The following is a 56266-nucleotide window of genomic DNA, read 5'->3' on the forward strand; positions in this document are numbered from 1 at the left end:
CCCCCCCCGCCGGGCGGGGTGGGGGTGGGCAGCGGGATGGTGCGGGTGGAGCTGAGGACGGCGTCGGGGATCACCAGGTTGATCGAGGTGGCGAACGGATCCGCGGTGGGCGCGGTGCCGGGGGTCTGCTCCAGGACGGGGGTCTTCGGGGGGAGTTCGACCGTCTCCGCCGGGTCGGCCGCGGGGCCGTCCCCGGTCGTCGATGCCACGTCAGCCACCGTTCGGTCACCGCCCCCGTCCGTCGCCGTGCGACGTCGTACCCGCCGTGGCGTCCCGCACCACGCTCCGATCCCGGCCACGATACGTGGTCCGCGGCCGGCCGGGCCAGGCCGGGCCACGGGCGGGTTGACAGCAGCCCGGGGCCCGGGACGGACGGGGCGGTGAACGGTCCGGCAGGGGGCGGGCGTTGACCGGACGGGGGCACCCGGACGGCGGACCGCCCCCCGTTCCGGCGCCGGCGGTTCACCCCGGGGTGTCCTCCTGTGCACCCGCCCGCCCTTGACGATCGGCCGCCCTTGACGCCCGCCCTTGACGATCGCCCGCCTTTGACGACCGGCCGGGGGCGGGGCCGTCAGTAGGTGACGGTGATCCGGCGGGCCGGGCCGTCGACCCGGACCCGGCCACCGTACGGGATGACGAGTTGCGGTTCGGTGTGGCCGAGGTCGACGTCGAAGACGGCCATGGTGTCGGGGGCGTAGGCGTCCAGGGCGCGCAGGACGGCGGCGCGCTGGTCGGTGCGGTAGCGGGCGCGGGCCCCGGTGTCGTGGGGGTGTTCGAAGGTCCAGGCCATGGCGCGGCCGACCAGCAGGGCCGGGAACTGCCGCAGCAGGCCGCGTTCGCCGAGGTTGCGCAGCATCCGGAACACCTCGGTGGCGCTGGGCAGTTCCTCGGAGGTCTCGAGGAACAGCACGCCGCCGGCGTGCTCGGCGGCGGGGCGGAGCCGGTCCGCGGCGGCCATCCAGTGCAGGATCTCCAGGTTGCCGCCCCAGGCGGTGCCCTCGACGACCCGGTCGGGGCGGTGCCAGTGCCAGCCGGTGACGGGTTCGCTCGCCGGCTCCCGCGCGAAGGTGGCCTCGTCCTCCCAGCGGCCCAGCACGGTACTGGCCTCGGTGGCGGCGGTGAGCTCGTACGGGCCGCTGTCGAACAGGGCGGCGCGCAGCGAGGCGGCGGTGAGCGGGTGGACGGCGTGCGGGCGGCCGAGCTGGGTCATGACGGCGGCGCCGTGGTAGGCGACGATGCCCTGGCGGTGCAGGAAGTCGAGCAGGTTGGTGTTGTCGCTGTAGCCGAAGAAGGGCTTGGGGTTGGCCCGGATCAACTCGGCGTCCAGGTGCGGGATCACGGTGATCTGGTCGTCGCCGCCGAGGGTCGCCATGACGGCGGTGACCGTCGGGTCGGCGAACGCGGCGTGCAGGTCGGCGGCGCGCTCGGCGGGGGTGGCGCCGAGTTTGCGGGTGGCGGGGTACTCGACCGGCTCCAGGCCGAACTCCTCGCGCAGGCGGCGCAGTCCGAGTTCGTGCGGGAGCGGGAAGGCGCCCGGGCCGGCGAAGCCGGGCGAGACGACCGCGATCCGGTCGCCGGGCCGGGGCTTGGGCGGGTACGTCGGCTGGTCTGACATGCCGGGATGCTAGTCGCCCGACCGCACCGTGCACGACCGGGTTTCCGGCTCACGGCCGCGCGTGGTGAGCCAGGTTCCCGGCCGCGCGCGGTGCATCGGAAACCCGGGCGCGCGCGGTGCATCGGGTTCCCCGCTCAGGGGGCGACGTCCAGCAGGGTCTTGCCGAGGGTGGCGCGGGACTCGATGGCGCGGTGCGCGTCGGCGGCCCGTTCCAGCGGGAAGCGGCGGCCGATGACGGGGCGCAGCCGGTGCGCGGCGGCTTCGGCCAGGGCGTGGGCGGTGGCGGCGCGGACGCGTTCGGGGGTGGGGCGCAGGGTGAGCACGGTGAGGTCGCGGGCGGCGGCCTCGGCGGGCGGGAGGTCGGTCCAACTGCCGCTGGCCAGGCCGTAGCTGAGCAGTTTTCCGCCGTCGCGGAGCAGTCCGGCGGCGGCCCGGCCGAGGGTGCCGCCGACGCCGTCGAGGACCAGGTCGACGGGGTCGGGGTAACGGGTCCAGTCGGGCCGCAGGTAGTCGGTGGTCTCGGCGGCGCCGAGCTCGGCGGCCAGGGCGAGTTTGCTCGGGCCGCCGGCCGCGGCGACGACGTGGGCGCCGGCGGCGGTGGCGAGTTGCACCAGCAGGGTGCCGACGCCGCCGGCCGCGGCGGTGACCAGGACGCGGGCCCCGGGGGCGGGGGCGGCGGTCTCCAGCAGCAGGCGGGCGGTGCGGCCGTCGGCGAGCAGCGCGGTGGCGTCGTCGAGGGCGAGACCGTCGGGGACGGGGTGCAGGCCGTCGGCGGGGACGGCGGCGAGTTCGGCGTAGCCGCCGCTGCCGCCGGTGGAGGAGACCACCCGGCGGCCCAGCCAGGCCGGGTCGGTGCCGGGGCCGAGCGCGGTGACGGTGCCGCCGACGCCGTTGCCGGGGACCATCGGGAGGTCGCCGGTGAACGGGCCGAGGCCGGTGGCCCGGAACTGGGTCTCGACGAAGGTCAGGTTGGCGTGCGCGACCTCGATCAGCACCTGTCCCTCCCCCGGCACCGGGTCGGGCGCACTGCCCGGCACCAGCACCTGGGGCCCGCCGAATTCCCGCAGCCACACCGCGCGCATCACGCCTCCGTCCGTCCACCGGCCGGTCGTTCCGGCCCGCCGCCCATCCTGGAGGCTCAAGTCCGCTTGAGGTCAAGCCGCTCAGGCCCTGCCGGGGGCTGCCGAGCCCTGCCGGGGGCTGTCGGCGGCTGCCGGGAGCTGTCGGCGGCTGCCGGGCCTTGCCGAGCCCTGCCGGGGGCTGCCGAGCCCTGCCGGGCCTTGCCCGGGAGCTGCCGGGAGCTGTCGGCGGCGGCCGAGCCCTGCCGGGAGCGGCCAAGCCCTGCCGGGCCTTGCCCGGGAGCTGCCGGGAGCTGTCGGCGGCGGCTGCCAGGATGCCCGGCATGGACACCGACGGATTCTGGGACCTGGTCGAGTCGAGCGCGGCGGGCGGCCCCGGCGGCGAGCGGGCCGAGCGGCTGACGGAGCGGCTCGCCGGGCTGCCGCTGCCGGAGGTGCTGGAGTTCCAGCTGCGCCTGGACGAGGCCCGCGCCCCGCTGGACACCGCGGGCACCCTGGCGCTGGCCCGGCTGGTGCTGCGCGGCCGGGTCAGCGACGACGGCCTGTGGTACTTCCACGTCTGGCTGATCGGCCTGGGCCGCGCCGCCTACCACCTGGCCGTGCACGACCCGGACGCGCTGGCCGACCACCCCGCGCTGCGCCGCCTGGCCGCCCTCCCGTACGAACGGTGGACCGACGACGACTTCCCTGACTGGGAGGCGCTCGACTACTGCGCCCAGGACGCCCACGAGCGGCTCACCGGCGAGGAGGACGGACTGGAGGACGCCCTGGCCGCGCTCGGCCACGAGATGCCCTGCGACGCCGCCTTCGCCGACCCGGTCTGGACGCCCGCCCGGACCGCCGCCCGCCTCCCCCGGCTCACCGCGCTGTTCGCCGACGCCACCTGACGCCCCGTCGTGTCGGCGCCTCCGCCTACCCTCGGACCCCATGACGGCCACCGGAGACCCTCGCCCCCTCGATGACGACGCAGCGGACGAGCACGACGCGGACGGGAACGGGAACGGGGACGCCTGGATCGACGGCCCCGCGTGCCGGGACAACCCGCGCCTGAACGGCTGGTTGGCGGCCGCCCGGGCCGCCTTCCCGGCCTGGGCCGCGGCGCTGCCCGGCCGCTGGGACTTCGAGGTCGCCTCGCTGCCCCGGCTGGAGCGGGAGGTCCGCCGCCGCTACCGGGACGCGGCCACCGCGCTGGACGCCCGCGACCAGCCGTTCCTGACCGTGGCGGCCTGGTACCTGGGCGAGGTGCACGTCCGCAACTACGGTGCGCGCTGGGCCCGTTCGCCGGAACCCGCCCCGCACCACCGGACCGACCCGCTGCTGCGCCTGCCGCGCGAACTGCTGGACGAGGCGGAGCGGGCCGAGCTCGCCGAGGCCGAGGAGCTGTGCGAGGACGACTTCCCGCTGGTCGACCCGCTCGGCCAGCTCGCCCACGCGGCCGGGCCCGGCCCGGCGGGGCGGCTGACCGCGGCCCTGGAGCAGTACGCGCCCTGGGCCGAACTGGTGGACCGGGCACTGGCCGTGGCCCGCGCCCGCCCGGCCGGGCACCCGGACGGCCGGCCCCTGCCGGGCGCGCCCGGGCCGCTCGACCCCGGCCCGGTCGGGGAGGCGCTCGCCGAGTGGCTGGCGGTCCGGGCCGACGCCTTCCCGCTCTGGGCGCGCGCCGCCGGCCCGGGCGCCGCGCTCGACTTCTCCGCGGGCTCCCTGGTGGTGCTGGAGGCCGCGCTGCGGGAACGGGTCCGGGTGCTCGGGCTGGGCCCGGAGCTGAGCGTCCTGCTGCACCGCGAGGAGCACCTGCCGTGGAGCCCGGACCTGCCGCGGCTGGCCGACGACCCGGTGTTCGACTGCGCGCTCTGGTACCTCGGCGAGACCGCCTGCCGCGCCCGCGGCGCCCGCTGGCTGCCGCTGCGCGCCAACCTGGACGTCGAGCCGCGCACCGTCCCCCGGCTCGCGGTGGCCCGGGTCGGCGCCCGGACCGGCCCGCAACTGGCCGTCAGCCGCGCCGTGCACCGCTGCCTGCGCCCGTACGACGACACCGAGGTCGGCTACGCCCCGCTGCCCGGCGCCCTCGACCTGCTCAACTGACCCGGCGCCGTCAGCTCAGCGCCGTCAGTCCAGCGCCGTCGGTCCAGCTCCGTCAGTCCAGCGCCCGTTCGATCAGCAGCCGGGTGAACAGCCGGGCCTGTTCGGCCCGGCGGGTCCGTTCCTCGGGGGTGAGGACCGGCGGGGCGCCGTAGCGGCGGGCGGCGATGTCCTCGGCCAGGCCGGGTGGGGCGTCCAGGGCGGGGAGGCGGGCGATCGCCTCGCGCTTGGTGATCAGCCGGCCCTCGCGCAGCGCGACGGTGGCGCGGACGGCGGTGACCGGGCCGAAGTCCACCCAGATGTCGCGCTGCCACGGCTCGGGGCGGTCGGTGACCGGGTACCAGTAGTCGCGCAGGTCGGCCCGGATGTGCGCGTGCAGCGCGGCGTCGGTGACCGGCGGCAGCAGCGCCGCGGGCGGACCGCCCGCCAGCACCGTCGCCCCGTCGAGGAGTTCGCGGCGGGTGATGACCGTGACCGGGCGTTCCATCGGCTCGTCCTGGGCGAAGGTGAAGTGCACGGCGGCCGGGTCGCCGAGTTCCTCGCGCGGCAGGTACGAGCAGTGCAGTTTCGCCGCGCCGGGCTGCTCCTCGACCAACTCCCGGTGCAGCGCGGCGAGTCGTTCCCGCGTCGGCCCGTCGGGGACGGCGGGCAGCACGGCGATCAGGTCGAGGTCGCTGCGCCCGTGCCGGTAGTCGCCGTACGCCAGCGAGCCGTGCGCCCACAGCGCGTCGACCGGCACGGCGGCCGACAGGCGCGCCGCGAAGGCCGCCAACAGCGGGGCGGCGAGGGCGCGTTGGGCCTCGTCGTCGGGTGCGGGCAGGTACGGCGGTTCGGGGAGCGTCATGCCGCCCATGCTGACACGGCCCGGCCGGGTGCGGCACGGCCCTGGCCGGGGCGCGGCGGGGGCGGGGCGGGAAGCCGCCGGGGTGCCGGGCGCGGCGCCGCCGGGACGCGCCCGGCACCCCCTACCGTCGAAGGGGCCCGGCCGTGCGGCCGGGCGACCGTACGGGAACGGAGGAGACGTCACGATGGCGCAGAAGATCACCACTTTCCTGTGGTTCGACGACCAGGCCGAGCAGGCCGCCGAGTTCTACACCTCGGTGTTCGAGTACGGCCGGATCACCGACGTGCAGCGCTACTCGGACGCCGGGCCGGGCGAGGCCGGGAGCGTGATGCTGGTGTCCTTCGAGCTGTTCGGGCAGGAGTTCCTGGCGCTGAACGGCGGCCCGGCGTTCCGCTTCAACGAGGCGGTCTCGCTCCAGGTGGACTGCGCCGACCAGGCCGAGGTGGACCGCTACTGGGAGCTGCTGACGGCCGACGGCGGCGCGCCGGGCCCGTGCGGCTGGCTGAAGGACCGGTACGGCCTGTCCTGGCAGATCGTGCCGCGCCGGATGACCGAGCTGCTCGCCGACCCGGACCCGGAGCGCGCCCGCCGGGCCACCGCCGCGATGCTGCAGATGGGCAAGCTGGACGTCGCCGCACTGGAGGCCGCCGCCGACGGCGTCTGACGCCCCGCCGGGCCCCGCGCCCTGTCAGGCCCCGCGCCCCGACACCGCCCGACGCCCCGCCGAGCGCTACACCCCAACGCCACCCGACACCCCGCCTCGACGCCCGCCCGACGCCCCGTCAAGCGCTCCTCCCCGCCCGGTCAACGGATCTCCGCGGCCCGGTAAAAGTATTGCTGTTCAGCGATCTGTCATGTCCGGGCTCTTCTGACCGGCCGTCCCGCCGTGCCCTACTGGGCTGCGCGCTACGCGCGTCATCCACGTACGACGGACGTCTGGAGAGCCCTGTCATGAGCCTCACCCGCCGCCTGCTGCGCACCCTGGCCGCCGGTGCCACCGCCGCCGCCACCGTGCTGGTGCCGGTCACCTCGGCGCACGCCGCCGGCGCGTACACCCTGGTGGTCCTGCCCGACCAGGGCGAGAACGCGATCTACGACCTGGTGAACTCGGCGACGAGTTCGGTCGACGTGACGATCTACGAACTGCGCGACACCACGCTCACCACCGCGCTGGTGAACCGGCAGAAGGCGGGCGTCAGGGTCCGGGTGGTGATGGACCCCAACCACAGCTCGGTCAACGGCGCCGCGTACAGCGCGCTGACGGCGGGCGGGGTGAGCGTGGTCTACTCCTCGTCCACCTTCACCTACACCCACCAGAAGACCATCACCGTGGACCGCGCCCGCTCGTACGTCTCGACCGGCAACTTCGACTCCACCTACTACGCCACCTCCCGCGACTACGGCGTGCTGGACACCGACCCGGCCGACGTGGCCGCGATCGAGCAGGTCTTCGACGCGGACTACGCGCACACCGCGATCACCCCGTCCGACGGCACCGACCTGGTCTGGTCGCCCACCGACTCGCAGAACCGGCTGCTGGCGCTGGTCAACGGCGCGCAGCACAGCCTGGACGTCGAGCAGGAGGAGTTCGGCGACCCCGCCCTGGTCAACGCGGTGGTCGCGGCGGCCCAGCGCGGCGTGGCGGTGCGGGTGGTCGCCGAGGACACCTCCGGCAAGTACACGACGCAGTTCAACCAGGTGACCGCGGCGGGCGGCAAGGTCACCACGTACACCAGCAGCACCGGCTTCTACGTGCACGCGAAGGCGATCGTCGCGGACTACGGCACCGCCACCGCCAAGGTGTTCGCCGGGTCGGAGAACTTCTCCGACAACTCCCTCAACCACAACCGGGAACTCGGCCTGATCATCGCCGACCCGGCGGTGCTCTCCGGCATCGAGTCGACCATCACCGCCGACTTCAACCGCGTCCCCAGCACCGGCGGGGGCACCGGCGGGGGCGGCGGCACGGGCACCTGCACGGCGGCCCAGCTGCTCGGCAACCCGGGCTTCGAGACCGGCACCGCGAGCCCCTGGACCGCCACCGCCGGAGTGCTCAACAGCGCAGCCACCGAGCCCGCCCACAGCGGCAGTTGGGACGTCTGGCTGGACGGCCGCGGCACCACCGGCACCGACACCCTCAGCCAGACCGTCACCGTCCCGGCCGGCTGCACGGCCGCCCTGACCTACTGGCTGCACGTCGACACCGCCGAGACCACCACCACGACCGCCTACGACAAGCTGACCGTCACCGCCAACGGCACCACCGTCGCCACTCACTCCAACCTCGACCACCGCACCGGCTACGTCCAGCACACCGTGGACCTCTCCGCCTACGCCGGGCAGAGCGTCACCCTCACCTTCAGCGGCACGGAGGACTACACCGAGCAGACCTCCTTCGTCCTGGACGACCTGGCCCTGAACGTCTCCTGACGGTCCGCCAGTTCCTGCTCGCACCGCGCCCCCGCCCGGAAGTCCCGGACGGGGGCGCGGTGCGTGCTGCAGGGCCGGGGCCCGGGGCCGGTCAGCTGCCGGTGAGGAGGTCGCGGAGCAGGGCGACGGTGTCCGGGTCCAGGTCGCGGCCGGTGCGGCGGCTGAGCGCGTCGAGGCGGTTGACGGAGCGGACGAGCTGGTCGCGGGCGCCGGCCGAGGCGTAGGCGTAGAAGAGGTCGCGGTGCAGGAGTTCGACCTCGGGGGCGACCGCGAGGGCGCGGAAGATCGCGGCCTCGGCGGTGCGGTGGTCGCCGTACTGGAGGCGGCGGGCGGCGAGTTCGTGCGCGGTGTCGACGATCGCGGCCAGCATGTCCTGCCGCTCGGGCTCCGCCCAGGCGAACGCCCCGGCCGGGGCCTCGGCGAACGGGGCGCCGCGGACCAGGGCCAGCGCGTGCGCGAGGGCGGCGTCGGCGGTGCTGGAGGTGGACCGCATGCCGCGCCGGTACAGGCTGCGGAACTCGTCCCAGTCGCAGCTGACCGCCGGGGCCAGTGCGTAGCTGTCGGCGGCCTGCGCCTCCAGGTAGTCGCGGCCCTCCGGGGAGGTGCCCAACCAGCCCGCCAGCGCGGCGAGTTTGGCCGGCAGCGGGTCGGCCAGCCGCTCGGCGGTGGCCCGCGGGTCGAGGTGCGCGGCGCCCGGGTGGATGTCGCGGTCGATCGTGGTGCGCTCGGTGCCGGGGCGCAGCGCCAGGTACGCGGCGAGCTCGGTCAGCCGGGGGCGGCCCGCCGGGTCGGGGCTGCCCGCCGCGCCGAGCACGTCCACCGGCCCGAGCAGCCGGATCCGCGGCGCGGAACGCAGGTGGTGCGCCTCCGGCGAGCGCAGGATCGCCAGCAGGTCGTCGCTGTCGGTGCGGGCCGGACCGTTCCCGGGCCGGACGGACGGCCGGGCCGGGGAACGCGGGTCGGGGGCCGCCGCCTGGTCGTGCACGGGCAGCGGCTCGGGCACCGCCGGCTGCTCCGGCCCGACCGGCGGGGCCTCGGCGGGGGCTGCCGGCTCGAAGGAACGGGTGCCGCCGTCCGGCACCGGCTCGGGCGCGACGGTGCTGCCGCGCTCCGACTCGGGCGCGGCGGGCGGCAGTTCGGCCTGCGACGGCACCGGCGCCGGCCCGGGCAGCGCGGACGCGGCGGGTGCGGCGGACGCGGCGGACGCGACAGGGGGCTCGGGGAGCGCGGCCGCGATCCGGGGGTCGACGGGCGTGCCGTGCGGCGGGGTGGTGACCTTGCGGGCCTGGCCGTTGGCGAGGTGCCGCGGCTCGGACCCGGGTGCGGCGGGCGTCGCGGGCGCGGCGGGCGTCGCGGGCGTCGGCGGCGTCGGGGGCTGGACGGGCCGCACCGGGACGACCGCGTACGGGTTGGTCGGGGCGGTCGGGACCAGCCCGGCGAACGGGCTGCTGCCGGTGGGTACCACCCGGGCCAGCAGCCGGGGCCCGGCCGCCTCCCCGCCGTCCGTCCCACCGCCGTCGGAACCGCTGCCGGAGCCGCCCGCGCCGGTCTTGGCCAGGCTGGTCTTCGGCGGAGCGGTCGCAGCGGTCGTCGCGGCAGCGGTCGTCGCGGCGGCGGCGGTCGCGGCCGGTCCGGTCGGCCCGCCGAGCAGGGCGAGCAGCCGGGCGTCGAGCGTGCCGCCGGCCCGCGCGTCCGCGTCCGCGCCCGTGTCCGGTTCCCCGTCCCGGTCCGTCGCCCCGAGGCCGAGCAGGTCGGCGCCCAGCGGGCCGGGGGCCGCGCCGCTCTCGGCGCCGATGGCGGCGCCGACCGCGGCCAGCGCGGGGACGGGCAGCGGGAGTTCCTGCTCGTCCTCGGGGCCGTTGTGCGGGCCGTCGAGGGTCCATTCGGGGGCCGGGTGCTGGGTGAAGTCGCCGGAGGCGCGGACGAGTTCGCCGAGCTGGGCGTACTGCTCGCGGCTGAGGCGCTGGAGTTCGACGCTCAGGTGCAGGCCGGGCAGGGCGGCGTGGCCGGTGGCGGGGAGGGTCCAGCGGGCGACCGGGCCGGCGCCGCGCTCGGGGGCGCGGGTGAGGACGGCCAGGCAGGTGCGGGGGCGGCCGTCGAGCAGGCGGCCGAGTTCGGCGGGCACGCCGCCGGTGGGCGGCTGCGCGGACAGCACGATCTCGGGCAGCCACGCCTCGTCGGCGCTGCCCCGGCTGCGGGCCTCGCGGGGGCTGCCGACGTTGGCGCCGATCAGGGTGGCGCGGGCCTTGGCGGTGCGCGGGCCGAGGGCGGCCAGTGCGGCTTCCAAGGTGGCGTGGTGGTGGACCCGTTCGGCGGCGGGGCCGGCGGCGGGCAGGTCGGTGGCGATGCCGACCAGGTGCAGGTGCAGGCGGTCGGCGAGCGGGCTGTGGGCGAGTTCGACGGCCAGGCTGCGCAGCACGTCCTCGGCGTCGTCGGGGTGCCCGGAGAGGTGCACCAGCCGGACGGTCTCCAGGTCGGCGAGGACGGTCGAGCCGTCGGGGGTGGCGCCGAGGGTGACCAGCGCCGGGTAGGGGGCGGCGTGCTTGGCGGCCTGTCCGGCGGAGAGCAGTTCGGTGGAGTCGGTCGGGCACCACCACACGTTCGGGGCGTGCGCGGCCCGGAACGGGGCGATCGGCACGGCCGGTGCGGCCAGGTGCAGTTCGACGGTGCCCGCGGTGGTGACCCGGGCGGCGACCAGCGCGGGCAGCCGCTTCTCGCCGCGGACGGCGTTGCGGCCCAGGGTGCGCAGCGCGCGGTTGAGCAGTTCGAGGCCGGGCTGGTCCTGGCGGGCCTTCAGTTCGGCCTCGAAGCGCCCGGCGGCGGCCGAGGGCAGCGCGATCCGGTGCCGGGGGCGGCGGGCCCGCTGCTGGTCGGTGCGGCGGCGGCCGACCAGGGTGATCAGCGCGGCGGCCATCAGCACGCCGAGGCCGGAGGCGGCCAGCGCGACGGTGTAGTCGCCGTTCCCGGTGGCGGCGGTGTGCTGCTCGCGGACGGCGGGCAGGTGGGCGGCGGACGCGGAGTCCTGCGGCGCGGGCGACTGCGCGGCGGGGCCCTGCGCGGGCGCGGTCTCCGAGGCGGCCGGGGCCGGGGTGCTCGGCGCGGGCGCCGGGGTCGCGGTGGCCTCGGGTGCCGGGGTCGCGGGCGCCGGGGTCTGCGGGGCCGGGCTCTCGACCGGCGCGGTCGGCTCGGTCGGCGCCGGGGTCTGCGGCGCCGGGGTCTGCGGGGCCTGGGCGGCGCCGGGCACGGTGAGCACCGTGCCGGGGGCGAGCACGTCCGGGTCGGTGAGCTTCTCGCCGTCGGGCGAGGTGGCGCCCTTGTTGGCCTCGAACAGCTCGGGCCAGCGGTCGCCGTCGCCCAGCTCCCGCTGGGCGATGGCGGAGAGCGAGTCGCCGGAGTGCACGGTGACGCTGCCGTGTGCGGGCGCGGCGGAACCGGCGGCGGGGAGCGCGGGGAGCTCGGGCTGGGTGCTGCCGGCGGCGGCCGGGCCCGGGTCGGACTTGGCGCCGGCGGGCATCAGCAGCTGCCAGCCGGGCTGGATCGGCCGGTCGGCGTCGAAGCGGGTGCCCGAACCGTCCATCGGGCGGCCCGCGTTGAGCTTGGCGATCTCGGTCCAGCGGGCCCCGTCGCCGAGTTGGCGTTCGGCGATCGACCACAGGCTGTCGGCGGGCCGGGCGTCGCGGACGGTGTAGACCGGCTGCTGCGGGTCGGCGGCGGGCGCGGCCGCGGGGGCTCCGGCGGGGAGCGCGGCGTAGGCCGGGGCGGCGTTCAACTGGGCGACGGCGGCCGGGCGCTGGGCGAGTTCGGGGGTGGCGGCGAAGGCCGATCCGGCGACCGGGAGCAGGGCCAGCACCGAGCCGACCAGGCCGGCCGCGATCCGCTGGCTCCAGCCGAACGCGGGGATCCGGCGGGCGACCCGGCCGCGCAGCTGGGCGGGGACCTCGACCAGCACGGAGACCAGGAAGCACAGCCAGCCGATCCAGCCGATGCCGACCAGCAGCCACAGGAACAGGCTGCCGTCGTCGGGGCTGGTGAGCGCGGCGAGCAGGTCGCCGTGGACCGGGTCGCCCATGGCAGCGACGGCGAGCGTGCCGTAGCCGAGCAGGGCGGGCACCCCGGCCAGCAGCAGGAGCAGGGCCAGCAGCGCGCCGAGCGCGGCCAGCACCGAGCCGCCGGTGCCGCGCCGGCGCCGGCCGGTGGCGGCGGGGGCGGGCTGCCGGCCGGCAGCGGGGCGGTCCGGCCGCCGTGTTCGGCGGCCCTTGCGGTGCTGGTCGTCGGCTCCGCGCGCGGCCATCAGCCGGTCGTCCCTTCCGTGATGCCGTGCAGCAGGGTGGCCTTGCCGTGCCCCTGCACGGAGAGTGAGGTGATGCCGACCAGGCCGAGCAGCGCGGTCGGGTAGGTGCTGGTGACGGTGACGCTGACCTCGCTGAGGTCGGGGTACTTGGGGAAGGCGACGTCCCCCGAGACGCCCTGGCCGGCCAGGTAGGCCCGGGCGGCGGAGCGGGCCTGCTCCGCGTCGACCTGGTAGCCGTCGCCGGCCCGCAGCCGGGCGATGTCGAGTTGCTGGCCGGCCACCCGGGCGGCTTCCTGGGCGAGCGCGTCGGCCCGCTCCACGGCGCGCAGTTGGCCGCCGAAGTCGAGCACCAGGCCGACCACGGCGACCAGGCTGACGGCGGTGATGGCGACCATGACCGAGATGCTGCCCCGGTCCCGGGCGTTCACGCCTGGTTCGTCCACGTTCCCTCCCCCCACGGTGTGTTGAAGCCCTCTCAGTTTCCCCGATAGCGGTCCACCACGGAGGTGAACGTACCGGTGACCGTCTTGTGGCCCGGTACGCCGTCCAGGCCGAGCAGGTCGGACAGCGGCACCGTGCAGGACACCCGGACGGTGACGGTGGCCAGTTGGCCGCCGTCGGTGTCCAGCGTGCCGTACTCCGGGTCCCCGGTGGGTTCGGCGGCGCAGCGCACCGACCGGGAGGCCAGCGAGGTGCGGACGGCGTCCGCGGCGGCCTGCTGGGCGCCCTCGGGGGTGCGGGCCAGCGAGGCGGCCCGGGCGCCGGCCCGGGCGGCGGCGTCGACCACCGAGCCGGTGGTCTGCAGCCGTCCGGCGGCCACCGCCATCAGGGCGAAGCCGAGGATCACCGGCACCAGGACCGCCGCCTCGACCGCGAACGAGCCGCGCTCCCGGCGCGGGTCCGGCTTCCCGGTCCGCCTCCCGAACCAGCCGCGCTCCCGGCGCGGGTGCGACTTCCCGGTCCGCCCCCCGGCGGTCCGGATCCTCACGGCTGCCCCGGGGCGACGAACTTCTCCCGGGGCGCGCCGGCGGTCTTGGTGATCGTCGGGTTGACGAACGGCACCAGGGTCACCGGCCGCACGGTGACGGACAGTTGGTACAGGTCGGGGTCGCCGCCGAGCTGCTGCGGCGGCTGCTGGAGCCGCACCAGGTCGCCGAGCCGGTCGATGAACGCGGTGGCCCGTTCCTCGCCCGCACCGGGCTGCGCGCCGTTGATCCGTCCGGCCTCCACGCCCTCCCGGGCGGCTGCCAGCGCGGCCTGTTCCGCGTACCACCACAGGCCGGCCTGCACCACCAGGAGGATCGTGAACAGCACGGCCGGGAAGACGATGGCGAGGCTGATCGTCATCGCCCCCCGGTCGGACCGGCGGGCGCGCGGCAGCGGCCCGCCGGGGGCGGGCCGCCGGTGCGGGCGGCGGGTCACGAGGTCTTGCCGTCGGAGGTGACGTTGTCCGGGATCTGCTCCTTGACGTGGTTGCCGAGCTGGGTGATGGCGTAGACGACCGTCCCGGCGACGGCGACCAGGACCAGGACGGCGAGGGCGAGTTCGATGCTGATCGCGCCGCGGTCGCCGCTGCCGCGGGCCAGCCGCAGCTTGGCCAGGCGGTAGTCGACGGCGGGGCGGACGAGGTGCAGCGGGAGCAGCGGCCGCAGGGCGGTCGCCACGGTGCGGATTCGGGCCATGGTGTGGTCTCCAGGACGTCGAGGGGAGGGGCTAGGGCCTGTCCGGTCGATCTTGCCGGATCAGCGCGCGGCGTCGGGCGCCCGGCTGGGAGTGCCGGCCCGACGCCCTCGTACTGGATGTACTTGGGTGTTGGGCCGGTGCTTCCAGCCGGGATGATCCGGCGTCGCGCGCCCGGCAAGATCGGCCGGGCAGGGCCTGGGTGCGGTGGGGTCGGGCCGTCCGGCGGGGCGGCGGGGCGGTGGCGGGGTCACGGGGTGTCAGTTGGCGTTGAGCATCTGGTAGACCGCGGGGAAGGCGATCAGGACGGTCATCAGCAGGGTCAGGGCGGAGCCGGGGGCGACCATCCGTTCGCTGTCGGTGTTGGCCTTGGCGAGTTCCTCGGAGAGGAGTTCGCCGCGCAGGCTCTTGGCGCGGGCCCGCAGGGTGTCGTAGACGGCGGCGCCGTCGACGCCGGAGATCCGCATGATGTCGGCGACGTCCTGGAGCGGGGTGAGGCCCAGCTCCAGGGCGAGCGCGTCGAGTCCGTCCCAGGGCGGGAGCCGGTCGGTGGCGGCCCGTTCCAGGGCGTCGCGGATCCGCCGGAACACGGTGCCGCGCCCGACCGCGGCGGCCCGGCGCAGCGCCTCGGCGGGGCCGCAGTCGGCGGCCCGTTCGAGGGCGACGAGTTCCAGGTAGGCGGCGATGCCGTGCAGGTACTCGGTGCGGGCCTCCTTGGCCTCGCCGGAGACGATGCCGTCGGGGACGAACCAGAGCAGCGCCGCCAGCAGCGGCCCGACCAGCAGCGGGACGGCGAGCGGCAGGCCGTCGCCGATCACCGCGGCCATCACCGTCAGGTAGCCGGGCAGGGCGAACCCGAGGACGGCGAACAGCAGTTTGTGCGCCATGAACCGGGCCGGGCTGCGGCCGATCAGGGCGAGTTCCTGGTGCGGGATCCGCACCCCGGGCAGCCGCCCGGAGCGTTCGCCGACCCGGTCGTACCAGGGCAGCACGACGTCCTGCTCCTCGGCCCGGCGGGGTTCGGGGACGCGGTGCAGCCGGTCCAGGGCCTGGCCCAGGTCGGGTGGGGCGGGCCGGAGTTCGGCCAGCAGCAGGGCCACGCCGCCGGCCGCGGCGCCGCCGGCCAGCACCGCCCAGGGGGAGATCACCGGGCCTCCTTCAGCAGGGGTTCGTCCTCGGCCGCGGCGCCGTCCTCGGCGCCTCGGCGGCCGGGCAGCCGGCCGGTCCTGGAGCGGCGGTCGGCCTCCAGGACCCGGGGCAGCGGGGTGTGCCGGGCCAGCGAGCGCATCCAGCCGATCACCGCGACGAAGGCCACCGCCACGATGCCGAGCACGAGTTGGCCCAGCGCCGTGGAGTAGGGGGCGGTGTAGCGGGAGTTGAACGCGCCGATCACGATGACCAGCAGGATGATGCCGACCATCCAGCGGATCGTGGTGCGGTGCTTGGAGCGGTCGGCCTCGATGGCGCGCCGCTGCCGGACCTCCTCGCGCACCGAGTCCGCCATGTCGGCCAGCGCCCGGGCCAGGCCGGGCCCGCTGTCGCCGGCCCGCAGCACGAGGGCGGCGAGCACCTTGTCGGCGGTGGCGTCGGCGACCTGGTCGCCGAAGGCGCGCAGCGCGTCCTCGGGGCGCCAGCGGGACTGCAGCCGGGCGGCCAGGTCGGAGATCTCGGTCTCCAGGGCGGCCGGGGCGGTGCGCCGGCTGGTCATGATGGCCTGGTTGAGGCCGACGCCGAGCAGCAGCACGTCGGCCAGCCGCTGGGTCCACTCGGCGAGCGCCTCCAGCCGTTCGATCCGCCGGGTGTCGGAGCGGGTGGCGTCGAACAGCCAGGGCAGGCCGAACACGGCGGCCGGGACGAGCAGCGCGACCAGCGGGATGCCGGTGAACAGCCAGCCGCCGGGCGCGCCGAGCAGGGCCAGCGCCAGCTGGATCCGGCGCAGCCGGGCCATCCCGGGCGAGGCGGTGCCGGGCGCCCCGTACCAGAGGGTGTGCAGCCGGCCCTCCAGCGGGTTGTCCCGCTCCTCCTCGTCCACCGGCCGCCCGCGCAGGCCGGCGGCCAGCGCCACCAGCCCGCCGGCCAGCAGCAGTCCGCACAGCACGTACAGCAGCATCAGCGCATCCCCCCGATCCGCAGCGACAGCGGCGCGCTCCACGTCCCGTACGGGGAGCCGAGCAGGCCCGCGTCGAAGCCGGCCCGGCGCAGGTCGTCCAGGCAGTGCGGCGGGGTGACGGGGACGGCCCGGACCTCGCCGAGTTCCGGGCGCGGCCCGAAGACGGTGTTCAGCGCGGGGCGGCCGGACTCGCCGAGGCCCGCGACCTCCAGCACGTGCGAGACGAAGCGGTGCCGGCGGCCGCCGACGGCGGTCTCGTCGACCATCGCGACGTGCACGATGAAGTCCACCGCGTTGGCGGTGAGCCGGTAGGCGAGGGTGTCGGTCATGTGGGCGCCGTACTCGAGGCAGAGTTCGGCGATCCGGTCGACCACCATGTGCGGGCCGCGGGCGTGCAGGGTGCACATCGAGCCGCCCTCGCCGTTGGTCATCACCCGTAGCATCGGCACCACCTCGGCGGAGCGGACCTCGCCGACGATGATCCGCGACAGCGTCATCCGCAGCGCCGCCGGGATCAGCTCACCGATCGTCAACTCGCCCGCCAGGCGCCCGTCCACGCGTTCGCCGTTGCCCTCGCGGGCCTCCATCGGGACGACCTGCTTGAGGTGGCCCAGGGTGTGCAGCCACAGCTCGAACTCGGACTCCAGGGTGCCGACCCGCTCGTCCGGCGGGATCTCGGCGGCCATCGCGCGCAGCAGGCTGGTCTTGCCGACGCCCTGCGTCCCGGTGATCATCACGTTCTTCCGGGCCCGGATCGCGGCCGCCAGGAACGCCGCCAACGTGCTGTCCACGGTGCCGAGTTGGACCAGGTCGCTGAGCGTGGCGCTGGCCACCCGGTGCCGGCGGATCGCCACGTACGGGCGGGGCGTCACCTCGGTCATCGCCTGCAGGCGCATCCCGCCCTCCAGCCGCAGCGCCAGCATCGGGCTGGCGGTGGAGAGACTGCGCTCGCCGCCGCCGTGCTGGCGCGCCAGGTCCTGGAGCAGCTCGACCAGTTCCTCGTCGGTGTCGGCCACCGGCGGCACCTGCCGCAGCGGCTGGTGCACCCGCGAGACCCACACGTCGTCGCACCCGTTGATCAGGATGTTCTCGATCTCCGGGTCGTCCAGGTACGGCTGCAGCCGCCCGGCCCGGAACAGCAGGTCGTACACCGCCTCGGCGAGCACCCGGTCCTGCTCCCGGGTCGGCGGGATGCCGTGGGTCTGCGCGTACGCGTCCGACCAGCGGGCCACCGCCTCCTCGATCAGCGCCCGCCCGCGCTGCCGCCGGGTCGCCCGGTCGGCCTCGCTCCCGGACGCCTCCGACAGCCGCGACAGCTGCTGGTGCAGCTCCGCCGCGACCTGCCGCTTCAACTCCCGGGCCACCTGGGTGTCCACGGCCGGCCGCGCCCCCACCGGCGAGAGCGCGGGCACGCCCGACGCCACCGGCCCGGTCCGCACCGGCGGCTCCACCACCGGCGGCTTCCCCCAGGGCAGCCCGGCCGCCTCGGCCGAACCCCCCTGCGCCACCTGTCCGTTCACCGGCTGCTGCGACGGCAGCGGCCCCTGGTACGGGCTAGCGCGCACGCCGCACCTCCTCCCCCTCCGGACCGCCCTGCCCGGGCTGCCCGGGCTGCCCGGGCTGCCCCGGGAACGGCGCGGGCACGGGCGGCTGCGGCACCGCGGGCGGTGCGATGTACGGCGCGGCGTACGAGATCTGCGGCGCCTCCACCCGGATCGGCCACTCCCCCGTGAACTGCCCCGTCCCTTGCGGCTGGAACTGCTGCTGCTGGTACGGCTGCTGCGGGTACGACGGCGGCTGCTGCTGGTACGGCTGCTGTGGTTGTTGTTGCTGCTGCGGGTACGCCGGCCCGCTCACCGGCCCCGCCACGAACGGCGGCACCGGCTGCGGAGCCTGCACCTGCTGCGGGGGCAACGCGTGCTGCACGGGCTGCTGTTGAACGGGCTGTGCCTGAACGGGCTGCGGGCCGCCCTGAGCAGGCTGGGGGCCGCCGAGGCGCCGGCGGCGGGCGGCGGCGAGGTCCTGGATCCGGTCGGCGGTGGTGCGCGCGGTGCGCATCAGCTCGGAGCGGATGAAGCGCCGGTCGGTGGTGTCGCCGCCGTCGGAGAGCACCCGGGCGGTGCGCGGCGCGTGGGTGAGCGCCCCGAGCACGGGGAGCCGGAACTGCCGGGAGACCTCGCTCTCCGGGTAGGGGCCCTCGGCGACCAGCAGCAGGCCGAGGCCGTCCGAGCCGGTGCCGTGGGCGTCGAGGTCCTCGCGTAGCGCGGCGATCCGGGGCCGGGCGGCGGAGAGGCCGCGCAGGGTGGTGCGGACGGTGGCGGCCACCACGTCGGCGCGCCGGGGCAGCACCGCCATCGGCCCGTTGGCGCCGGAGCGGCCGAGGTCGAGCAGCACGTCGTAGCCCTGCGGTTCGAGCGCGTGCAGCGCCTCGACCAGGGGTTCCCAGGTGTAGGCCAGGCCGGGGGCCTGGGCCGGGTCGGTCAGGCCGGGCAGCAGCAGGCGTTCGCCGGTGCCCTGCGGGGAGACGTCGAGCAGCTGCTCCCACAGCGTCTCGGCGAGCAGCCCGCGCCGGTCGGCGACGGCCAGGTTGCGCAGCCCGTACACGGCCTCCACCCGGCCCTCCAGCGCCCCGGCCAGCACCGCGCCGCCGTCCGGGTCGCACTCGACCAGCAGCACCCGGCGGCCCGGCCGCAGCGGCCAGGACAGCAGCAGCGCGAGCGCGCTGCTGGTGGCCCCCGGCGCGCCCGGCCCGCCGAGCACGGCCACCACCGTCATCAGGACCCTCCGGCGGTGCGGGGCGCCAGGATCACCTGGAACTTGCCCCCCGCCACCCAGAGCGCCAGCCGGGGCCCGTCGGCGGGGCCGACGGCGACGTCTATCACGGTGCTGCCGTCGGTGTCGGGCCGGCCCACCGCGGAGACCACCGCGGTCATCGTGTCCGGGGTCCGGGTCGCGGTGCCGTCGCCCTTGGCGTCGGGCGTGTTGACGATCAGGATCTGCAGGCCGGGCTGCAGCTTGGTCGCGGGCAGCTGGGAGCGCTTCGCGGAGACCCCGACGATCTGCTGCCCCGGCTGGGTCGCCGGGTCGCTGGTCAGGTCCGACTTGACCAGCAGCGCCCCGCGCTTGAGGTCCGTGGTGGCCCGCAGCCCCACCGTCCGCTGCAGGTCCTGGGCGTCCAGCGGGTGCAGCGCCGGGTCCCCCGCGATGTGCGCGACCACCAGGTCGTCCGACCCGATCACCTGCCCCATCGGTACGTCCCGGGCCAGCGCCAGCACCGCGATCCGCTGCCCGCTGCTGTTGTACAGCACCGCCCCGCCCAGCCCGCCGGCCGCGATCAGCGCCGCCGCCATCGCCAGCATGGCGGGTCGCCGCCGCCGCGCGCCGAGTCGGCGCGGCGGGGTCGGCATGCTTCGGTTCTCCACCGCTCTGCGGCCTCTCACTCGTGACGGGACGTCGAACTCCGGGCCTCCCGGCCCCCTGGGCAGGTCAGTTCAGCACCTGGACCTCGTTGACCGGCACCTGCAGCATCCTGGTGCCCGTGGTCGTCCAGCCCATGTTGGTGGTGTCGACCGCGGTGGTGCCGTCCTTCCGGGCGGTCACGTTCCAGTCGAGCTGCACGTTGAGGGTGTACGCCTTGTCCTTCATCCCGGCCGAACTGCGGGTGAACAGGTGGCTGCAGGTCGGTGTCCCGCCCGCGCTGAACACCGTCCCGGTGTCCTGGCAGACGAAGGTCTGGGGCGGTTCGCCGGACCCGCTGTCCACCGTCCAGGTCACCCGCTTGAGGGTGATCGTGGTGACGACGCTGAACCCGTCGCCCTGCAGCGGGGCGCTGCTGAGCGGTCCGGTGACGTCCTTGGCCGGGTCGAGCCAGAACCACACCGGCGAGCCGACCACGGCGTCGGTGCTGGGGGCCGCGTGCAGCACGGGGTCGCCGACCGTGATCGTCTGCAGGGCCTCCCAGGCGAGTTGGCGCGGTGTCTTGGGCGGCGGGGCGGCCACCGGCTGGGCCAGGAAGACCTGGCCGCTCGGGACGAAGCCGTCGTCCAGGATGCACGACTTGTCGTAGATCGCGCCGTCCTTGGCGGTGTGGGTGCCCCAGACGGCCTCGGTGCCCAGCGGCTGCGGCTGCGACTCGATGTAGTAGCAGCCGGCCGAGAACGCCCCGCGGTCGTCGATCCAGCAGGGCACCTCGTGCCCCTGCCAGGTGCAGGTGGAGCCGCCGCCCCCGCCACCGCCGGACGTACCGCCGCCGCCGGTGCCCGGCGCGGTGCTCGACCCGTGGTCGCTGGTGCAGATGGTGCGGTCGGCGCAGGGGGTGACGACGGGGTCGTCGGCGCTCGCCGACGGAACGGCCGCGAGCGTCAATCCGACTCCGGTCATTGCACAAATAGCGGCGCGCCAGGCGGAGTTCAGCATGTCTTGGTCACCTCACGGGTGAAGTCGGCGATCAGCCAGCGGTTTCCGTATTTCTTCATCAGGGCGGTCGCCGGATAACGCGACAGCCGCTGTTTCGGATCCTTGATCTGCTTGGTGGCGGCGTCCGCCTGGTGCCAGTCGGACACGTCGAGGCAGTCGTCGATCGTCGCGGTGGGCGGATTCGCCTGCAGGTCGAGGCTTTTGAGAACGGGCGCGGTGCGCGGCTGCCCGACCATGACGAGCTTGCTGTCGTGCAGTTGGGTGAGCGAGATCGCGGTGTCGGTGAACGCCGCCCCGGTCGCGTACTGGCGCAGCGCGACTCCGTCCGAATCCGATCGGCCGAGGACCTGCACCTGAACGTCCCACCAGGACTGATAGGTCGTCACCGCGTTGTGCCCCTCGACCCCTTCGGGGCCTTCCTTCGGGGCGGGGCTGCCGGACGGGGAGGCGGCCGCGGGGGCCGTCGCGGTGGCCCGGGGAAGGGTGCCCGAGGGTGTTCCGAGTCGGTCGGCGGATCCCGTGCCGGTGGCCGAACAGGCCGTCAGCAGGAATGGCAGGAGCAGCCCGCTGATCCCAACCGCCCCAGGGCGCACCAGAATTGAGCGCTGCCGCATAGCCCCACCTTGTTGCGGCCGGACCTGTGGTGGATCCGGACCGCGGATGTCGTCTGCCGTCCCCGGTTCGTTCTGAGGTCGCTCGGAGGTCGATTCTTCGCCACCCCTCCCCGGCACGGCAACACCCGGGGCCTCCTGACCTTACGCGGAAGGCGGATCGGTTGGGGCGTTTTCCCGCCACAGAACAGCCAAAAGTTCATCGGAAAACGGCAATCCGGCGAGCGCACCTCTCACGGCGGCGCGATTGCGCATCAGGAGTCTTCCCCCGTCACGGGGCACCAGGAGTCGGGCTTCGCCCGCGTTGGCCGGTTCTCCCCACCCCAACTGGCCTTCCACGGCGGGCTGGAGGTCGAGCGGGCCGACGGCGGCGGGCGCGCCGGGCACGCCGTGTTCGAGGACCCGGCCGAGGGCCCAGCTGAACGAGCCCTCGGCGCCGGGCAGGACGCCGTCGCGGCCGCGCCGGCCCGGGCTCCAGCGGCCGATCCGGCCCCACAGCGGGACGCGCGAGTGGGTGAGGAGTTCGCCGGCGCCGTCCTCGTGCCGCAGGGCGGTCCAGGTGTCGCGGTCGGCGGCCACGTCGGCGATCAGCAGGGTCTCCTCCTGTTCGCCGTGGACCATGGCGCTGGTGACCCAGTCCCAGGCGAGGCCGCGCCGGTAGGCGTTGTCGGGGGTGGAGCCGGCGGTGACCAGGGCGACCCGGCGGCCGCGCGGGTCGGCGACGAGTTGGCCGACCAGGCAGACCACCAGCCAGCGGGCGGGGCGCTGGGCGGCCTGCCGGAGGGCGGTGAGCAGGGTGTTGGCGTCGGCGTCGGCCGGGGGGCGGGTGACGGTGCTGCCGCGGGTGCCGGCGTCGAAGGTGCGGCCGGGGAGGGCGTCGGCGAGGGTGCGGGCGCCGTCGGCGGCGCGGGCGGAGCCGCCGTGGCCGCGTTCGGGGCCGCCGTCGGCGCCGATCACCACCAGTTCGATGCCACTGCTCACCCGTACCGCCCCCTCTGCCTGTTCCGTCCCCGGCCTGCCGTGCCGTCCCGTTCGGGCCGGTGTTCGGGCGCGGGGCGCCGCCGGAGGCCAAGGTATCGCCGCGGGGTGTCGGTGCGGGGCGGAATCGGTCCGATGAGCCCCAGCTCAGGGACCATGGACCCTGTTCGGGGCCGCGTCGGCGGGGGCACCATCGGGGGCATGGACCGTGACGACCGGGTGGAGAACCTCAGCGAGGCCGAGTGCCTGCGGCTGCTCGGCACCGTGCCGCTGGGGCGGGTGGTGTACACCGAGCACGCGCTCCCGGCGGTGCTCCCGGTGGCGTTCCGGGTGGCGGCGGACGGGCGGCTGGTGCTGGCGCTGCGCACCGGCACCCGGGTGGCGCGGGCGCTGGACGGCACGGTGGCGGCGTTCCAGGTGGACGACTTCGACCGGGCCGGCCGCTGCGGCTGGAGCGTGCTGGTGCACGGCCGCGCCGAGGTGGTGCGGGACGCGGGCGAGCGCGCCGCCCTGCACTCCGGCGGCCTGCGCCCGTGGATCCCGGAGCCGGGCCCGGAGTACGTGGCGATCAGCCCGGAGCTGGTCTCCGGCCGCCGGGTCCGCCCGGACGCCGCCGGCCAGGACACCTGCCCGGCGCCGCACCACCACCACGCCTGAGCCCCGCCCCGCCACCGCCGGCAGGCCCGGCTGCCGCCCCGCACCGCCCGCCCCCGCTGCCAGGTGACCGGCGAGTAGGAATACGCTGCGACTCGGCCCCGCCCGGGCCGATCCCTGCCCCCGACGCACCTGTGGAGCGCACCGTGACGACCTTCGCCTCGCTCACCGACCTGACCGCCGCGGTCGGCACCGAACTCGGCACCAGCGAGTGGCACACCGTGGACCAGGACCGGGTGAACCTGTTCGCCGAGGCGACCGGCGACCACCAGTGGATCCACGTCGACCCGGAGCGGGCCCGGCAGACGCCGTTCGGCGGGACGATCGTGCACGGCTACCTGACGCTCTCGCTGCTGCCGGTGCTGGCCAAGGAGTGCTACGGCGTGGAGGGGATCGCCATGGCCCTCAACTACGGTTCGGACAAGGTCCGTTTCCCGGCCCCGCTGCCGGTGGGCACGGCGGTCCGGGCGACCGCGGTGCTGGTGTCGGCGGAGGAGGTGCCGGGCGGCGTGCAGGCGGTGGTCCGGTTCACCATCACCAGCGAGGCGAGCGCCAAGCCGCACTGCGTCGCGGAGGCCATCACCCGCTTCTACCCGGTCGGCTGACCCTCCCCGCCTCCCCCACCATCCCCCTCCCCTCCCCCACCCGCTCTGCACGTCCTCTCCACGGACCGCCCCGAACCCCGGGGCGGTCCGTTCTCGTTGATCCGCACGGACCGGCCGCCCCTGCTCGACACGCTGTCCGGCCACCGCCCGGCGCGCCGCTGGTGATTTGCGAGGTTCGCCACCTTTCGGCCGGTAATGTCCCGGTCCGAGGTGCGCCGCCGCGCCGGGGTCCCCGGCGGTCCGGGCGCCGTCCTCCGGCCCGCCGTCGATGCCGCGGGGCGCGCTGCGTCCCGCCGTCCCGGTGCGCCGCCGTTCGGGTGTTCGACCGTGGAGGTACCGTGTCCCGCCCCGTCTCCTGGCTGTTCCGCGCCGGTGAACTGGCCGCCGAGGCCGGGCTCGCGCTGCGCGACGCGAAGCGCTCGTACCGGACGCTCCCCCGGGAGACCTGGCAGCGGATGCGCACCGACGCGTTCGGCGCCGATCCGTCGGGCTGGCGCCTGCACCGGGTGCGCAACTCGCCGCACTTCGTGGACGGCTCCTTCCGCAACCCGGTCGCCACCCGCCGGCTCGCCTACGCGCACACCCCGCTGGCCCTGATGCGCACCAAGCTCGCGGTCGACCCGAGCCGCCGCAGGCCGGCCGCGGCCGTCCCGGTGCACCGCCTGCTGCCGATGGAGCTGGCCGCCCCGGCCGCGTCCGGCCTGCGGCTGACCTGGCTGGGCCACGCCACCGTGCTGGCCGAACTGGACGGGGTCCGGGTGCTGTTCGACCCGGTGTGGAGCGAGCGCTGCTCCCCGTTCGACTGGATCGGCCCCAAGCGCCTGCACCCGGTGCCGCTGCCGCTGGCCGAACTCGGGCCGGTGGACGTGGTGGTGATCTCGCACGACCACTACGACCACCTGGACATGCCGACGGTGCGGACGCTGGCCGCGGGCGACGCGGTCTTCGCGGTCCCGCTGGGCGTCGGCGCGCACCTCGAACACTGGGGCGTCTCGCCGCGCCGGATCGTCGACCTCGACTGGTGGGAGTCCACCGAGCTGGACGGCCTGCGGCTGACCGCCACCCCCGCCCGGCACTACTGCTCGCGCGGGCCCCGGCCGAGCGGCCGGTTCCTCTGGTCGTCCTGGGTGGTGGAGGGCAAGCAGCACCGGCTCTTCCACAGCGGCGACAGCGGCTACTTCCCGGGGTTCGCCGAGATCGGCCGCCGCTTCGGGCCGTTCGACGCGACGATGATGCAGGTCGGCGCGTACTCCGAGCACTGGCCGGAGGTCCACCTGACCCCCGAGGAGGCCGTGCAGGCCCACCGGGACCTGCGCGGCAACGTGCTGCTCCCGATCCACTGGGGCACCTTCGACCTCGCCCCGCACCCGTGGGAGGAGCCCGCCGAGCGCACCGTCGCGGCCGCCCGGGACGCCGGCGTCACCCTGGCCGTGCCCCGCCCGGGCCGCCCCTTCGAGCCCGCCGACCCGCCGACCGCCGGCCCGTGGTGGCGCGCGGTGGCCACCGCCCCCTCCGGCGCGGACCTGCTGCTGCCGCCCGCCGCGGACTCCCCCGTCCCGGACAGCCCGGCCGCCCTCCCGCTACCGGACGCCCCGCTGCACTGAACCACCCGGACGCCCCGCCGCACCGGACCACCCGGACGCCCCGCCGCGCTGGATCACGCCGGCCCGAGCAGTGCCGCCAGGTTGCGGGCCTCCGCGAGCAGCTTGGTGCCGCCCTTGCGGGCGGCGGTGCGGGTCACCGCGTCGATCGGGCCGCGGGCGCCGCTGCGGCGGGCGCAGTCGACGGCGACGGCGACCAGGTCGGCGGCCCCGCGCGGGGGGCTGCCGTCGAGCAGGACGGGGAGCAGCGGGGCCAGCACGCTCCAGGCGAGGCGGGGTGCGGGGTCGGCGAGTTCGGCGAGCGTCGCGGCGAGCCGGTTGGGTTTGACCGCGCCGAGGGCGAGGAGTTCGTGCACCTCCGCGGCCAGCGCCGCCGGGTCGAGCTGCCGCTGGGCGGCGAGCGAGAGCAGGGCGTCGACGGTGGCGGAGCGGTCCTCGGCGTGGCCGGCGCCGAGGCCGTAGGCGAGGGCCTGGTGGACGGCGAAGCCGCAGGGCCCCTCGGCTTCGGCGAGCAGCGGCAGCAGCTGGGGGTGGCCGCGTTCGGGGGTGTCGGCGGCGGACTGGGCGAGCTGGCCGGTGATCCGCAGTGCCAGTTCCTCGCGGTGGTGCGGGAGCAGCGCGGTCCAGCGGGAGTCGGGCGCGGAGTCCTCCACGGCGGAGCGGAGCTGGAAGTCCCGGGACGGGCCGAGCAGCGCCCGGACGGCCTCGGGCGGGCCGGCCGTCGGTTCGACGCCGGGGACGTCCAGGGCGGGTACCGCGAGGAGTTCCAGTGCGGGTCCGGCCGGTTCGGGCTGCTCGGCGTAGCGGCGGAACTCGGCGCACCAGACGCCGGTGGTCCAGGTGCCGGACGGCACCGGGGCTGAGGTGCGCCGGGGCAGTCCGCCGCCGCGCAGCCAGGCCGCCAGCTGCCGTCCGGCGGGCGAGGTGAGCGCCCGGGTGTCCTCGGTGCCGTCGCCGGCCGCGCGCAGCAGGGCCAGCGCGAAGTCCACCGGCCCGGGCCGGACGCCCAGTTCCTGGTAGCGGGCCAGCCGGGCCACCAGTTCCCGGGCGTCCAGGGCGCCGTTGCGCCAGGTCGGGGTGGAGAGCAGGAACGGGACGGGGTCGGCGGCGAGCCGCCAGGCGGTCTCGTGCAGGCGGGCGGCGAGGAACTCGCCGACCGGGCCGCGGAACTCCCAGGAGCTGAACATCCGGCCCCGCCGGGACTGCAGGGCCCGCAGGACGCGCGGCCGGGGGACGGCGCCGGTGGCGGTGCCGGCCAGCACGCCGAGGGTGCGCCACTCGTCCGCGGGCAGGACGGGGGCGAGCGCGGCGGCCAGCGCGTCCCGGTCGGCCCAGACCTGGCGGGCCAGGCCGTCCAGGACGCGTTCGAAGGACACACTCTCCTCGGGGGCGGCCAGCGCGGCGGCCAGTTCCTCGGCGAGCTCGGCGGGGGTGGCGAGCGGCGCGGGCACCGGGACCCGCCGGGGCGGCTCGGGCAGCCGGTCGGCGTCCTGCGCGGCGGCGGCCGGCGGCACGTCGACGCCCAGCAGTTCGGCGGCCGTCCGGGCGTGCGCGGGGTCGAGCAGCAGGGCCGCCGCCCGCAGTTCGGTCAGCAACTCGCCTTCCTCCGAGGCGACATGACGCTTCAGCAGTTTCAGTGCCTGTCCCTGCAGCTGCCGGTCCGGGTGTCCGAGGCAGTCGGCGGCGGCCCGCAGCGCGAGCTCCGCCCGGCCGTCCGCGGCGACCCGTTCCAGCCAGCCCAGTTGGGCCCGCACCAGCTTCTTCTCGGGGCGGGCCAGCAGCACCCCGGACGCCTCCGCGACCTCCTCGGCCGTCAGCCGGCCCGCGCCGTCCAGGGCGGCCAGCGCCTCCTGGGCGTACCCGGCGACGGTCGAGGGGCCGTCCAGCAGGGCCAGCAGGGCCCGCCGGTTGTCGGCGAGCTCGTCCGGGCCGGGGGCCAGCGCGCGCAGCGCCTCCAGGTAGGTGCGCAGTTCGCCGGGGGCGCCGCCGCGCACCAGCCGGGCGAAGCCGCGGCCGAGCAGGGCGGTGCGGTCGACGGTGCCCTCGGCGGCGAGCCGGGCCAGCACGGCGGGCCAGCGCTGGGCGGGGTCCCCGGCGCTCCAGGGGCCGGACAGGTGCGCGGCGGTGTCGGCGTCGAAGACCAGCGGGGCGAGGACGGGCGCGAAGGCGTCGGCGCTCAGCCGGGCGTACAGGTCGGGGCCGGGCGGGAGCAGCCGCAGCCACGGGCGGGGTTCGGGGCGGCCGCGGTCGCGCATCCACCCGGCGACGAAGTCGGGTTCGGCGGGCGGCGGGGTGTCGCTGCGGCGCAGCAGGTGCTCGGCGATCTCGTAGGGGACGGTGCTGCCCCAGCCGGTGCGGTCGGCGGGGCGGCGGGCCAGCCGGAGGGCGACCTCGCGCTGCCAGGGGGCGGGCCGGTCGTCCAGCAGGGCGACCAGCGGGGGCTGGGCCCAGTACCGGACGTCGAACTCGCGGCCGCCGATCCAGTCGGCGGCGCCGGAGGGGGCGGTGTGGCAGACCGCTCCGGCGACCAGCAGCGCGGTGGTGGCGCCGCCGCGGGAGTGGCTGCTGTCGCGCAGCTCGCGGCGCAGCCGCCTGAGCCGGGGCAGCGCGGCCCGGCGCCGGGCGTCCGGCAGCGCCGTGACCAGGGCGGCGACGTCGGCGAACCGCGCCTCCCGGACCGCCGCCGCCAGCTCCTCCGCGAAGTCGGCGGGCTCGGCGGGCACTGCGGGCACTGCGGGCACTGCGGACGCCACGGGCGCTGCGGGCGTTGCAAGCGCTGCGGACTCGACGGGTTCGGTGCTCACCGCTGCTCCTCCCCCGCGGTGATCCGCACCGCGAGCACGTGGCTGCACGGTCCGCGGCCGCCGCGGTGGCGGGCCCACCAGCGGCAGGTGCAGCCGAGCGCGGTGCCGTCGGCGCCGACCCGGACGTGGTGGGCGTGGTCGCCGACGGTGACCACCCGGACGTCGCCGGAGACCGGGCCGACGGCGTCGGCGGCGAGCAGGGCGCGGGCGGTGCGCAGCCGGGGGTTGCGGTCCTCGGCCCGGCCGTCCTGGTAGGGCAGTCGGCGGTGGAAGTGGGCGGCGTCGGCGAGGTCGTAGCCGAGTTGGCCGGCGGTGGCGAGGTGGGCGAGGGCGGTGCGGACCTGTCCGGGGGTCAGGCCGGAGTCCTCGGCGAGGTCGGCGGGGTCGATCCGGGGTTCCCAGGCGAGCAGCGCGGCCAGGGTGTCGACGTGCCCGGCGGGGGCGTCCTGGGCGAGGACGTCGAGCAGGCCGCCCTCGCCGGAGAAGCCGCGGGAGCTGTCGGGCGACAGGGTGAGGGTGATCCGGCCGCCGGGGAGGGCGAGTTCCCAGGCGGAGGCGGTGGGTCCGGCGGGGGTGCCGGGCGGGGCGTAGACGCGCAGGGCGGTGGCGTGGCGCAGCATCGGGCGCAGGGCGGTGAGGCGTTCGGGGCCGGGCAGGCAGACCGCGCCGGGGCCGGGGCGGGAGGTGGGGCGCAGGCCGGTCCCGGCCGGGACGACCCAGCGGACGGCGCCGCGGCCGACGGTGGGCAGGGTGCGCAGGAAGCGGACGGCTTCGGCGGCGGGGAGCTGGGCGCGCAGGTCGAAGCGGGCGGTGAGCACCTGGGTCTCGGCGAAGCCCTTGAGCCAGCGGTCGGGCAGCGGGACCTTGCGTTCGACCAGGGTGTCGGGGCCGACGGCGACGGCGAGTTCCCCGGCGCCGACGGCGAGTTCGAGGCGCTGGCCGGGGGTGCGGAGCCGGAGCGCCTCGCGCAGCGGGGCGTTGACGTCGACGTTGGTGGTGCCGTGGCCGGTGGCGGCGCCGTCGAGCCCTTCGGGCAGGACGTCGAGCCGGGCGTGCACGCCGCCGCAGCCGGAGAAGGACTCGAAGCGCAGCCGGTCGCCGTCGGCGGTGACCACGGGGTCGAGCGAGGCGGCGCCGACGGGGCGGTGGTAGCGGGCGGCGGCCACGTCGGCGACGGCGAGCAGGGCGGCCGCGGCGGCGTCGGGGTGGCGCAGCGCGCCGTCGAAGAACCGGGGGTGGTCGGCCTCGCCGTGCGGGGTGGCGCCGCCGCTGGTGGCGAGGTCCAGCCGGCGGGGGCGGAGCGCGGAGGGCTGCAGGTAGCGCAGGGCGTGAACGGCCGTGGTCATGGTCGGAACGCTAACCGCCGCCGCCGACACGGCCGGCGTCCCGGACCGGCCCGCACACCCTGCCCGCGCACCCGCCTGCACATCTGCCCGCGCACCCGCCCGCGCACCCGCCCGCGACCGGCACGTGACCGGCACGTGACCGGCACCACAGACTCCGGCCACTGCAACGTGTTCTAGCATGATCCGGGTGACCGCCCCCGCCGCCCCGACGCCCGATCCCGCCGCGGAACTGCACTCCTTCGCCGAACTGCTCGGCATCGAGCAGCTGGAGGAGAACCTGTTCCGGGGCCACTGCCACGCGGGCGCGCCGCTGCGCGCGTTCGGCGGCCAGGTCGCGGCGCAGGCGCTCACCGCGGCCGGCCGCACGGTGGAGCCGGCCCGCCGGGTGCACAGCCTGCACGGCTACTTCCTGCGGCCGGGCGACCCGCGCCGCCCGATCGTCTACCAGGTGGACCGGGCCCGGGACGGCGGCTCGTACGCGACCCGGCGGGTGACGGCGGTCCAGCGCGGCGAGGTGATCTTCACCATGTCGGCGTCGTTCAAGCGCCCGGAGGCGGCGGGCGACCGGCAGCGCACCATGCCGCCGGTGCCGGGCCCGGAGGAGCTGCCGGACCCGTACCTGGCCTGGCAGCGGGACGCCCCGGAGGAGTACGCGGGCGCGACGGTCTTCCGGGCCCTGCGGATGCGCTTCGTCCCGGCCGGGGCGCCCGGCCTGCCGCCGGAACTGCCGGGCGTCCCGCAGCAGTTCGTCTGGCTGCGGACCGGCAGCCCGCTGCCGGGGGACGATCCGCTGCTGCAGGTCTGCGCGTTGACGTACCTGTCCGACCTGACGCTGGCCTCGACCACGGCGCTGCACCTGCAGCCGCACCGGGTGCACCGGGTCGAGGAGCCCCGGGTGGCGCTGGCCTCGCTGGACCACGCGATGTGGTTCCACCGCCCGTTCCGCGCCGACGAGTGGCTGCTGTTCGCGCAGCGCAGCCCGTCCGCGTCGGACGGCCGGGGCCTGGCGATGGGTGAGTTCTACGACCGGGACGGGGTGCTGGTGGCCTCCGCCGTCCAGGAGACCCTGCTGCGCGAACTGCGCCCGCGCCCCGCGCGCTGAACCCGCCCGCTGAACCCGCGCGCCGGTCCCCCGCCACCGTCATCCACCGGTGACCCGTTGCGTCATACCGCCGCGGGGGGCCGCCCCGTATCATGGTTCGGGTGACCAAGGTTGACCTGTCACCTCGTCCGGTGGAGGCGATGTCCCCCCGTCAGCTCGAACGCCGCGGCTCCCTCCTGTCCGCCGCCCTGGCCCTGGTGACCGAGATCGGCGTGGAGCGGCTCCAGATGAAACAGGTGTCGGAGCGTTCGGGCGTGGCCCTCGGGACCGCCTACCGGTACTTCTCGTCGAAGGACCACCTGCTCGCCGCCGCGATAGCGGACTGGCACCGGCTGCTGCTCGCCGACCTGGTCGGCGAGGCGGGGGCGGGGCGCAGTGCCTCGCCGACCGAGCGGGCGGTGCGGTTCGTGCGGCGGGGGATGCGGGCGTACCAGCGGCAGCCGGAGCTGGCCCGGTTGCGGGTGGCGGTGGCGACGTCGACGGACCCGTTCGCCAGTGAGGCGCTGCAGGGCCTGGCCCGGGCGGACCGGGCGGCGCTGGGGGCGGTGATCCCGGAGGTCCCGCCGGCCTCCGGGGAGCTGGTGCGGCACATGGTGGGGCACGCCTGGCAGGGCGAGTTGACGGCCTGGGTGACCGGGCGGACCACGCTGGACGACGCCCGCACCCGGCTGGAGGAGATGGTCCGGCTGGTGCTGACGCCGTACGAGCCGCCGCCGCTGCCGGCCTGAGCCGCCGTCCGCGGCACCGCGGCGCCCCGGCGTGCCGCGCCGGCCCGCGGGCCCCGCTGTGGACATAGTGCCTGATATGTCCACCTCTGCTGAGCCCCCGACGGACCGTCAGCCCACCGCGCCGGACGCCGGCGCCTTCCCGCTGGACCGGGTGGTGTTCGGGGTCGGCGCGGCCGCCGTGCTGGCGGTGGTGGCCTGGGGGGTGTTCGCGGAGGACTCGCTGGGCCGGGCCTCGGACCGCGCGCTGGCCTGGGTGCTGCACAACTTCGGCTGGCTGTTCGTGGTCGCCGCGGACGTGTTCCTGCTGCTCGCGGTGGTGCTGGCGGTCAGCCGGTTCGGCCGGATCCCGCTGGGCCGGGACGGCGAGGAGCCGGAGTTCTCCACGCTGGCCTGGGTGGCGATGATGTTCTCCGCGGGCATGGGCATCGGCCTGCTGTTCTACGGCGTCGGCGAGCCGCTGCAGCTGTACGCGCAGCCGCAGCCGGGCTCCGGCGTCGAGGCGCAGACCCCGGCGGCGGCGCAGCGGGCGCTGGAGTTCTCGCTGTTCCACTGGACGCTGCACCCGTGGGCGATCTACGCGGTGGGCGGCCTGGCGCTGGCGTACACCACCTTCCGCAAGGGCCGGGGCAACCGGATGTCGGCGGCGTTCGTGCCGCTGATCGGCGAGCGCGGGGCGAACGGCTGGAAGGGGCGGCTGATCGACCTGCTCTCGGTGTTCGCCACCGTGTTCGGCTCGGCGACCAGCCTGGGCCTGGGCGCGATCCAGGTGGCGGGCGGCCTGGGCTACGTCACGGACATCCGGGCCACCGAGGGCGTCGAGCTGGTGGTGATCGCGGCGCTGGGCAGCGCGTTCGTGCTGTCGGCGATGTCGGGCGTGCACCGGGGCGTGAAGTGGCTGTCGACCACCAGCGTGGTGCTGGCCTGCGTGCTGATGCTGTTCGTGTTCCTGGTCGGCCCGACGGTCTTCGTGCTGGACGCGCTGCCCTCGACGGTCGGCGGCTACCTGTCCGACCTGGCGGTGCTGGCCACCCAGACCGGGGCGTTCACCGACGAGGACTGGCTGGGCTCCTGGACGATCTTCTACTGGGCGTGGTGGCTGTCCTGGGCGCCGTTCGTCGGGACCTTCATCGCCCGGATCTCCCGGGGCCGGACGGTCCGTCAGTTCCTGGTCGGCGTGCTGCTGGTGCCCAGCGGGGCGACCGCGGTGTGGTTCGTGGTGATGGGCAGCTCGGCGATCCGGCTGCAGTCCACCGGCGCGGCCGACCTGGTCGCCACCATCCCGCGCGGCGCGGACGCCGGGCTGTTCGAGATGCTGGAGGCGCTGCCGCTGGGCGCGGTGACCAGCGTGGTGGCGGTGCTGCTGGTGATGCTGTACTTCATCACCTCCGCCGACTCGGCCTCCCTGGTGCTGGGTTCGCTGTCCTCCGGCGGCGCCCTGCACCCGCGCACCTGGCTGGTGGTGGTGTGGGGCGTGCTGATGGCGGGCGTGGCCGCCGCGCTGCTGCTGGCGGGCGGGCTGACGGCGCTGCAGAACGCCACCATCCTGGTGGCGCTGCCGTTCGTGCTGGTCATGCTGGGGCTCTGCCTGGCCCTGGTGCGCGAGCTGCGCACCGACCCGGCGGCGGGCGCCCCGCGGTTCCGTCCGGTGCACGGCCTGCGCGACGCGGTCGGCGCGAGCGTCGGCGAGGAATACCCCGAGCGGTCTCGCCCGCAGGAGTGAACCCGCCCCGGGGCCGCCGCCCCCGCCGCGCCCCGGCGCCCCGTGCGGCGCCTGGCCGCGGTGCCAACTCCCGGACCTTTACCAAGAGTTCGTAATGGCCACCACCGCCCGTCGGCGGTGGCACCCTGGTCCGCGTCGGACCCGGACCGGACGCCGGGCGCGGACGGCCGTCATCCGCCCGCGCCCGCCGCCGACCCTCCGGAGGTCCTTTCTCCCTCCGTCCCGAAAGCCGAAGCACCACCCGATGCCCCGCTCCCCGCGCCCGCTCTGCGTCCGCCTCGACCGCGCGCTGCGCCGCCGCCTGGCCGCCGCCACCCTCGCCGCCTGCCTGCTGGGCGGGCTGCTGCCCGGCACCGCGGGGGCGGTCCGGCACTGCCGGACCGGGCTGCCGCCCGGCGTGACGGTGCCGATGCTGATGCTGGTCGCGGCGATGTTCATCGGCGGGTTCGAGACCCGGGCGGCGGACGTCGGCCGGGCCCTGCTGCGGCCCGGCCTGCTGCTGGCGGGGCTGGGCGTGGCGCTGCTGCTGCGCACCCTGGTGCTGCTCGGCGCCGAACGGGCCGCCGCGGGCTGCTGGCCGGACGGCCGGGAGGCCCGCTGGCTGGTGGTCGGGCTGGCGCTGACGGCCGCCATGCCGGTCGCGGGGGCCGCCCAGACCTGGGGGGCCCGGGCCGGCGGCGACGCCCCGCTGGGCCTGGGCCTGGTGCTCGGCACCACCCTGCTCAGCCCGCTCACCACCCCGCTCGAACTCGCCCTCGCCGAGGGCCCGGAGGGCGACGGCCCCGGCCGCGTCCTGGACGCCCTGGCCCGCTCGGACGCCACCTGCCGCTTCATGGTGCTGTGGGTCGTCCTGCCGTGCGTGGCCGGGCTGCTGGCCCGCCGCGCCACCCGCCGGGCGCTGCGCGGCCGGCTGCGGGCCGCCCTGCTGCCCCGGCTGCGGCTGGCCGGGCTGCTCAACGCGCTCGCCCTGACCTACCTGAACGCGGCCGGGGTGGCCCGGCAGATCGCCCTGCGCCCCGAACCCCGGCTGGTCGCGGCCGCGGCGGCCTGCGGGGTGCTGGTCTGCGCCGGGCCGTTCCTGGCCGCCTGGCTGGCCGTCCACCGCTCCCGCACCGCCCCGGCGGCCCGCACCACGCTCACCCTCGCCTCCGGCCTGAACAACACCAGCGCGGCGGCCGGGCTGGCCGGCGCCCAGTTCGGCGGGCACCCGGCCGTCCTGCTGCCGATCTTCTTCTACGGGGCGGCCCAGCAGGTGCTGGCCGCCCTGCTGCCCGGGCTGCTGCGCGCCTTCCCGATCAGCCGTTCGACCTGCGCGGATGCGGGAGCGGCGGTTCCGACGCCGAGAGCCCTTCCAGACTTCACCCGCGTTTCGTGACCGCGTAACACCCCGCTGCCAGGCTCGGCACCATGAACGCCCGCACCGTCCCGTCGGCCCAGGATCCGCGCTTCCCGCTGCCCCGCCGCCACCGCCGCCTGCTCGCCTGCGCCGCCGTCGCGGCCTCCGTCGCCCTGGGCTCGCTCGGCGTCGGCGCCACCGTGGAGACCGTCCGGCACCAGGACCCGACCACGCAGGCGGCCCCGGCCGGGCGCTGAGCCGAACGGGTGGTGGACCCCGGACGGCCGTCCGATACTGGGGCTGACCGGCCCGAAGGGAGTCCCGCCATGGAGACCGGCACCGTCAAGTGGTTCAACCCCGACCACGGCTACGGCTACATCACCCCCGACACCGGCGGCCCGGACGTCGCCGTCTACTACGACTCGGTCCTCGCCGACACCGACGCCCACCGCTACCTCCACCAGGGCCAGCGCGTCCGCTACGACGAGAAACTCGAAGAGTTCCGCCCCGTGGCCGAACACGTCACCCCGCTCACCCCCTGACCCGGACGCCCCTCACACCACCTGCCGATCCCTCCCCCGCCCCGCCGCCGGGCAGGAGTGACGCCCTCCCCACCAGCCACACCCACCTACCTCCCCCTTCACATCACACCACCTGCCGGTCCCGCCCCCGCCCCGCCGCCGGAACGGTCGCCGGGCGGGAGTGGCGGCCGGTGCCCGTCGGGGGTTCGGGTTCGGCGCGCGGGGCGTAGCGGGCGGCGGGGGCGAGCAGCAGCCAGGTGCGGCCGGCCGGGGCGGCCAGGCCCATGCGGTGGAGCAGGTCGAGCGCGTCGCGGCGGAAGGCGGCGAGGTCGGCGAGGTAGCCCGCGTCCCAGCCGGCGCTCATCCCGTAGTCGTCGGTGATGTCGCCGAGGGTGCCGTCGATCAGCGCGTCGGGGACCAGGACGGCGGGCGGGGCGTTCTCTGCGGCGGCCGGGCGGAGGTCCTCGACCAGGCGTTCGGCGAGCAGCAGGGCGGCCTGGGCGAGGGTGCCGGGGCCGGGGAGGGCGAGGTCGGTGAGTTCGTCGGCGGGGTCGAACAGGGCGACGCCCTCGGCCCGGATCTCGGCGGTGAGGCCGAGGAAGTCGGCGAACCGTTCCGTCTCGGCGGGGGCGGCGGCCAGCAGGTGGGCGCGTTCGGCGGGGGCGAGGTCGTCGTAGCGGACGACGGGGGTCTCGGCGAGCAGCCGGCGGACGGCGACCTGCGGTCCGGCGGCGGGCAGCGGAGGTGCGGTGAGCAGGTCGGCGGCGAGTTCGGCGGGCAGCCGCCACTCGTCGAGCAGGGCGCGGACGGGGGCGGGGGCGGGGCCGCCGGCCAGGGCGCGGGCGAGGGCGGCGTACCCGGCGGGGTCGAGGCCGGCCAGCGGGCGGCCGGGCAGCGGGGCCTTGTGCAGGCGGGCGTGGGCGGGGCCGAGGGTGAGGCGGTAGCCGAGCAGGGTGTGGAAGTGTTCGGCGAGCGGTTCGGCGTGACGCCGGATCAGGGCGAGTGCGGCGCCGTGCGGCCCGTCGGCGGTGACCAGCGGGTGGGCCATCAGCAGCCGGGCGGCGGTGCGCAGTTCGGTGGTGGCGGCGGGGTCGCCGGTGGCGGCGGGGCGTTCGGGTTTGCGGTGCCGGCCGCCGCCGGTGGGGCGGGTGCCGGCCTGGGCGGGTGCTTCGCGGCGTATCCGGCGGTAGCCGAGGGGGCGGAACAGCGGGGAGGTGCTGTGGTGGACGGTGGGGCCGTGCCACCAGCTGGTGCCGGGTGCGGGTTCGGCCTGCTGGGGTGCGCCGCCGAGGTGCCGGGCCCCGTAGGCGCCGAACACCCGGCTGGCCAGCAGGTCGGCCTCGGCGGGTTCGGCGGCGGCGAACCGGGCGGCCAACTCCTGGGCGGCGGCGGCCGGTTCGGCTGCTGACGGCCCGTCCGGCCGGCGGACCGGCCGGGTCTGCGGGCGGCCGTCCTCGGGTGTGCCGGGGCGTGCCTGGGTGGCGAGCCGTCCTGCCCCGCCCGCGCGCCGCGTCCCCGTCCCGCCGGCCGCCGCGGCGGCGCCGGCGGCTGCTTCGTGCCGCTCCATGTCGGTGCCAAGCCTAGACGCCGGACCGACCGCTACGCGCCGGTAACAACCTCTTCCGCTGGTCGCCGCCGTCCCCTAGGGTTCCGGACATGCCACACCTGCCCGATGTCGTGCTCTGGTCGATACCGGCCTTCGTGCTGCTCACCGTCCTGGAGGTCGTCTCGTACCGGTTCCATCCGGACGAGGACGAGCAGGGCTACGCCGTGAAGGACACCGCGACGAGCCTGACCATGGGTCTGGGCTCGCTGCTGTTCGACGCGGGCTGGAAGATCCCGATCGTGGCGATCTACTCGTACCTCTACGAGTTGACGCCGCTGCGGGTGCCGGTGCTGTGGTGGACGGTGCCGCTGATGCTGCTCGCCCAGGACTTCTTCTACTACTGGTCGCACCGCGGCCACCACGTGATCCGGGTCCTGTGGGCCTGCCACGTGGTGCACCACTCCAGCCGGCACTACAACCTGTCGACCGCGCTGCGCCAGCCCTGGACCTCGGCCACCAGCTGGGTGTTCTTCGTGCCGATGGTGCTGGCGGGCGTGCACCCGGCGGCGCTGGCGTTCTGCTCCTCGGCGAACCTGGTGTACCAGTTCTGGATCCACACCGAGCGGATCGGCCGGCTCCCCCGCCCGGTCGAGTACGTCTTCAACACCCCCTCGCACCACCGGGTGCACCACGCCTCGCAGGGCGGCTACCTGGACCGCAACTTCGGCGGCATCCTGATCGTCTTCGACCGGCTGTTCGGCTCCTTCGCGGCGGAGGCCGAGCGCCCGGTGTACGGCCTGACCAAGAACATCGGCACCTTCAACCCGCTGCGGGTCGCCACCCACGAGTACGCCTCGATCGCCCGGGACGTCCGCGCCGCGACGTCCTGGGGCGACCGGCTGCGCCACCTGGCCAAGGGCCCGGGCTGGCAGCCCGCGCCGCGTACCGAGCCCACCGCCCCCGCCGCCGGACCGGAGAGTGCCGCCGCATGACCCCCGCCCGCACCCCGCGCACCGCGCGGGCCCTGCTGACCGCCTTCGCCGCCGTCTCGGTGGCGCACCTGCTGGCGATCGCCGTCCACCTGCCGCCCCTGCAGTACGCCACCAAGCCGCTGCTGATGCCGCTGCTGGCGGCCTGGGTGTGGGCGGCCGCGCGGCCCGGCACGCCGCGGCTGCTGGTGCCGGCGCTGCTGTTCGGCGCGGGCGGCGACATCCTGCTGGAGGTCGGCGGGACGGTGGCGTTCCTGGCCGGGATGGGCTCGTTCGCGGCCGGCCACGCCTGCTACGTGACGATGTTCGTCAAGCTGAGCACCGCCGCCGACCGCCGCCGGACCTCGCTGGTGGCGGGCTGCTACGCGGCGCTCTGGGCGGTGCTGGTCTTCCGGCTCTGGCCGGACCTGGACGCCGGGATGCGGATCCCGGTCGCGCTCTACAGCCTGCTGCTGACCGCCACCGCGGCGACCGCCGCCCGGATCAACCGGTGGGCCGGGCTGGGCGGGGCGCTGTTCCTGCTCTCCGACACCCTGATCGCCACCGACCTGGCGGGCTGGCGGCACCTGCCCGCGCACAGCTTCCTGATCATGCTGACGTACATCGCCGGCCAGTACCTGCTGACCGTCGGGACGCTGCGCCGCGCCGCCGCCTGAACGCGCGGGAAGGGCGGCACCCGTGACGGGTGCCGCCCTTCCTGCTGCCGCCGACCGCGGGGGACGCGCGGCCGGCCGGGTACGGCGGGCGCGTACCGGGGGCCGGCTCAGGAGGCCCGGCCGGAGGCCGCGCCGCGGCGGCGCAGCAGCCAGAACCCGCCGATGCCGGCGGCGACCAGCCCGGCGCCGACGGCCAGCCGGGTGCCGTCCACGCCGACCGAGCCGCCCAGGCCGGTCTCCACCCCGCCGTGCGGGAGCCGGGCGCCCTCCCAGACGCCGGCCCCGGCGGCCGCGCCGCTGCTGGCGGTGGAGGCGGCCGCGATGGCGACCGCGCCGACGAAGCCGTCGCCGTTGGGGCACTTGCCGTCGATGCCCCAGGACGAGTCGGTGGTGGTGCGCTTGGCGGCGGCCGCGGCCATCTCCTGCTCGGAGATGACGGTGGCGCTGCCCGAGTACTTGCCGTCGGGGCCGACGCGGAGCGTGGTGGACCCGCCGGCGAAGGCCAGCGAGGTCGCGGTGACGGTCTTCTCCGTGCTGCTCGCGCACGTGACACTGACCGCGACCGACTGACCGGGCTGGGCCTGCGCGGGAGAGACCCAGGCGGGTTCGCTGCCCTTCGCGGACGCGGGGGCGGTGCCGGCCAGGCCGAGCAGGACGGTGGTGCCGAGCAGTGCGGCGGCGGCGGTGCGCGTCGGGCGCATGCCGTACCTCCAGGGGGTCGGGGTGGGGGCAGCGGACGGGTGACCGGTCCGCTACTCCTGGTTGCCGCCCACGCTAGGCAGTGCCGCCCGGCCCGGCGAACCCGTACGGCCGTTCGAGGCCGCCCGGGCCGGTCGGCGCGGCAGGCGCTCCGGGCCCGAACGACCTCGTGCCTGACGCGGCACTCGTGGGCGGCTACTCGTTGCGGGCGGTCTCCGGCCCGGTGATCCGGCGCAGCAGCGGCAGGGTCGCGCCGATGACCGCCAGTGCGGCGGTGAGCCCGGCGGCGACCGTCAGGTAGTAGGCCGCGCCGAGGGCGTGCAGCGTGTACTTGAGCTGCGAGCGCAGGAACAGGTCGGCGGCCAGCAGTCCGACGCCGATCGCCACCGCCGAGACCGCCAGCAGCGGGACGGCGGACTCCATCAGCACCACCCGGCGCAGCATCGACAGCGGCACCCCGGTCAGCCGCAGCAGGCTGAACGGCCGCTTGCGCTCGCCGAGCGCGGCGGCGGCGCTGACCGCCAGGCTGCAGCCCGCGATCGGGAAGGTCGCCAGGATCACCACGTTCGCCAGCTGCTGGTAGCCCTTCAGCTCGCTGCCGGACAGCTTCATCCCCTCCGCCAGGGTCAGCGCCTGCCGGGTCGCCGGGTAGGCGGCGTCCACCATGGTGCGGGCCCGCTCGACGGCGGCCTGCGAGCCGTCGGTGCCGACCACCACCTTCACCACCGGGAGCGCCGCGGCCTGCTCGGCGGTGTACGGGGCGGCGGGCCACGCGACGGCGGAGTAGTCGCGGAAGCCGGCCCAGACGTACGCCACGTACGCGGTCGCCGCGCCGGGCGCGCAGTGGCCGAAGACCTGGACGGCCTCCAGTTGCCGGCAGTCCACCGTCTGGGCGGCCTCGGTCTCCCCGCCGGCGTCGATCGGCACCACCTTGCCGATCGGGTGCACCGGCAGCACGCCGCGCACGCCCGGGACCGCGAGCAGGGCGTCGAGCAGTTCGGGCGGCACGGGCCGGCCGGTGCTCTTGACCTGCCCGTCCGGGGTGTAGCCGCCGCCGAGGTCGTTGACCAGCACGTTGTCGTACTGCCGGCCGCCCTCGGGGCGTCCGCGTTCGGCGGTCATCGTGGTGATGATCCCGACCGTCGCGGTCATCACCAGCAGGGCCAGCACCAGGCCGCTGACGGCGCGGAACCCGGCGGTCGGGTTGTCGGCGAGCCGGCGCACCGCGAGCAGGGTGGCCGGGCGCTGGGTGCGCCGGGCCAGCAGGGCGGCCACCTGTCCGGTCAGCCAGGGGCCGGAGAGCACCAGGCCCAGCATGATCAGGCCGAACGCGGAGAGGTAGCCGCGGGTCTGGCCCTCGACCGAGGACGGGTGCCAGACCAGGAAGGCCGCCAGTTCGACCAGTCCGGCCAGCAGCGGCAGCACCCGCCAGGGGCGGGGCGGCTTCGGGGTGACCCGGCGGCTGACCCCGAGCGGGGAGATCCGCACCCGGCGCAGCGCGATCCGGGCGGCCGCGGCCGCGGCCAGCGGGACGCCCAGGGCGACGGCGGCGACCTGCAGCGGCGTCAGGGTGAGGTCGGAGGTGAAGAACCGGTCGCCGGTCAGCGACATCCCGGCGACCTGGCCGCGCACCGCGAGGAAGGGCAGGAAGCCGAGCAGCATGCCGACGGCGGCCGCGGCGGTGGCCTCGACGGCGGAGACCACCGAGACCTGCCGGGGCGTCGCGCCGACCAGCCGCATCGCGGCGAAGCGGCGTTCGCGCTGGGTGGCGGTCAGCCGGGTCGCGGTGCCGATCAGGATCAGCACCGGGAAGACCAGCGCGCCGGTGGCGACGGTGAGGATCAGCGCGGTGCCGTTGGACTTGATGCCGACCACGCAGTCGTCGCACCGGTCGGGCGAGGTGGCGGCGATCCGGTCGACCAGGGCGGCGTCCGGGAGTTCGCGCAGCGCCTGCGGGGTCCGGCCGACCAGGGCGACCAGGCTGTCGGGGGCGGGCAGCGCGTCCTTGCCGAGGATGCCGATCCGGTGGCCGCCGAAGCGGTCGCCGAGCTGTTCGGAGGGCGTGGCGTCGACCAGCCGGGCCAGGGCGGGCGACAGGTAGTACTCGCCGTCGGCGGGCATCCGGTCCACGCCGGGCGCGAGCGCGGCGGCGGTGCCGGTGAGGGCGACGTCGACCCGGCCGATCTCCCGGCCCTGGAAGGTGTCGCGCCGGGTCAGCCACCACATCGGGGCCTTCCCGTCCGCGCCCGCCCCCGCCGCCGCCTCCCGATCGGTGGCGGGGGAACCGGCGGCGGTCCGGCCGTCGGCCGTGAAGCCGGTGTTGAACCAGGCGTAGCGGTCGTTCTGGGCGTGCACGGCGTTGACGGCCGCGAGGGTGGTGAGCAGCAGTCCGACGCCGATGGCGACGGCGGCGGCGGTGACCAGCAGGCGCAGCAGTGCTTCGCGGCCGCCGCTGACGGCGAGGCGCAGGCCGAGGCGGATCATCCGGCGGCCCGTCCGCTCAGCGAGGTGGCGCGGCCGTCGCGGACGATGGCCTCGCGGTCGGCGTAGGCGGCGATCCGGGCCTCGTGGGTGACCAGGACGACGGTGGTGCCCTGGGCGCGCGCGGAGTCGACCAGCAGGTCCATCACGTGTTCGCCGGTGAGCGAGTCGAGCGCGCCGGTGGGTTCGTCGGCGAACAGCACGCGCGGCTCGGCGACCAGGCCGCGGGCCAGCGCGACGCGCTGGGCCTGGCCGCCGGAGAGCTCGCCGGAGCGGCGGCCCTCCAGCCCGTCCAGGCCGAGCCTGGGGAACCAGCCGCGGGCCCGGGCCAGGGCGTCGGCGCGCTTGGCGCCGCCGAGCAGCAGCGGCAGGGCGACGTTCTCCTCGGCGGTCAACTCCGGTACCAGCTGGCCGAACTGGAAGACGAAGCCGAAGCTGTCGCGGCGCAGCGCGCTGCGCTCCTGCTCGCCGAGGCCGTCGATCCGGCGGCCGTCGAAGTGGATCTCGCCGCCGTCGGGGGCGAGGATGCCGGCCAGGCAGTGCAGCAGGGTGGACTTGCCGGAGCCGGAGGGGCCCATCACGGCGAGGATCTCGCCGGGGTCGACGGCGAGGTCGGCGCCGCGCAGGGCCGGGGTCTCGCCGAAGGAGAGGGTGACGGCGCGGGCTTCGATCAGGGGTGCGGTCATCGGGAGTTCACCTCTGCGGCGAGGGCGTCGAGTCGGGCGGCGGTCAGGTCGATCCAGCGCAGGTCGGACTCCAGGTGGAACAGGCCGTGGTCGGCGAGCAGGGCGTCGACCAGGCTGCCGGAGCGCTTGACCTCGGTGAGTTCGCGCATCCGCCGCAGGTGGGCGGCGCGCTGGGTGTCGAGGTAGTGCTCGGCGTCGCGGCCGAGCATCAGGGCGAGCACGACCTTGCTGAACAGCACGGTCTGCAGGTGGGGTTCGGCGGCGACCGGTTCGCGCAGCCAGTCCTCGAACTCGGTGGCCCCCGCTTCGGTGATCACGTACCGCTTGCGGTCCGGCCCGTCGCCGGCCTCGGGGTCGCCGACCACCACCTTCCCGTCCCGGGCCAGGCGCCCGAGGGTCGCGTAGACCTGTCCGAAGGGCAGCGGCTTCCCGCGCCCGAAGAAGGCGTCGTAGTCGCGCTTGAGGTCGTAGCCGTGGCTGGGCTCGCGTTCGAGGAGCCCGAGCAGGGTGAGGGGAACGCTCATGATCGGATCGTACGCCGGGCGTACACTCCACGTCTATACACTCGGAGAATACTCGGGCAGAAAAGCCCCTGACCTGCGAATTCTCCAGGGGGGTAGGGCGGGCCGCCGGGTGGCCCGCCCCTGACGGGACCTCAGAGGTCGAGGTCGACCACCACCGGGGCGTGGTCCGAGGTGCCCTTGCCCTTGCGGGCCTCGCGGTCGACGTAGGTGTCGGTGACGGCGTCCGCGAAGGGCTTGTTGGCGTACGTCAGGTCGATCCGCATGCCGCGGTTCTTCGGGAAGGCCAGCGCCCGGTAGTCCCAGAAGGTGTAGGGGCGGTCGTACTTGAGGGCGCGCGGGACGACGTCCTGCAGGCCGGCCTCCTGGAGCGCGGCGAGGGTGTCGCGCTCGGGGGCGGTGACGTGGGTGAGGCCCTCGAAGGCGGCGAGGTCGTAGACGTCCTCGTCGGTGGGGGCGACGTTGAAGTCGCCGAGCACCGCGAACGGGCGCTCCCCCGCCGCGTCCTGCCGGACGGCGTCGCGCAGCGCGGCCATCCACTCCAGCTTGTAGCGGTAGTGCGCGTGGCCGACCTCGCGGCCGTTGGGCACGTACACCGACCAGACCCGGACCGGGCCGCAGGTCGCGGCGACGGCGCGCGGCTCGACCACCGGCAGCAGCGCGTCCTCGGCGAGGTAGCCGGGCTGGCCGGGCAGGTCGCGGACCACGTCCTCCAGGCCGATCCTCGACAGCAGGGCCACGCCGTTCCACCGGCCGTCGCCGTGTGCGGCGGAGGCATAACCCAGCTCGGCGACCGCCTCGGCGGGGAACGCGTCGGCGGCGCACTTGAGCTCCTGCAGGCACAGCACGTCCGGCTGGGCGGACTCCAGCCACTCCAGCAGCTTGGGCAGCCGGGCGGTGACGGAGTTGATGTTCCAGGTGGCGATGCGGACGGTCACGGCGGCCTTCCCTCGGCGGTGCGGACGGACGGGGCCCCGGCGCGGGCCGGGCACCCCGTCCGAACATACCGTCCGGCGCCGACAGCGCCCGGCAGCTGACGGCGGCTCAGTCTCAGCGGGCGGGGACGACCACCCCGGCCGCTCCGCCGCCGCGCCGGACCGGTTCGGCGGCCGCCAGCCAGCGGCCGTCCGGGAGCCGCTCGACGCCGGTGGCCGCGCCGATCTCCGGGGTCGCGGTGAAGACGTGGCCGAGCGCCCGGAGCCGCGCCGCCTCGGGCGAGGCCAGGAAGGCGGGTTCGGCCTGGGTGGCGGCGGTGTTGCGCTGGCTGGCCCGGGGCGCGGCGATGGCCTGTTCCAGCGTCAGGCCCCGGTCGACCCGGCCGGTCAGCACCTGCAGCACGGTGGTGATGATGGTGGCGCCGCCGGGCGAGCCGAGCGCCAGGTAGGGCCGGCCGTCCTTGAGCACGATCGTCGGCGAGATCGAGGAGCGCGGCCGCTTCGCCGGGCCGGGCAGGTTCGGGTCGGGGACGCCGGGGGTGAGCGGCGCGAAGTCGAAGTCGGTGAGCTCGTTGTTGAGCAGGAAGCCGCGGCCGGGGACGGTGATGCCGCTGCCGCCGGTCTGCTCGATGGTCAGCGTGTAGGCGACCACGTTGCCCCAGCGGTCGGCGACGGTCAGGTGGGTGGTGCTCTGCCCCTCGTACGGCTCGGCGACGGCCGGGCCCGCGGCGGCGCAGGGCGCCGGGTGGTACGGGTCGCCGGGGGCGAGCGGGCTGGTCAGCGCGCGGTCCGGGTCGACCAGGCAGGCCCGGGCCTTCGCGTAGGCGGGGTCGAGCAATTGGCGGGTCGGCACCTGGACGGCGCTCGGGTCGCCGACCCAGCGGTTGCGGTCGGCGAAGGCGATCCGGCTGGCCTCCAGGTACTGGTGGTCGTAGGCGGCCGGGTCGGTGAGCCCCGCGGCGCCGTTGGCGGCCAGGACGTTCAGCGCCTCGCCGACGGTGGTCCCGCCGGAGGAGGACGGCGCGATGCCGTACACGTCCAGGCCGCGGTAGTTCACGTGGGTCGGGTCCTGGGCGCGGACCCGGTAGGCGGCCAGGTCGGCGGCGTCGACCTTCCCCGGGCGGGCGGTGCGGCCGGAGGCCGGGTCGACCGGCGGGTGCTGGAGGGTGCGGACGATGTCGGCGCCGATCGGGCCCCGGTACAGCGCGTCGGTGCCGCGGCGGCCCAGCTCCCGGTAGGTGGCGGCCAGATCGGGGTTGCGCAGGGTCGAGCCGACGGCGGGCAGTTGGCCGTTCGGCAGGAACAGCGCGCGGGTGGCCGGGAAGTCCTGGAACCGGGCCCGGTTGGCGGCGGTCTGGTCCTGGAAGGTCTGGTCGACGGTGAAGCCGCGGTCGGCGATCCGCTCGGCCGGCTTGAGCACGTCCGCCAGGCTGCGGCTGCCCCAGCGGCGCAGCGCCTGCTCCCAGGTCGCGGCGGTGCCGGGCACGCCGACGGACAGGCCGCTGGTGACGGCGTCGTCGAAGGCCAGCGGCTTGCCGCCCTCCAGGAACAGCGAGCTGTCCGCGCCGCGCGAGGCGGTCTCCCGCCCGTCCAGGGTCTCGACCCGGCCGGTGCGGGCGTCGTAGTGGACGAAGTACCCGCCGCCGCCGATGCCCGCCGAATAGGGCTCGGTGACGCCCAGCGCGGCGGCGGTGGCCACCGCGGCGTCCACCGCGTTGCCGCCGCGCCGCAGCACCTCCAGCCCGGCGGCGGTCGCGTCGGCGTCCACGCTGGCCACCGCCCCGCCCCACCCGGTGGCCACCGGCTGCTTGCCCGGCGGAGCCTGCCCGGCCTGCGCGGGCGCGGTACCCGCCAGCAGGCCCGCGGCGGTGACGAGCGCGAAGGCGGGGACGAAACGGGCGAGCACTCCCATGTGCGACCTCCCGGGGGACGGCATCGGTCCCCCGTTGTCCCACACCCGCCGCGCACCGGACAACCCGCTGTTCGGCCAACCGGAGCCGTTTCACCCAGAGTTGACACCACGTCAACACGACCCCGGCCGGACGGAGCGCAGCGAAAGGGGCGACCTGTGGAAGCAACGGAGTCCGGGCGGCCACCAGGCGGACCGCCACCGCCGGAGGCCACCGGGCCGGAGACAGGAGCCGACCCGGCGGCCTCCGGCGGCGCGAGAGCGAGCAGGAAGCCCACAGAGCCCCGCGCAGCGGCAAAGCCCCGCCCAGCGGGCACAGCACCGCGCAGCGGCAAAACCCCGCCCAGCGGACACAGCACCGCGCAGCGGCAAAACCCCGCCCAGCGGACACAGCACCGCGCAGCGGCAAAGCCCCGCCCAGCGGGCACAGCACCGCGCAGCGGCAAAGCCCCGCCCAGCGGGCACAGCACCGCGCAGCGGGCGGGGTGCCATGGCCCCGTGGCCGCTGTGGCGGCGGGGGCGGCCGGGGCGCGGCCGGGGTCAGGGGGTGACGCGGTGGCGTTTGACGGTGCGGAAGCGGCGGGCGACCTGGCGGGCCAGGTCGGCGGCGCCGACCAGGCCGGCCTCGTTGCCGAGGGCGGCGTGCACGATCTCGGCCTCGGGGCGGAAGCCGCGGCCGGTGAGGGTGCGGCGGAAGGCGTCGCGGGCGGGGGCGAGCAGCAGGTCGCCGGCCTCGCTGACGCCGCCGCCGACGACGAAGCGGCCGGGGTCGAGCGCGGCGGCCAGGTTGGCGATGCCGACGCCGAGCCAGCGGCCGACCTCGTAGAGGAGTTCGACGGCGACGGCGTCGCCGTCCCGGGCGGCCTCGGTGACCAGCGGGCCGGTGATGCCCAGCGGGGTGCCGCCGGCCCGGGCGAGCAGCGGCTGGACGACCGGGGACTCCTCGGCGGCGAGTTCGCGGGCCTCGCGGACCAGCGCGTTGCCGGAGGAGTACTGCTCCCAGCAGCCGCGGTTGCCGCACGGGCAGCGGTGGCCGCCGGGCACCACCTGCATGTGGCCGAACTCGCCCGCCAGGCCGTGCTTGCCCCGGTCGACCCGGCCGTCGCGGACCACGGCGCCGCCGATCCCGGTGCCGAGGGTGATCATCACCATGTGGTCCTCGTCCCGGCCGGCGCCGAAGCGCCACTCGGCCCAGGCGGCGGCGTTGGCGTCGTTCTCCACCACCACCGGGAAGCGCAGCCGGGAGCTGAGCGCCTGCTGCAGGGGCTCGCCGCGCCAGTTCAGGTGCGGGGCGAACAGCACGGTGGAGCGCTCGGCGTCGACCCAGCCGGCCGCGCCGACGCCGACCGCGTGCACGTCGTGCTTGTCGGCGAGTTGGAGGACCAGGTCGACGATGACGTCCTCGACCACCTTGGGGCTCTTGCTCTTGTCGGGGGTCTCGGTGCGCAGCCGGTCCACGACGTTGCCCTCGCCGTCGACGACGCCCGCGACCACTTTGGTGCCGCCGATGTCCACGCCGACGGTGGGGAGCCGGAGCAACCCGGCGGGCAGGGTGCGGCGGCGGCGTTCGGCGCGGGGGCCGAGGCCCAGCAGGTTGGGCAGGACGGGGCGGGCGGGGCCGTTGGCGCGGGTCACGGAACGAATGCTCCTTGATTGGGTAAAGGTTGCGGTCCGGTGGCGGAGGGCTGTGGACGAACTGGCAGACTGAGCGCAGAACGCACAGCGGATTCTCACGAAAACGTGATGTTCCTCTCAGGTTTTCGCGAGTGTCGACAGCAACTGATCGCGTGTATGACGCAGTCTGACAAGTGTGATGCGTGAACCGGGGGACCGTGCCCCGGACGGCCGGACGACCCGATTCGAGAGACCCCGATGCAGCTGACAGGCACCCCGTTCCTCCTCCTCACGATCGTGCTGGTGCCGATCTCGATCACGGTGGCCCTGCTGCTGTGGGGCCGGGTGCGGGGTCCGCGGCCCGTCCAGGCGCTGTCCAGGATCGTGATGCTGCTCTTCTGCCAGCTCACCGCCGTCATGATGGTCTTCGTCATGGTCAACAACGCCAACCTGATCTACGGCAGCTGGGACGACCTGCTGGGCACCGGCAACCACGTCCGCGCGGTGCCGAACGTGCAGGCGCAGGCCGACGGCGGGGCGGCGGGCACGCCGGGCAACGACGCCCAGCGGCCCAAGGTGATCCAGCAGTTCAAGCCGGTCGGCGACCCGAAGGTGCCGAACGACGTGCAGACCACCGACCTCAAGGGCCAGGTGTCCGGCGTGGACGGCGAGGTGCTGGTCTGGCTGCCGCCGCAGTACAACGACCCGGCGTACAAGGACAAGACCTTCCCGGTGGTGGAGCTGCTGCCGGGCTGGCCGGGCTCCTCGAAGACCTGGTTCGGCACCCTGAAGGTCTCCGAGCAGCTGAAGCCGATGATGCAGAGCGGGCAGGTCTCCCCGTTCATCCTGATCTCGCCGCGCACCAACCTGCTGGGCGACAACACCGACACCGGCTGCGCGGACGTCCCCGGCAAGGTCAACGCGGACACCTGGCTGTCGCGGGACGTGCCGCAGATGGTGCTGGACAACTTCCGCGTCGACCCGGCCGCCGACCGCTGGGCGGTGGCCGGCTACTCGGCGGGCGCGCACTGCGCGGCCAAGCTCGCCCTGGAGCACCCGGACCGCTACCGGGCCGGGGTCAGCCTGTCCGGGTACAACGACCCGGGCATCGAGGACAAGTCGCTGACCGCCAAGGACCCGCACCTGCGCGAGGTCTCCAACCCGCTGAACATCCTGAAGTCCGCCAAGACCCCGCCGAAGACCGCGCTGTACGTCAGCGGCAACAAGGGCGACGGCCTGGAGGCGGGCGAGGCGCTGAAGGCGGCCGCCAAGGCCCCGACCACGGTGACCGTGCAGGAGACCACCGGCGCGCACAGCAGCGACGTCTGGAAGCCGATGGTCCCGGGCGTGTTCACCTGGCTGACCTCGGTCATCCCGGCCGCCGGGCACTGACCGCGGACGCGACGAGGGGGGTGCGGGCCCGGAAGCCCGCACCCCCCTCGTCGTGTCCTGACGGGCGGTCAGGACTTCGGCAGCGTGTTGACGTAGCCGGTGCCCGCGGCGTAGAAGCCGTCGACGGTCTTCTGCACGTCGGCCTGCGAGACGGCCTGGTCGGCCTTGTAGTAGAACCAGTTGACCTTCATGTCCCAGCTGCGCTGCCCGGCGATCGAGGGCATCAGGTCGATGAACCAGTTGCTGAAGTGGATGTCCATCTTCTCGCGCGGCACGTACTTGCCGGTGCTGGTGAACAGGTCCTTGCCGTCCAGCGAGTAGGTGACCTTGCCGTCCATCGCGGTGATCATCATCAGGTGCCAGCCGCCGAGGTTCTTCTTCAGCGCGTGGGTGACCCGGTCCGGCGGGTCGGACTTGAACCAGCTGGTGGTGTCCAGCTGCGGGCCCACCGAGCCCCAGCCGCCGTTGGGCATGTACTCGTAGTCGAGTTCGCTGTAGTTCGCCGAGGAGTCCTCGGGGGAGATCGGGAAGAAGGTCTGCACGACGTGGTCGCCGGTGCGGCCGGCGGCGGGCTTGTCGGCGAGGTAGACCCGGGCCGCGAAGGTGCCGTTGAGCAGGTTGGCGCCGGTGCTGTGCACCTCGACCTGCTTGGTGCCCTGCTTGGTGCCGTCGGTGGACGAGCTCAGCTTGAGCACCCGGCCGCCCTGGGCGTCGGCGTCCTCGGGGAAGGCGGCGCCGGTGGTGGACCAGCTGTCCTTGATGCCCGGGCCGCCCGCGCCGTCCCGGACCGCCCAGCCGTGGGCGGCCAGTTCGGGGTCGTCGGCGCCGGTGTAGTGGAAGGTGTCGAACATCGTGCCGGGCGGGCCGGTCGGCGTCGGGGACGGCGACGCGGCGGCGCCGGAGGCGGACTTCCCGTCCGCGGCGGCCCGGGAGCCGCCGGGGGCCGGGCTGCTGGAGCAGGCGGCAAGCACGCACACCAGGGCCGGCAGCGCGAGCACCCTCCACGCGCGGGAACGGGGGACGCGGCGGGGCTGGCTCACACGGGCTCCTTGGGCGTGGCGGCGGGCCGGTGGCGGAACGTCCGGGGCGCCCGCTGCGCGGGGGGCCGGACGACCGATCGTACGAAGCGGTCATCTTAACGGGGGGCGCAAGGGCGCCTCCCCGGGCGGGGGCCCGGTCCTGACGGACATGAGCCAAGGTCACCGCTCCGTACACGCTTGTGCACGGCGCCAGTGCAACGGTCATCTCGATCCGATTACAACACCGCGTCAGATCGCACCAAACCGGGACATCGGTTCCCATTCCGTTCGGACCGGTGGACTAGCGTTCGGCCTACGCTCCCGCGTCCCCCGTAACCCTGCACTGAAAGGGGCCCCGCAAGGTGCGCCCTGCCACGACTCCTCCCCCCGGACCCGGACCGGCGTACCCGGCGGAGCCCGCCGTGCCCGACGACCGGTTCGAGAGGTACCGGGACTTCCTGGAGCCCCACGGCCCCCGGGAGTTCGAGGAGTTCGAGGACCCCGAGGACTTCGGGGAACCGCCGCCCGAGCCGGTGTTCGTCGACCAGTCCGGCCTGCGCGGCCGGCTGCTGCGCGGACTGGGCTGGCCGGTCTCGCTGGTGGGCGCGGTGCTGGCGGTCGCCATGGGCGGCAGCCTGATCGGCATGCAGGCCGACGCCCCGCCGCTGGTGATCCCCCCGCAGCCCGCCCAGTCGCCGGCCGCGCAGGCCCCGGTGTCGCCCTCCCCCGCCGCGTCGCCGACGGCCGCCGAGTCGCCCTCGCCCTCGGCGACCTCCTCCCGGACGGCCGTGCGCCCCAGCGGCACCCCGTCGAAACCGGCCGGCACCAAGGCCACCGGCACCAGGACCACCGGCGCGAAGTCCACCGCCGGGCAGCCCGGGTCGACGCCGACCGGCACGTCGCCCAAGCAGCCCTGACCGTCCGCACCGCCCATCTCCAGGAGCGCCCTTGTCCCGCCACCAGCGCCGCCGGCAGTCCCTGCTCAGGCCGCGCCGACTGGCCGCGCCGCCGCTGCGGTTCTTCATGCCGCTGTCCCTGCTGGCGTGCCTGCTCGTGCTCCTCGTGCTGCGCGGCCTGGCCACCAACGAGGTGTTCCACGACACCCGGATCGCGCAGTCCGTCGACAAGACCACCGTGCCCGAGGACCTGCTCAAGGGCGGCCCGGTGATCGACGCGCGCGACAAGAAGGCGGAGCCGGTCAGCTACCGGATCCCGGACAGGACCGTGGTGCTGAGCTTCGACGACGGCCCCTCCCCGGAGTGGACCCCGAAGATCCTCAAGGTGCTGGAGGACCACCAGGTCCGGGCCGACTTCTTCGTCACCGGCTCGATGACCACCCGCAACCCCGACCTGATCCGGAAGATCGTCGCGGACGGCCACGAGATCGGCCTGCACACCTTCACCCACCCCGACCTGGCCTACCAGTCGCACGCCCGGATCAGCTGGGAGCTGGCCCAGACCCAGCTCGCGCTGGCCGGCGTCGCGGGCGTGCACAGCTCGCTGTTCCGGCCGCCGTACTCCTCCGACGCCTCCGCGATGGACGACTGGAACTACCCGGTCATCAAGTACGTGGGCGCGCACGGCTACCTGACCGCGTTCATCGACCGCGACACCGACGACTGGAAGCGCCCCGGCGTCGAGGAGATCGTCAAGGCGGCGATGCCCGCCAAGCCCGGCGCGGGCGAGCTGATCCTGCTGCACGACGCGGGCGGCGACCGCTCGGAGACCGTCGAGGCGCTCGAGCAGATCATCGTCAAGCTGCAGGGCGAGGGCTACCGGTTCACCACCATCTCCGACGCGCTCGGCGCGCCCAGCGCCATGGTGCCGGTGCACGGCTACCAGCTGTGGGCGGGCAAGGTGTTCATCTGGGCCAGCAAGGTCGCCGTGGTCACCCTGCCGGTGCTGGTCGCCCTGCTGGCGCTGGTCGGCTTCCTCAACTTCGGCCGGTTCGCGCTGATGGTCGTCCTGGCACCGGTGCACGCCCGCCGCTCCAGGAGGCAGGGCGCCTGGGGCGACCCGGTCACCGAGCCGGTCACCGTGCTGGTCCCGGCCTACAACGAGCGCGAGTGCATCGCCAACACCCTCAACTCGCTGGCCGCGAGCGACTACCCGATCGAAGTGATCGTCATCGACGACGGTTCCACGGACGGCACCGCGGACATCGTCGAGGAGATGGACCTGCCGTTCGTCCGGCTGATCCGCAAGGTCAACGGCGGCAAGCCGAGCGCGCTGAACGCCGGCGTCGCGGCCGCCGCCCACGACATCGTGGTGATGATGGACGGCGACACCGTCTTCGAGCCGTCCACCGTGCGCGAGCTGGTGCAGCCCTTCGCCGACCCGAAGATCGGCGCGGTCGCGGGCAACGCCAAGGTCGGCAACCGGGACAGCCTGATCGGCGCCTGGCAGCACATCGAGTACGTGCTGGGCCACAACCTGGACCGCCGGATGTACGACGTGCTCAACGTCATCCCGACCATCCCCGGCGCGGTCGGCGCCTTCCGCCGGGAGGCGCTGCGCGAGGTCGGCGGGATGAGCGACGACACCCTCGCCGAGGACACCGACATCACCATGGCGGTGCTCAGCGCGGGCTGGCGGATCGTCTACGCCGAGCGCGCCCGCGCCTGGACCGAGGCGCCCGCCAGCCTCCAGCAGCTGTGGTCGCAGCGCTACCGCTGGAGCTACGGCTCCATGCAGGCGATGTGGAAGCACCGCCGGGCGGTGACCGCCCGCGGCCCGGCCGGCCGGTTCGGCCGGATCGGCCTGCCGCTGGTGGTGATGTTCGGCGTGGTCGCCCCGCTGCTGGCCCCGCTGGTCGACCTGTTCCTGCTGTACGGGGTGCTGTTCGGCGACACCCCGATCACCCTGGCCAGCTGGGGCGGCTTCATCCTGCTCCAGTCGGTGCTGTCCTGGTACGCCTTCCGGCTCGACCGGGAGAAGCCCTGGCACCTGATCAGCCTGCCGCTGCAGCAGGTGGTCTACCGGCAGTTGATGTACATCGTCCTGTTGCAGTCCACGATCACCGCGTTCACCGGTGGCCGGCTGCGCTGGCAGAAGCTCCGGCGCACCGGCGAGGTCGCCGCCGCACCGGTGGAGGGCTGACATGACTTCACCCGCCGGGCGGCGCGGGGTCCACCAGGACACCGTCCCGCTGCGCATCCCCGCCGGCTTCGGACGCGACGAGGACACCCCCGGGCCCCCCGGGGGCGCCTTCGGGCGCCACGAGGACACCATGGCGCTGCGCATCCCCGAGCAGATGCGCCGCCAGCTGGAGGAGGCCGCCGAGCCCGCGCCGCCGGTCCGCAAGGGCGGCCGGGACCGCTACCTGGACCTGCTGCGCGCGCTGGCGCTGGTCCGGGTGGTGCTCTACCACAACTTCGGCTGGTTCTGGCTGCCGCTGCTGTTCCCGTCGATGGGCGTGATGTTCGCGCTGGCCGGCTCGCTGATGGCCCGTTCGCTGAAACGCCCCGCGCTCGGCGTGGTCCGCGGCCGGCTGCGCCGCCTGCTGCCGCCGATGTGGCTGTTCGGCGGCATCGTGGTGGCCCTCCAGGTGGTCGACGGCGGCGGCCCCGGCGCCGACGGCCACCCCGCCTGGTGGTGGGCCAAGCTGTCGTTCTGGCTGCTGCCGCTGAGCACGCCCCCGTACGCCGAGGACGGGCTGCACGGCCTGGGCGGCCACGTCGAGTCCGGCTGGGCCACCCAGCTGGTGGTGCCGCTGTGGTACCTGCGGGCCTACCTCTGGTACGTGCTGCTCTCGCCGCTGCTGCTGCGGATGCTGCGCCGCTTCCCGGTGGCCACGCTGTGCTTCCCGCTGGCGATGGTGATCGTGATGAACGGGGTCTTCGCCGACCAGGAGTTCGTCTACCACCGGGTCTGGGAGACCGCCAACGACTTCGCGACCTTCGGCTCCTGCTGGATCCTCGGCATGGCCCACCAGGAGGGGCTGCTGAAGAAGCTCCCGCAGTACGTCCTGCCGTCGATCGCGCCGCTGGTGATGGTGGCCGGGTTCTGGTACCTGCAGACCCGGCCGGTCGACCCGACCCAGCCCACCGACATCGAGGCGTGGCCGATCGCCCAGGCGGTGTGGTCGCTCGGGTTCGTCGCCCTGCTGCTGCACGTCAGCCCGTCCTGGGAGCGCTGGCCCGCCCCGCTGGAGCGCTGGAACGGCCTGGTCAGCCTGCTCAACTCGCGCGCCGTCAGCGTCTACCTGTGGCACGTGACCGCGCTGGTGGCCGCCGTCCCGGTGATCGACCGGCTGTGGGACGTCGACTTCTTCTACCAGCACCTGCGCTGGCTGCTCACCAGCCAGTGGTTCACCCTGCTGGTCGGCCTGCCGCTGCTGCTCCTGCTGGTGCTGGCCTTCGGCTGGGTCGAGGACGTGGCCGCCAAGCGCTCGCCGCGGCTGCTGCCCTACCCGCGCCGCCCGCGCGGCAAGCGCCGGGTCGCCGCCTGACCCGCCCGCCCCCGCCCGCAGGGCCCGGCCGCCCGGCCGGGCCCTGCGGCGTTCCCGGGGCTAGGCGAGTTCCAGGGCCAGGTAGAAGTCGACCCGGTCCTCCAGCCGGGACAGGTCGCGGCCGGTGAGCTCCTCGATCCGGCCGATCCGGTAGCGCAGCGTGTTGACGTGGACGTGCAGCTGGGCGGCGCAGCGGGTCCAGGAGCCGTCGGAGCGCAGGAAGGCCTCCAGGGTGCGGACCAGGTCGGCCTGGTGCTCCAGGTCGTAGGCGATGACCTTGTCCAGCAGGCGGCTGCGGAAGGCGCGGCGGACCTCGTCGGGGACGGCGGCCAGCAGCAGGACGTGCGAGGCGAGCTCCTCGGGGCCGGCGACGCAGATCCGGCCGACCCGGGCGGCGGCGATCCGGCGGGCGTGCCGGGCCTCTTCGAGGGCGCCGCGCAGGCCGCCGGACTCGGCGGCGGGGGCGCAGACGCCGACGGTGATCCGGCCCTCGGAGCCGAGGCCGGCCTCCAGCGGGGCGAGCAGGGCGCGGACCGCGTCGGCGGGGACCGCGGTGTCCAGGGCGGGCAGCACGACGACGGCGCCGGTGGGGCCGAGGGCGGCGACCAGGGCCCGGTCGGTGGCGGCGGCCAGCGCCTCCTCGAGGACCGGGCGCAGCGCGCCGTCGGGCAGGCCGGTGGCGTCGGCGGAGAGCACCAGCCACTGGGGCTGGTCGCCGGAGGTCTCGGTGGAGCCCTCGTAGCGGGCGGCCATGGTGGTGGACGCCTGGAGGGCGCGGCCGATCTCGGCGGGGTCGGCGTCGTGCTGGAGCAGGGCGAGGACCTCGTCGGCGATCCGGCGGCGCAGCCGGCGGCCCTCGTCGCGGCGGGTGCGTTCGGCGGCGACCAGGCGGGCCAGGTTCTCGGCGAGCTGCTGGCGCTTGGGGGTCCACTCGGTGACGTCGCCGGCGACGGCGAGGATCCAGTCGGCGAGCGGGGCCTCGTCGGCGGGGTCGGCGGCGGCGGGCAGCAGCGAGTAGGTGCCGGTGGCGAGGCGGACCCGGTGCGGGGGGCGGCGGCGCTGGCGCTGGGCGGCGAGGTGGGCGCGGACGAGCTGGTCGCGGTCGGCGGGCGGCAGGTGGTCGGCGGGTCCGGCGACGACGCGTCCGGTGGGGGTGAGGACCCAGCAGTCGAGGTCGAGGTCGCCGCCGAGCAGGTCGAGGACGGCGTCCAGGCCGCCGGCGCCGGCGGCGGAGACCAGCAGGCGGTGCCGGTCGACCAGGGCGGCGAGGTCGGCGGCCCGGTCGGCGGAGACCTGGCGGCCGACGTACTCGGTGACGGCGCCGAAGGCGACGTCGTCGGGGACGGCGAGCAGCGGCAGGCGGTGGCGGCGGCAGGCGGCGGCGAGGTCGTCGGGGACGGGGCCGACCTCGACCTCGCCGGCGCCGAGGGCGGCGGCGCCGGCCGCGACGATGGTGCGCACGAAGCGTTCGGAGTCGGCGGGGGCGGTGCGCCAGAGCATGCCGGTGAGGACGAGTTCGCCGCCGTGCAGGTAGCGCCCCGGGTCCTGGAGGTCGGTGGTCATCACTCCGGTGACCTGCCGGTCGAGCTCGTCCTCGCCGGCGAGCAGGCGCAGTCGGGGGGCGCCGGGGGCGAGCAGGTCGCGGACGCGCATGGGCGCCCTCCTTGGTCTGTGAGGGTGGGAACGGAGGGTTGGAACGGCCCAGTGTGCACGAGCTGAGCTGGAGGATCGTCCACCTTAGAGGAACGTACAGGACGGCGCGGTGGGCCACCGCCGGGCCTCATGCCATCGGTGACTGCCAGTGGCCCCGGTCACAGCGGTTCACTTGCCAACACGCCGCCGGGCTGCACCGCGGCGCCCGACCGGCCTTCCGGCCCCGGGTGCCGGCAAGGGCGCAGTGCCCGCGTCCGTCGGCGACGACTTGAGGAGTTACCCGCATGGAGTTCCTTCGGCCCGCTACCTGGGACGAGGCACTCGCGGCGAAGGCCGAGCACCCCACCGCGCTGCCCATCTCGGGCGGCACGGACGTCATGGTCGAGATGAACTTCGACGTGCACCGGCCATCCGCGATCCTCGACCTGAACCGCATCACCGAGCTCACCGAGTGGACGGACGACGGCGACGCCGTCCGGTTGGGCGCGGCGGTGCCGTACGCCCGGATCATCGACGAGCTGTCGGTGCCGCTGCCGGGCCTGGCGCTGGCCGCGCACACGGTGGGCTCGCCGCAGATCCGCAACCGCGGCAGTGTCGGCGGCAACCTGGGCGCGGCCTCGCCGGCCGGCGACTCGCACCCGGCGCTGCTGGCCGCGGGCCGGGACGTGCTGGTGGAGGCGCACTCGGTGCGCGGGGTGCGGCTGATCCCGATCGACGAGTTCTACCTCGGGGTGAAGCGCAACGGCCTGGAGCCGGACGAGCTGATCCGCGCGGTGCGGATCCCGGTCGCGGACGGCCCGCAGCAGTTCTCGAAGATCGGCACCCGCAACGCGATGGTGATCGCGGTCTGCGCGTTCGGCTTCGCGCTGCACCCGAAGGACGGCACGGTCGGCACCGGCATCGGGTCGGCCGCGCCGACGCCGCGCCGGGCCGTGGAGGCCGAGGAGTACCTGGGCGGGGTGCTGGCCGAGCGCGGCCTGTGGGAGAGCGGCGAGCTGCTGGGCCCGGAGGTGGTGCAGCGCTTCGGCGAGCTGGTGAAGGCCGCGGCCTCGCCGATCGACGACGTCCGGGGCACCGCCGACTACCGGCGGCACGCGCTGGCCGTGATGGCCCGGCGCACCCTGACGTGGTGTTGGAACGACTATCGCAAGCAGATCAGGAGCGCG

At 75.7% G+C, this 56266-nt stretch carries 48 protein-coding genes and 1 pseudogene (1 of these 49 cut by a window edge); 20 read left to right on the plus strand and 29 right to left on the minus strand.

Translation table 11 applies throughout. The annotated features are described in order from the left end of the window. From IH44_RS41110 to IH44_RS0116565, 3 genes and pseudogenes are all read right to left on the minus strand, one after another. Positions 1 to 209: pseudogene (locus tag IH44_RS41110) on the minus strand (hypothetical protein); the annotation flags it as partial. Between the two features lie 362 nt (positions 210 to 571). Continuing rightward, positions 572 to 1615: a S66 peptidase family protein gene (locus IH44_RS0116560; RefSeq protein ID WP_030460336.1), complete on the minus strand. Its 1044-nt coding sequence runs from the start codon at positions 1613 to 1615 to the stop codon at positions 572 to 574. Positions 1616 to 1749: 134 nt separating this feature from the next. Further along, entirely contained in the window at positions 1750 to 2697 is a 948-nt protein-coding gene (locus tag IH44_RS0116565) for a zinc-binding dehydrogenase (protein ID WP_030460337.1), read from the minus strand. A gap of 320 nt (positions 2698 to 3017) precedes the next feature. Here IH44_RS0116565 and IH44_RS0116570 point away from each other — a divergent pair, with 320 nt between their 5' ends. Both IH44_RS0116570 and IH44_RS42845 read left to right on the plus strand, forming a co-directional pair. Then, positions 3018 to 3581, plus strand: a complete 564-nt coding sequence (locus IH44_RS0116570) for a DUF4240 domain-containing protein (RefSeq protein ID WP_051816973.1) — start codon at positions 3018 to 3020, stop codon at positions 3579 to 3581. Between the two features lie 40 nt (positions 3582 to 3621). Continuing rightward, the gene (locus IH44_RS42845; RefSeq protein ID WP_051816974.1) at positions 3622 to 4776 is read left to right on the plus strand and encodes a hypothetical protein; all 1155 of its coding nucleotides are present in this window, start codon (positions 3622 to 3624) and stop codon (positions 4774 to 4776) included. Between the two features lie 52 nt (positions 4777 to 4828). Here IH44_RS42845 and IH44_RS0116580 read toward each other — a convergent pair whose 3' ends face one another. Then, positions 4829 to 5617: a nucleotidyltransferase domain-containing protein gene (locus IH44_RS0116580; protein ID WP_107066552.1), complete on the minus strand. Its 789-nt coding sequence runs from the start codon at positions 5615 to 5617 to the stop codon at positions 4829 to 4831. Positions 5618 to 5801: 184 nt separating this feature from the next. Between IH44_RS0116580 and IH44_RS0116585 the strand changes: the two genes are divergently transcribed. Both IH44_RS0116585 and IH44_RS44270 read left to right on the plus strand, forming a co-directional pair. After that, positions 5802 to 6281, plus strand: a complete 480-nt coding sequence (locus IH44_RS0116585) for a VOC family protein (RefSeq protein ID WP_030460341.1) — start codon at positions 5802 to 5804, stop codon at positions 6279 to 6281. A 287-nt stretch (positions 6282 to 6568) separates the two neighbouring features. Then, on the plus strand, positions 6569 to 8047 hold the full coding sequence (locus IH44_RS44270; protein WP_081966924.1) for a phospholipase D-like domain-containing protein: 1479 nt from the start codon (positions 6569 to 6571) through the stop codon (positions 8045 to 8047). A 91-nt stretch (positions 8048 to 8138) separates the two neighbouring features. Here the strand turns inward: IH44_RS44270 and IH44_RS49410 are convergent, their stop codons facing one another. The 13 genes from IH44_RS49410 to IH44_RS0116660 all read right to left on the minus strand — a co-directional run bounded on the left by IH44_RS49410 (position 8139) and on the right by IH44_RS0116660 (position 22136). Then, the gene (locus IH44_RS49410) at positions 8139 to 12338 is read right to left on the minus strand and encodes a LysM peptidoglycan-binding domain-containing protein (protein WP_051816975.1); all 4200 of its coding nucleotides are present in this window, start codon (positions 12336 to 12338) and stop codon (positions 8139 to 8141) included. Continuing rightward, complete coding sequence (locus tag IH44_RS0116605; RefSeq protein ID WP_030460344.1) at positions 12338 to 12781, minus strand: TadE/TadG family type IV pilus assembly protein; 444 nt, start codon at positions 12779 to 12781, stop codon at positions 12338 to 12340. The genes IH44_RS49410 and IH44_RS0116605 overlap by 1 nt, the downstream gene beginning before the upstream one ends. A 32-nt stretch (positions 12782 to 12813) precedes the next feature. Continuing rightward, positions 12814 to 13326 carry a TadE/TadG family type IV pilus assembly protein gene (locus tag IH44_RS0116610; RefSeq protein ID WP_035955354.1) on the minus strand — a complete coding sequence of 171 codons (513 nt, stop codon included), beginning with the start codon at positions 13324 to 13326 and terminating at the stop codon, positions 12814 to 12816. Further along, the gene (locus tag IH44_RS0116615; protein WP_063759626.1) at positions 13323 to 13685 is read right to left on the minus strand and encodes a TadE/TadG family type IV pilus assembly protein; all 363 of its coding nucleotides are present in this window, start codon (positions 13683 to 13685) and stop codon (positions 13323 to 13325) included. The genes IH44_RS0116610 and IH44_RS0116615 overlap by 4 nt, the downstream gene beginning before the upstream one ends. 71 nt (positions 13686 to 13756) lie before the next feature. Next, on the minus strand, positions 13757 to 14020 hold the full coding sequence (locus tag IH44_RS0116620; protein WP_030460347.1) for a hypothetical protein: 264 nt from the start codon (positions 14018 to 14020) through the stop codon (positions 13757 to 13759). Positions 14021 to 14278: 258 nt separating this feature from the next. After that, on the minus strand, positions 14279 to 15166 hold the full coding sequence (locus IH44_RS0116625) for a hypothetical protein (protein ID WP_030460348.1): 888 nt from the start codon (positions 15164 to 15166) through the stop codon (positions 14279 to 14281). Further along, on the minus strand, positions 15163 to 16128 hold the full coding sequence (locus IH44_RS0116630) for a type II secretion system F family protein (protein ID WP_063759622.1): 966 nt from the start codon (positions 16126 to 16128) through the stop codon (positions 15163 to 15165). Before IH44_RS0116630 ends, IH44_RS0116625 begins: the two co-directional genes overlap by 4 nt. Next, positions 16128 to 17693, minus strand: coding sequence for a CpaF family protein (locus IH44_RS0116635; RefSeq protein WP_232794964.1), 1566 nt, complete (start codon positions 17691 to 17693; stop codon positions 16128 to 16130). The genes IH44_RS0116630 and IH44_RS0116635 overlap by 1 nt, the downstream gene beginning before the upstream one ends. Continuing rightward, complete coding sequence (locus IH44_RS47270; protein WP_063759623.1) at positions 17683 to 18903, minus strand: hypothetical protein; 1221 nt, start codon at positions 18901 to 18903, stop codon at positions 17683 to 17685. Before IH44_RS47270 ends, IH44_RS0116635 begins: the two co-directional genes overlap by 11 nt. After that, positions 18903 to 19535: an SAF domain-containing protein gene (locus tag IH44_RS0116645; protein ID WP_051816977.1), complete on the minus strand. Its 633-nt coding sequence runs from the start codon at positions 19533 to 19535 to the stop codon at positions 18903 to 18905. Before IH44_RS0116645 ends, IH44_RS47270 begins: the two co-directional genes overlap by 1 nt. Positions 19536 to 19614: 79 nt before the next feature. After that, positions 19615 to 20508, minus strand: coding sequence for a hypothetical protein (locus tag IH44_RS0116650; RefSeq protein ID WP_157852346.1), 894 nt, complete (start codon positions 20506 to 20508; stop codon positions 19615 to 19617). A 29-nt stretch (positions 20509 to 20537) separates the two neighbouring features. Continuing rightward, positions 20538 to 21158, minus strand: a complete 621-nt coding sequence (locus IH44_RS0116655; RefSeq protein ID WP_030460354.1) for a hypothetical protein — start codon at positions 21156 to 21158, stop codon at positions 20538 to 20540. A 141-nt stretch (positions 21159 to 21299) separates the two neighbouring features. Continuing rightward, entirely contained in the window at positions 21300 to 22136 is an 837-nt protein-coding gene (locus IH44_RS0116660) for a hypothetical protein (protein ID WP_030460355.1), read from the minus strand. A gap of 198 nt (positions 22137 to 22334) precedes the next feature. Between IH44_RS0116660 and IH44_RS0116665 the strand changes: the two genes are divergently transcribed. The 3 genes from IH44_RS0116665 (at position 22335) to IH44_RS41120 (ending at position 24996) form a co-directional block, all read left to right on the plus strand. After that, positions 22335 to 22790: a pyridoxamine 5'-phosphate oxidase family protein gene (locus IH44_RS0116665; RefSeq protein ID WP_051816987.1), complete on the plus strand. Its 456-nt coding sequence runs from the start codon at positions 22335 to 22337 to the stop codon at positions 22788 to 22790. 143 nt (positions 22791 to 22933) lie between these two features. Further along, on the plus strand, positions 22934 to 23392 hold the full coding sequence (locus IH44_RS0116670) for a MaoC family dehydratase (RefSeq protein ID WP_035955368.1): 459 nt from the start codon (positions 22934 to 22936) through the stop codon (positions 23390 to 23392). 338 nt (positions 23393 to 23730) lie between these two features. Continuing rightward, entirely contained in the window at positions 23731 to 24996 is a 1266-nt protein-coding gene (locus tag IH44_RS41120; RefSeq protein ID WP_232794965.1) for an MBL fold metallo-hydrolase, read from the plus strand. Between the two features lie 53 nt (positions 24997 to 25049). Here IH44_RS41120 and IH44_RS42855 read toward each other — a convergent pair whose 3' ends face one another. After that, on the minus strand, positions 25050 to 27725 hold the full coding sequence (locus tag IH44_RS42855; RefSeq protein ID WP_232794966.1) for a DUF6493 family protein: 2676 nt from the start codon (positions 27723 to 27725) through the stop codon (positions 25050 to 25052). 68 nt (positions 27726 to 27793) lie between these two features. Beyond that, on the minus strand, positions 27794 to 29143 hold the full coding sequence (locus IH44_RS0116685) for an SWIM zinc finger family protein (RefSeq protein ID WP_030460360.1): 1350 nt from the start codon (positions 29141 to 29143) through the stop codon (positions 27794 to 27796). Positions 29144 to 29321: 178 nt separating this feature from the next. Between IH44_RS0116685 and IH44_RS0116690 the strand changes: the two genes are divergently transcribed. The 6 genes from IH44_RS0116690 to IH44_RS0116715 all read left to right on the plus strand — a co-directional run bounded on the left by IH44_RS0116690 (position 29322) and on the right by IH44_RS0116715 (position 34571). Continuing rightward, a complete protein-coding gene (locus IH44_RS0116690; protein WP_030460361.1) occupies positions 29322 to 30245 on the plus strand; it encodes an acyl-CoA thioesterase II in 924 nt (307 codons plus the stop codon). A gap of 101 nt (positions 30246 to 30346) precedes the next feature. After that, complete coding sequence (locus IH44_RS0116695; RefSeq protein WP_030460362.1) at positions 30347 to 30973, plus strand: TetR/AcrR family transcriptional regulator; 627 nt, start codon at positions 30347 to 30349, stop codon at positions 30971 to 30973. A 76-nt stretch (positions 30974 to 31049) separates the two neighbouring features. Then, the gene (locus IH44_RS0116700) at positions 31050 to 32693 is read left to right on the plus strand and encodes a BCCT family transporter (protein ID WP_030460363.1); all 1644 of its coding nucleotides are present in this window, start codon (positions 31050 to 31052) and stop codon (positions 32691 to 32693) included. 244 nt (positions 32694 to 32937) lie between these two features. Then, the gene (locus IH44_RS0116705) at positions 32938 to 34068 is read left to right on the plus strand and encodes a bile acid:sodium symporter (protein ID WP_051816979.1); all 1131 of its coding nucleotides are present in this window, start codon (positions 32938 to 32940) and stop codon (positions 34066 to 34068) included. A 32-nt stretch (positions 34069 to 34100) separates the two neighbouring features. After that, the gene (locus IH44_RS0116710; protein WP_030460365.1) at positions 34101 to 34286 is read left to right on the plus strand and encodes a hypothetical protein; all 186 of its coding nucleotides are present in this window, start codon (positions 34101 to 34103) and stop codon (positions 34284 to 34286) included. 69 nt (positions 34287 to 34355) lie between these two features. Then, positions 34356 to 34571, plus strand: coding sequence for a cold-shock protein (locus tag IH44_RS0116715; RefSeq protein WP_030460366.1), 216 nt, complete (start codon positions 34356 to 34358; stop codon positions 34569 to 34571). Positions 34572 to 34674: 103 nt separating this feature from the next. Here IH44_RS0116715 and IH44_RS45440 read toward each other — a convergent pair whose 3' ends face one another. Continuing rightward, positions 34675 to 36117, minus strand: coding sequence for a DUF2398 family protein (locus IH44_RS45440; protein ID WP_051816980.1), 1443 nt, complete (start codon positions 36115 to 36117; stop codon positions 34675 to 34677). Between the two features lie 89 nt (positions 36118 to 36206). Here IH44_RS45440 and IH44_RS0116725 point away from each other — a divergent pair, with 89 nt between their 5' ends. After that, complete coding sequence (locus IH44_RS0116725; RefSeq protein ID WP_030460368.1) at positions 36207 to 37088, plus strand: sterol desaturase family protein; 882 nt, start codon at positions 36207 to 36209, stop codon at positions 37086 to 37088. Continuing rightward, positions 37085 to 37741, plus strand: a complete 657-nt coding sequence (locus tag IH44_RS0116730; protein WP_051816981.1) for a lysoplasmalogenase — start codon at positions 37085 to 37087, stop codon at positions 37739 to 37741. Before IH44_RS0116725 ends, IH44_RS0116730 begins: the two co-directional genes overlap by 4 nt. A gap of 107 nt (positions 37742 to 37848) precedes the next feature. On the opposite strand, the gene IH44_RS0116735 is transcribed toward IH44_RS0116730, so the two are convergent. The 7 genes from IH44_RS0116735 to IH44_RS0116765 all read right to left on the minus strand — a co-directional run bounded on the left by IH44_RS0116735 (position 37849) and on the right by IH44_RS0116765 (position 46607). Further along, the gene (locus IH44_RS0116735) at positions 37849 to 38442 is read right to left on the minus strand and encodes a hypothetical protein (RefSeq protein WP_030460370.1); all 594 of its coding nucleotides are present in this window, start codon (positions 38440 to 38442) and stop codon (positions 37849 to 37851) included. Positions 38443 to 38635: 193 nt separating this feature from the next. After that, positions 38636 to 40924, minus strand: a complete 2289-nt coding sequence (locus IH44_RS0116740; RefSeq protein WP_030460371.1) for an ABC transporter permease — start codon at positions 40922 to 40924, stop codon at positions 38636 to 38638. Then, positions 40921 to 41607, minus strand: coding sequence for an ABC transporter ATP-binding protein (locus IH44_RS0116745; RefSeq protein WP_030460372.1), 687 nt, complete (start codon positions 41605 to 41607; stop codon positions 40921 to 40923). Before IH44_RS0116745 ends, IH44_RS0116740 begins: the two co-directional genes overlap by 4 nt. Further along, the gene (locus tag IH44_RS0116750; RefSeq protein ID WP_030460373.1) at positions 41604 to 42131 is read right to left on the minus strand and encodes a PadR family transcriptional regulator; all 528 of its coding nucleotides are present in this window, start codon (positions 42129 to 42131) and stop codon (positions 41604 to 41606) included. The genes IH44_RS0116745 and IH44_RS0116750 overlap by 4 nt, the downstream gene beginning before the upstream one ends. Positions 42132 to 42262: 131 nt before the next feature. Then, complete coding sequence (locus IH44_RS0116755; protein WP_030460374.1) at positions 42263 to 43066, minus strand: exodeoxyribonuclease III; 804 nt, start codon at positions 43064 to 43066, stop codon at positions 42263 to 42265. A gap of 112 nt (positions 43067 to 43178) precedes the next feature. Then, entirely contained in the window at positions 43179 to 44975 is a 1797-nt protein-coding gene (gene ggt / locus IH44_RS0116760) for a gamma-glutamyltransferase (protein ID WP_030460375.1), read from the minus strand. 537 nt (positions 44976 to 45512) lie between these two features. Beyond that, positions 45513 to 46607 (minus strand): ROK family glucokinase, encoded by a 1095-nt coding sequence (locus tag IH44_RS0116765; protein ID WP_030460376.1) that lies wholly within the window; start codon positions 46605 to 46607, stop codon positions 45513 to 45515. Between the two features lie 237 nt (positions 46608 to 46844). Between IH44_RS0116765 and IH44_RS0116770 the strand changes: the two genes are divergently transcribed. Next, entirely contained in the window at positions 46845 to 47978 is a 1134-nt protein-coding gene (locus tag IH44_RS0116770) for an esterase family protein (protein WP_035955357.1), read from the plus strand. Positions 47979 to 48046: 68 nt separating this feature from the next. On the opposite strand, the gene IH44_RS0116775 is transcribed toward IH44_RS0116770, so the two are convergent. Next, entirely contained in the window at positions 48047 to 49018 is a 972-nt protein-coding gene (locus tag IH44_RS0116775) for a glycoside hydrolase family 16 protein (RefSeq protein ID WP_157852348.1), read from the minus strand. Between the two features lie 401 nt (positions 49019 to 49419). Between IH44_RS0116775 and IH44_RS0116780 the strand changes: the two genes are divergently transcribed. The 3 genes from IH44_RS0116780 to IH44_RS0116790 all read left to right on the plus strand — a co-directional run bounded on the left by IH44_RS0116780 (position 49420) and on the right by IH44_RS0116790 (position 53447). Then, positions 49420 to 49914 (plus strand): hypothetical protein, encoded by a 495-nt coding sequence (locus IH44_RS0116780; protein ID WP_030460379.1) that lies wholly within the window; start codon positions 49420 to 49422, stop codon positions 49912 to 49914. Between the two features lie 94 nt (positions 49915 to 50008). Beyond that, positions 50009 to 52096, plus strand: coding sequence for a bifunctional polysaccharide deacetylase/glycosyltransferase family 2 protein (locus IH44_RS0116785; protein ID WP_051816989.1), 2088 nt, complete (start codon positions 50009 to 50011; stop codon positions 52094 to 52096). 1 nt (position 52097) lies between these two features. Continuing rightward, on the plus strand, positions 52098 to 53447 hold the full coding sequence (locus IH44_RS0116790) for an acyltransferase (protein WP_232794967.1): 1350 nt from the start codon (positions 52098 to 52100) through the stop codon (positions 53445 to 53447). A gap of 60 nt (positions 53448 to 53507) precedes the next feature. Here the strand turns inward: IH44_RS0116790 and IH44_RS0116795 are convergent, their stop codons facing one another. After that, the gene (locus IH44_RS0116795) at positions 53508 to 55100 is read right to left on the minus strand and encodes a PucR family transcriptional regulator ligand-binding domain-containing protein (RefSeq protein ID WP_030460382.1); all 1593 of its coding nucleotides are present in this window, start codon (positions 55098 to 55100) and stop codon (positions 53508 to 53510) included. A gap of 284 nt (positions 55101 to 55384) precedes the next feature. Here IH44_RS0116795 and IH44_RS0116800 point away from each other — a divergent pair, with 284 nt between their 5' ends. Further along, positions 55385 to 56266, plus strand: the 5' portion of a protein-coding gene (locus tag IH44_RS0116800; protein WP_030460383.1) for a xanthine dehydrogenase family protein subunit M. The gene runs 6 nt beyond the window's last position; only the first 882 of its 888 coding nucleotides appear in the window; the start codon lies at positions 55385 to 55387; its stop codon lies off the right edge, out of view.

The organism is Kitasatospora sp. NRRL B-11411 (genome assembly GCF_000721345.1).
Taxonomy (GTDB): Bacteria; Actinomycetota; Actinomycetes; order Streptomycetales; family Streptomycetaceae; genus Kitasatospora; species Kitasatospora cineracea.

Excerpts from the sequence above, each read along its gene's own strand:
- IH44_RS0116585 (WP_030460341.1), top strand. The coding sequence starts at position 5,802 with ATGGCGCAGAAGATCACCACTTTCCTGTGGTTCGACGACCAGGCCGAG.
- IH44_RS0116730 (WP_051816981.1), top strand. The coding sequence starts at position 37,085 with ATGACCCCCGCCCGCACCCCGCGCACCGCGCGGGCCCTGCTGACCGCC.
- IH44_RS0116725 (WP_030460368.1), top strand. The coding sequence starts at position 36,207 with ATGCCACACCTGCCCGATGTCGTGCTCTGGTCGATACCGGCCTTCGTG.
- IH44_RS0116565 (WP_030460337.1), bottom strand. The coding sequence starts at position 2,697 with ATGCGCGCGGTGTGGCTGCGGGAATTCGGCGGGCCCCAGGTGCTGGTG.
- IH44_RS0116645 (WP_051816977.1), bottom strand. The coding sequence starts at position 19,535 with ATGCCGACCCCGCCGCGCCGACTCGGCGCGCGGCGGCGGCGACCCGCC.
- IH44_RS0116665 (WP_051816987.1), top strand. The coding sequence starts at position 22,335 with ATGGACCGTGACGACCGGGTGGAGAACCTCAGCGAGGCCGAGTGCCTG.
- IH44_RS0116685 (WP_030460360.1), bottom strand. The coding sequence starts at position 29,143 with ATGACCACGGCCGTTCACGCCCTGCGCTACCTGCAGCCCTCCGCGCTC.
- IH44_RS0116615 (WP_063759626.1), bottom strand. The coding sequence starts at position 13,685 with ATGACGATCAGCCTCGCCATCGTCTTCCCGGCCGTGCTGTTCACGATC.
- IH44_RS49410 (WP_051816975.1), bottom strand. The coding sequence starts at position 12,338 with ATGGCCGCGCGCGGAGCCGACGACCAGCACCGCAAGGGCCGCCGAACA.
- IH44_RS0116650 (WP_157852346.1), bottom strand. The coding sequence starts at position 20,508 with ATGACCGGAGTCGGATTGACGCTCGCGGCCGTTCCGTCGGCGAGCGCC.
- IH44_RS0116705 (WP_051816979.1), top strand. The coding sequence starts at position 32,938 with ATGCCCCGCTCCCCGCGCCCGCTCTGCGTCCGCCTCGACCGCGCGCTG.
- IH44_RS0116710 (WP_030460365.1), top strand. The coding sequence starts at position 34,101 with ATGAACGCCCGCACCGTCCCGTCGGCCCAGGATCCGCGCTTCCCGCTG.
- IH44_RS0116795 (WP_030460382.1), bottom strand. The coding sequence starts at position 55,100 with ATGCGCGTCCGCGACCTGCTCGCCCCCGGCGCCCCCCGACTGCGCCTG.
- IH44_RS0116580 (WP_107066552.1), bottom strand. The coding sequence starts at position 5,617 with ATGACGCTCCCCGAACCGCCGTACCTGCCCGCACCCGACGACGAGGCC.
- IH44_RS0116620 (WP_030460347.1), bottom strand. The coding sequence starts at position 14,020 with ATGGCCCGAATCCGCACCGTGGCGACCGCCCTGCGGCCGCTGCTCCCG.
- IH44_RS0116750 (WP_030460373.1), bottom strand. The coding sequence starts at position 42,131 with ATGAGCGTTCCCCTCACCCTGCTCGGGCTCCTCGAACGCGAGCCCAGC.
- IH44_RS47270 (WP_063759623.1), bottom strand. The coding sequence starts at position 18,903 with ATGACGGTGGTGGCCGTGCTCGGCGGGCCGGGCGCGCCGGGGGCCACC.
- IH44_RS0116570 (WP_051816973.1), top strand. The coding sequence starts at position 3,018 with ATGGACACCGACGGATTCTGGGACCTGGTCGAGTCGAGCGCGGCGGGC.
- IH44_RS0116735 (WP_030460370.1), bottom strand. The coding sequence starts at position 38,442 with ATGCGCCCGACGCGCACCGCCGCCGCCGCACTGCTCGGCACCACCGTC.
- IH44_RS0116715 (WP_030460366.1), top strand. The coding sequence starts at position 34,356 with ATGGAGACCGGCACCGTCAAGTGGTTCAACCCCGACCACGGCTACGGC.
- IH44_RS45440 (WP_051816980.1), bottom strand. The coding sequence starts at position 36,117 with ATGGAGCGGCACGAAGCAGCCGCCGGCGCCGCCGCGGCGGCCGGCGGG.
- IH44_RS0116745 (WP_030460372.1), bottom strand. The coding sequence starts at position 41,607 with ATGACCGCACCCCTGATCGAAGCCCGCGCCGTCACCCTCTCCTTCGGC.
- IH44_RS0116655 (WP_030460354.1), bottom strand. The coding sequence starts at position 21,158 with ATGCGGCAGCGCTCAATTCTGGTGCGCCCTGGGGCGGTTGGGATCAGC.
- IH44_RS44270 (WP_081966924.1), top strand. The coding sequence starts at position 6,569 with ATGAGCCTCACCCGCCGCCTGCTGCGCACCCTGGCCGCCGGTGCCACC.
- IH44_RS0116630 (WP_063759622.1), bottom strand. The coding sequence starts at position 16,128 with ATGCTGCTGTACGTGCTGTGCGGACTGCTGCTGGCCGGCGGGCTGGTG.
- IH44_RS0116740 (WP_030460371.1), bottom strand. The coding sequence starts at position 40,924 with ATGATCCGCCTCGGCCTGCGCCTCGCCGTCAGCGGCGGCCGCGAAGCA.
- IH44_RS0116690 (WP_030460361.1), top strand. The coding sequence starts at position 29,322 with ATGATCCGGGTGACCGCCCCCGCCGCCCCGACGCCCGATCCCGCCGCG.
- IH44_RS42845 (WP_051816974.1), top strand. The coding sequence starts at position 3,622 with ATGACGGCCACCGGAGACCCTCGCCCCCTCGATGACGACGCAGCGGAC.
- IH44_RS0116790 (WP_232794967.1), top strand. The coding sequence starts at position 52,098 with ATGACTTCACCCGCCGGGCGGCGCGGGGTCCACCAGGACACCGTCCCG.
- ggt (WP_030460375.1), bottom strand. The coding sequence starts at position 44,975 with ATGGGAGTGCTCGCCCGTTTCGTCCCCGCCTTCGCGCTCGTCACCGCC.
- IH44_RS0116700 (WP_030460363.1), top strand. The coding sequence starts at position 31,050 with ATGTCCACCTCTGCTGAGCCCCCGACGGACCGTCAGCCCACCGCGCCG.
- IH44_RS0116770 (WP_035955357.1), top strand. The coding sequence starts at position 46,845 with ATGCAGCTGACAGGCACCCCGTTCCTCCTCCTCACGATCGTGCTGGTG.
- IH44_RS0116560 (WP_030460336.1), bottom strand. The coding sequence starts at position 1,615 with ATGTCAGACCAGCCGACGTACCCGCCCAAGCCCCGGCCCGGCGACCGG.